Origin of the sequence: Streptomyces sp. NPDC007084, assembly GCF_040703595.1 — a bacterium.
In the GTDB taxonomy this organism is placed as follows: Bacteria; Actinomycetota; Actinomycetes; order Streptomycetales; family Streptomycetaceae; genus Streptomyces.
On record NZ_JBEYFY010000008.1, the window covers coordinates 1 to 56,706 of the forward strand.

General features: G+C 71.6%; 50 protein-coding genes and 1 rRNA gene (1 of these 51 only partly in view). 23 read left to right on the plus strand and 28 right to left on the minus strand.

The features are described from left to right. Positions 1-95: ribosomal RNA gene (gene rrf, locus AB0912_RS09675) — 5S ribosomal RNA — on the plus strand; the annotation flags it as partial. A gap of 186 nt (positions 96-281) precedes the next feature. Here rrf and AB0912_RS09680 read toward each other — a convergent pair. Beyond that, on the minus strand, positions 282-1,043 hold the full coding sequence (locus AB0912_RS09680) for a CDP-alcohol phosphatidyltransferase family protein (protein WP_366697522.1): 762 nt from the start codon (positions 1,041-1,043) through the stop codon (positions 282-284). A gap of 182 nt (positions 1,044-1,225) precedes the next feature. On the opposite strand from AB0912_RS09680, the gene AB0912_RS09685 reads away from it, so the two are divergent. Beyond that, positions 1,226-1,780 carry a GNAT family N-acetyltransferase gene (locus AB0912_RS09685; protein ID WP_366697524.1) on the plus strand — a complete coding sequence of 185 codons (555 nt, stop codon included), beginning with the start codon at positions 1,226-1,228 and terminating at the stop codon, positions 1,778-1,780. Between the two features lie 130 nt (positions 1,781-1,910). Continuing rightward, positions 1,911-5,249 carry an NACHT domain-containing protein gene (locus AB0912_RS09690; RefSeq protein WP_366697526.1) on the plus strand — a complete coding sequence of 1,113 codons (3,339 nt, stop codon included), beginning with the start codon at positions 1,911-1,913 and terminating at the stop codon, positions 5,247-5,249. Positions 5,250-5,293: 44 nt separating this feature from the next. Here the strand turns inward: AB0912_RS09690 and AB0912_RS09695 are convergent, their stop codons facing one another. From AB0912_RS09695 to AB0912_RS09720, 6 genes are all read right to left on the minus strand, one after another. Beyond that, positions 5,294-7,036, minus strand: a complete 1,743-nt coding sequence (locus AB0912_RS09695; RefSeq protein WP_366697528.1) for a type IV secretory system conjugative DNA transfer family protein — start codon at positions 7,034-7,036, stop codon at positions 5,294-5,296. An 11-nt stretch (positions 7,037-7,047) separates the two neighbouring features. After that, on the minus strand, positions 7,048-8,472 hold the full coding sequence (locus AB0912_RS09700; protein WP_366697530.1) for an ATP-binding protein: 1,425 nt from the start codon (positions 8,470-8,472) through the stop codon (positions 7,048-7,050). A 14-nt stretch (positions 8,473-8,486) separates the two neighbouring features. Continuing rightward, the gene (locus AB0912_RS09705; RefSeq protein ID WP_366697532.1) at positions 8,487-10,046 is read right to left on the minus strand and encodes an SCO6880 family protein; all 1,560 of its coding nucleotides are present in this window, start codon (positions 10,044-10,046) and stop codon (positions 8,487-8,489) included. Continuing rightward, positions 10,043-11,365, minus strand: a complete 1,323-nt coding sequence (locus tag AB0912_RS09710; RefSeq protein ID WP_366697534.1) for a hypothetical protein — start codon at positions 11,363-11,365, stop codon at positions 10,043-10,045. Before AB0912_RS09710 ends, AB0912_RS09705 begins: the two co-directional genes overlap by 4 nt. Further along, entirely contained in the window at positions 11,355-12,206 is an 852-nt protein-coding gene (locus AB0912_RS09715; protein WP_366697536.1) for a hypothetical protein, read from the minus strand. The genes AB0912_RS09710 and AB0912_RS09715 overlap by 11 nt, the downstream gene beginning before the upstream one ends. A 211-nt stretch (positions 12,207-12,417) precedes the next feature. Continuing rightward, a complete protein-coding gene (locus AB0912_RS09720; protein ID WP_037622434.1) occupies positions 12,418-12,726 on the minus strand; it encodes a hypothetical protein in 309 nt (102 codons plus the stop codon). A 489-nt stretch (positions 12,727-13,215) separates the two neighbouring features. Here AB0912_RS09720 and AB0912_RS09725 point away from each other — a divergent pair, with 489 nt between their 5' ends. Then, the gene (locus tag AB0912_RS09725; RefSeq protein ID WP_366697538.1) at positions 13,216-13,890 is read left to right on the plus strand and encodes an SRPBCC family protein; all 675 of its coding nucleotides are present in this window, start codon (positions 13,216-13,218) and stop codon (positions 13,888-13,890) included. Between the two features lie 87 nt (positions 13,891-13,977). Here the strand turns inward: AB0912_RS09725 and AB0912_RS09730 are convergent, their stop codons facing one another. After that, positions 13,978-14,214 (minus strand): DUF397 domain-containing protein, encoded by a 237-nt coding sequence (locus AB0912_RS09730; RefSeq protein ID WP_366697540.1) that lies wholly within the window; start codon positions 14,212-14,214, stop codon positions 13,978-13,980. A gap of 293 nt (positions 14,215-14,507) precedes the next feature. Here AB0912_RS09730 and AB0912_RS09735 point away from each other — a divergent pair, with 293 nt between their 5' ends. The 3 genes from AB0912_RS09735 (at position 14,508) to AB0912_RS09745 (ending at position 17,512) form a co-directional block, all read left to right on the plus strand. Next, on the plus strand, positions 14,508-15,299 hold the full coding sequence (locus tag AB0912_RS09735) for a trypsin-like serine protease (protein ID WP_366697543.1): 792 nt from the start codon (positions 14,508-14,510) through the stop codon (positions 15,297-15,299). 302 nt (positions 15,300-15,601) lie between these two features. Next, positions 15,602-16,603: a bifunctional lytic transglycosylase/C40 family peptidase gene (locus AB0912_RS09740; protein WP_366697892.1), complete on the plus strand. Its 1,002-nt coding sequence runs from the start codon at positions 15,602-15,604 to the stop codon at positions 16,601-16,603. Positions 16,604-16,810: 207 nt separating this feature from the next. Then, complete coding sequence (locus AB0912_RS09745; protein WP_366697545.1) at positions 16,811-17,512, plus strand: phosphatase PAP2 family protein; 702 nt, start codon at positions 16,811-16,813, stop codon at positions 17,510-17,512. A gap of 46 nt (positions 17,513-17,558) precedes the next feature. Here the strand turns inward: AB0912_RS09745 and AB0912_RS09750 are convergent, their stop codons facing one another. Beyond that, the gene (locus AB0912_RS09750; RefSeq protein ID WP_366697547.1) at positions 17,559-19,133 is read right to left on the minus strand and encodes an FAD-binding oxidoreductase; all 1,575 of its coding nucleotides are present in this window, start codon (positions 19,131-19,133) and stop codon (positions 17,559-17,561) included. A 161-nt stretch (positions 19,134-19,294) separates the two neighbouring features. After that, positions 19,295-19,465, minus strand: a complete 171-nt coding sequence (locus AB0912_RS09755) for a hypothetical protein (RefSeq protein WP_366697549.1) — start codon at positions 19,463-19,465, stop codon at positions 19,295-19,297. Between the two features lie 117 nt (positions 19,466-19,582). Here AB0912_RS09755 and AB0912_RS09760 point away from each other — a divergent pair, with 117 nt between their 5' ends. Together AB0912_RS09760 and AB0912_RS09765 are read left to right on the plus strand one after the other, a co-directional pair. Then, positions 19,583-20,413, plus strand: a complete 831-nt coding sequence (locus tag AB0912_RS09760; RefSeq protein ID WP_366697551.1) for a hypothetical protein — start codon at positions 19,583-19,585, stop codon at positions 20,411-20,413. Positions 20,414-20,546: 133 nt separating this feature from the next. After that, a complete protein-coding gene (locus AB0912_RS09765; protein ID WP_366697553.1) occupies positions 20,547-20,735 on the plus strand; it encodes a hypothetical protein in 189 nt (62 codons plus the stop codon). Positions 20,736-20,986: 251 nt separating this feature from the next. On the opposite strand, the gene AB0912_RS09770 is transcribed toward AB0912_RS09765, so the two are convergent. Next, a complete protein-coding gene (locus AB0912_RS09770) occupies positions 20,987-21,343 on the minus strand; it encodes a metal-sensitive transcriptional regulator (protein ID WP_366697555.1) in 357 nt (118 codons plus the stop codon). Between the two features lie 305 nt (positions 21,344-21,648). On the opposite strand from AB0912_RS09770, the gene AB0912_RS09775 reads away from it, so the two are divergent. Both AB0912_RS09775 and AB0912_RS09780 read left to right on the plus strand, forming a co-directional pair. Beyond that, on the plus strand, positions 21,649-22,269 hold the full coding sequence (locus AB0912_RS09775) for a DUF47 family protein (protein WP_366697557.1): 621 nt from the start codon (positions 21,649-21,651) through the stop codon (positions 22,267-22,269). A 7-nt stretch (positions 22,270-22,276) separates the two neighbouring features. After that, a complete protein-coding gene (locus tag AB0912_RS09780; protein WP_366697559.1) occupies positions 22,277-23,275 on the plus strand; it encodes an inorganic phosphate transporter in 999 nt (332 codons plus the stop codon). 265 nt (positions 23,276-23,540) lie between these two features. Here the strand turns inward: AB0912_RS09780 and pstB are convergent, their stop codons facing one another. From pstB to AB0912_RS09835, 11 genes are all read right to left on the minus strand, one after another. After that, on the minus strand, positions 23,541-24,317 hold the full coding sequence (gene pstB / locus AB0912_RS09785; RefSeq protein WP_366697561.1) for a phosphate ABC transporter ATP-binding protein PstB: 777 nt from the start codon (positions 24,315-24,317) through the stop codon (positions 23,541-23,543). Positions 24,318-24,364: 47 nt separating this feature from the next. Continuing rightward, complete coding sequence (gene pstA, locus AB0912_RS09790) at positions 24,365-25,423, minus strand: phosphate ABC transporter permease PstA (protein WP_366697563.1); 1,059 nt, start codon at positions 25,421-25,423, stop codon at positions 24,365-24,367. Then, positions 25,420-26,424 (minus strand): phosphate ABC transporter permease subunit PstC, encoded by a 1,005-nt coding sequence (gene pstC / locus AB0912_RS09795; protein WP_366697565.1) that lies wholly within the window; start codon positions 26,422-26,424, stop codon positions 25,420-25,422. The genes pstA and pstC overlap by 4 nt, the downstream gene beginning before the upstream one ends. A 100-nt stretch (positions 26,425-26,524) precedes the next feature. Beyond that, positions 26,525-27,655: a phosphate ABC transporter substrate-binding protein PstS gene (gene pstS, locus AB0912_RS09800; protein WP_366697567.1), complete on the minus strand. Its 1,131-nt coding sequence runs from the start codon at positions 27,653-27,655 to the stop codon at positions 26,525-26,527. A 374-nt stretch (positions 27,656-28,029) separates the two neighbouring features. Next, positions 28,030-28,476 (minus strand): NUDIX hydrolase, encoded by a 447-nt coding sequence (locus tag AB0912_RS09805; RefSeq protein WP_366697569.1) that lies wholly within the window; start codon positions 28,474-28,476, stop codon positions 28,030-28,032. A 40-nt stretch (positions 28,477-28,516) separates the two neighbouring features. After that, complete coding sequence (locus tag AB0912_RS09810) at positions 28,517-29,575, minus strand: CHAD domain-containing protein (protein WP_366697571.1); 1,059 nt, start codon at positions 29,573-29,575, stop codon at positions 28,517-28,519. Beyond that, a complete protein-coding gene (locus tag AB0912_RS09815) occupies positions 29,556-31,787 on the minus strand; it encodes an RNA degradosome polyphosphate kinase (protein ID WP_366697573.1) in 2,232 nt (743 codons plus the stop codon). Before AB0912_RS09815 ends, AB0912_RS09810 begins: the two co-directional genes overlap by 20 nt. A 315-nt stretch (positions 31,788-32,102) precedes the next feature. Continuing rightward, a complete protein-coding gene (locus tag AB0912_RS09820) occupies positions 32,103-33,065 on the minus strand; it encodes a hypothetical protein (RefSeq protein ID WP_366697575.1) in 963 nt (320 codons plus the stop codon). Next, on the minus strand, positions 33,062-34,018 hold the full coding sequence (locus AB0912_RS09825; protein WP_366697577.1) for a hypothetical protein: 957 nt from the start codon (positions 34,016-34,018) through the stop codon (positions 33,062-33,064). The genes AB0912_RS09820 and AB0912_RS09825 overlap by 4 nt, the downstream gene beginning before the upstream one ends. After that, on the minus strand, positions 34,015-34,956 hold the full coding sequence (locus AB0912_RS09830; protein ID WP_366697579.1) for an ABC transporter ATP-binding protein: 942 nt from the start codon (positions 34,954-34,956) through the stop codon (positions 34,015-34,017). The genes AB0912_RS09825 and AB0912_RS09830 overlap by 4 nt, the downstream gene beginning before the upstream one ends. Further along, on the minus strand, positions 34,953-35,339 hold the full coding sequence (locus AB0912_RS09835) for a GntR family transcriptional regulator (protein ID WP_366697894.1): 387 nt from the start codon (positions 35,337-35,339) through the stop codon (positions 34,953-34,955). The genes AB0912_RS09830 and AB0912_RS09835 overlap by 4 nt, the downstream gene beginning before the upstream one ends. 188 nt (positions 35,340-35,527) lie before the next feature. On the opposite strand from AB0912_RS09835, the gene AB0912_RS09840 reads away from it, so the two are divergent. The 5 genes from AB0912_RS09840 to AB0912_RS09860 are packed head-to-tail and all read left to right on the plus strand — an operon-like array spanning position 35,528 to position 40,203. After that, complete coding sequence (locus tag AB0912_RS09840) at positions 35,528-36,070, plus strand: RNA polymerase sigma factor (RefSeq protein WP_366697581.1); 543 nt, start codon at positions 35,528-35,530, stop codon at positions 36,068-36,070. A gap of 32 nt (positions 36,071-36,102) precedes the next feature. Then, positions 36,103-36,996 (plus strand): zf-HC2 domain-containing protein, encoded by an 894-nt coding sequence (locus AB0912_RS09845; RefSeq protein ID WP_366697896.1) that lies wholly within the window; start codon positions 36,103-36,105, stop codon positions 36,994-36,996. Further along, the gene (locus AB0912_RS09850) at positions 36,993-37,853 is read left to right on the plus strand and encodes an ATP-binding cassette domain-containing protein (protein WP_366697583.1); all 861 of its coding nucleotides are present in this window, start codon (positions 36,993-36,995) and stop codon (positions 37,851-37,853) included. Before AB0912_RS09845 ends, AB0912_RS09850 begins: the two co-directional genes overlap by 4 nt. Further along, complete coding sequence (locus tag AB0912_RS09855) at positions 37,850-39,421, plus strand: ABC transporter permease (RefSeq protein ID WP_366697585.1); 1,572 nt, start codon at positions 37,850-37,852, stop codon at positions 39,419-39,421. Before AB0912_RS09850 ends, AB0912_RS09855 begins: the two co-directional genes overlap by 4 nt. Continuing rightward, the gene (locus AB0912_RS09860) at positions 39,409-40,203 is read left to right on the plus strand and encodes an ABC transporter (protein WP_366697587.1); all 795 of its coding nucleotides are present in this window, start codon (positions 39,409-39,411) and stop codon (positions 40,201-40,203) included. The genes AB0912_RS09855 and AB0912_RS09860 overlap by 13 nt, the downstream gene beginning before the upstream one ends. A gap of 159 nt (positions 40,204-40,362) precedes the next feature. Here the strand turns inward: AB0912_RS09860 and mshD are convergent, their stop codons facing one another. Then, complete coding sequence (gene mshD, locus AB0912_RS09865) at positions 40,363-41,289, minus strand: mycothiol synthase (RefSeq protein ID WP_366697588.1); 927 nt, start codon at positions 41,287-41,289, stop codon at positions 40,363-40,365. Positions 41,290-41,707: 418 nt separating this feature from the next. Here mshD and AB0912_RS09870 point away from each other — a divergent pair, with 418 nt between their 5' ends. Together AB0912_RS09870 and AB0912_RS09875 are read left to right on the plus strand one after the other, a co-directional pair. Continuing rightward, a complete protein-coding gene (locus AB0912_RS09870) occupies positions 41,708-43,507 on the plus strand; it encodes a bifunctional metallophosphatase/5'-nucleotidase (protein WP_366697590.1) in 1,800 nt (599 codons plus the stop codon). 147 nt (positions 43,508-43,654) lie between these two features. Further along, positions 43,655-44,866 (plus strand): DUF2993 domain-containing protein, encoded by a 1,212-nt coding sequence (locus AB0912_RS09875; protein WP_366697592.1) that lies wholly within the window; start codon positions 43,655-43,657, stop codon positions 44,864-44,866. Between the two features lie 198 nt (positions 44,867-45,064). On the opposite strand, the gene AB0912_RS09880 is transcribed toward AB0912_RS09875, so the two are convergent. The 3 genes from AB0912_RS09880 to AB0912_RS09890 all read right to left on the minus strand — a co-directional run bounded on the left by AB0912_RS09880 (position 45,065) and on the right by AB0912_RS09890 (position 48,728). Next, positions 45,065-46,495 (minus strand): HAMP domain-containing sensor histidine kinase, encoded by a 1,431-nt coding sequence (locus tag AB0912_RS09880; RefSeq protein WP_366697594.1) that lies wholly within the window; start codon positions 46,493-46,495, stop codon positions 45,065-45,067. After that, positions 46,492-47,223 carry a response regulator transcription factor gene (locus tag AB0912_RS09885; protein ID WP_366697596.1) on the minus strand — a complete coding sequence of 244 codons (732 nt, stop codon included), beginning with the start codon at positions 47,221-47,223 and terminating at the stop codon, positions 46,492-46,494. Before AB0912_RS09885 ends, AB0912_RS09880 begins: the two co-directional genes overlap by 4 nt. Before the next feature lie 173 nt (positions 47,224-47,396). Continuing rightward, entirely contained in the window at positions 47,397-48,728 is a 1,332-nt protein-coding gene (locus tag AB0912_RS09890; protein WP_366697598.1) for a trypsin-like peptidase domain-containing protein, read from the minus strand. A gap of 454 nt (positions 48,729-49,182) precedes the next feature. On the opposite strand from AB0912_RS09890, the gene AB0912_RS09895 reads away from it, so the two are divergent. Next, the gene (locus AB0912_RS09895; protein WP_366697600.1) at positions 49,183-50,952 is read left to right on the plus strand and encodes a trypsin-like serine protease; all 1,770 of its coding nucleotides are present in this window, start codon (positions 49,183-49,185) and stop codon (positions 50,950-50,952) included. A 219-nt stretch (positions 50,953-51,171) separates the two neighbouring features. Here the strand turns inward: AB0912_RS09895 and AB0912_RS09900 are convergent, their stop codons facing one another. Next, on the minus strand, positions 51,172-52,194 hold the full coding sequence (locus tag AB0912_RS09900) for a LacI family DNA-binding transcriptional regulator (RefSeq protein ID WP_366697602.1): 1,023 nt from the start codon (positions 52,192-52,194) through the stop codon (positions 51,172-51,174). A 23-nt stretch (positions 52,195-52,217) separates the two neighbouring features. Continuing rightward, positions 52,218-53,036 carry a response regulator transcription factor gene (locus AB0912_RS09905; RefSeq protein WP_366697604.1) on the minus strand — a complete coding sequence of 273 codons (819 nt, stop codon included), beginning with the start codon at positions 53,034-53,036 and terminating at the stop codon, positions 52,218-52,220. A 253-nt stretch (positions 53,037-53,289) separates the two neighbouring features. On the opposite strand from AB0912_RS09905, the gene AB0912_RS09910 reads away from it, so the two are divergent. The 4 genes from AB0912_RS09910 to AB0912_RS09925 all read left to right on the plus strand — a co-directional run. After that, positions 53,290-54,324, plus strand: a complete 1,035-nt coding sequence (locus tag AB0912_RS09910) for an alpha/beta fold hydrolase (RefSeq protein ID WP_366697606.1) — start codon at positions 53,290-53,292, stop codon at positions 54,322-54,324. Positions 54,325-54,383: 59 nt separating this feature from the next. After that, entirely contained in the window at positions 54,384-54,638 is a 255-nt protein-coding gene (locus AB0912_RS09915; RefSeq protein ID WP_081218128.1) for a MoaD/ThiS family protein, read from the plus strand. A gap of 8 nt (positions 54,639-54,646) precedes the next feature. Further along, the gene (locus tag AB0912_RS09920) at positions 54,647-56,065 is read left to right on the plus strand and encodes a hypothetical protein (protein WP_366697608.1); all 1,419 of its coding nucleotides are present in this window, start codon (positions 54,647-54,649) and stop codon (positions 56,063-56,065) included. A 165-nt stretch (positions 56,066-56,230) separates the two neighbouring features. Beyond that, on the plus strand, positions 56,231-56,706 hold the 5' portion of the coding sequence (locus tag AB0912_RS09925) for a DUF2993 domain-containing protein (protein WP_366697610.1). 259 nt of this gene lie beyond the right edge of the window; the window shows 476 of its 735 coding nt (coding positions 1-476); its start codon is at positions 56,231-56,233; its stop codon lies beyond the right edge, outside the window.

Consider the following 56,706-nt stretch of genomic DNA (forward strand, 5'->3'; position numbering starts at 1 on the left):
AAACGCCCGGTTACATTCCGAACCCGGAAGCTAAGCCTTACAGCGCCGATGGTACTGCAGGGGGGACCCTGTGGGAGAGTAGGACGCCGCCGAACAATTTTTGAGAAAACCCCCGTGCCGGGGATACCGGTACGGGGGTTTTCTGCGTTTACGGGTCTGGGGTATCAGGTTCGGAATTTACGGGTCTGGGGTATCAGGTCCGGAAAGGGGGGCGGTCTCCATTCGGAGACCGCCCCATTTTGCTTTGTTGTTCCGTTCCCTCGCCTACTTCGTTCCCTCGTCTACTTCAGGCGGGACGACGCCACGATCGAGACGATGTGGGCCGGCACCAGGAGCCAGACGATCGCCGTCACGGCGATCGTGGCGATGCGGGTGGCGGTCAGGTCGCCGAGGGCGAGGTCGATGACGGCGGTGACGAGCAGCAGCAGGGTGCACTCGATGCCGTTGACCAGGCGGTGCAGGCCCACCGCGGAGGCGAGCCGGCGGACGCGGGCGAGGCCCGTGGAGCGGGGGACGACGGACTGGTCGGTCGCCTTCTCCATGCCGCTGTCCGAGCGGGCCACGTGGACGAGGTCCGAGGAGGACTTCAGGAGCAGGACGCCGATCGCTGCGGCCAGGCCGGCCACCAGGTAGAGATCCAGGCCGAGCTGGGCGGCGCGGATGCCCATGCCGACCATGACGGCGGCGTCGGCCAGATAGGCGCCGAGGCGGTCGAGGTAGACGCCGAGCGGGCTGAACTGGCGGCGCCAGCGGGCCACTTCACCGTCCACGCAGTCCAGCAGCAGGTAGAGCTGCATGAAGAGGACGGACAGGACCGCGCCGCCGAGGCCCGGCAGGATCAGGGCGACTCCGGAGAGGACACCGGCGGCCACCATGATGACGGTGATCTGGTTCGGGGAGATCCGGGCGTCGACCAGGCGGAGGGTCACGCGGAGGGACAGGGACCTCATATAGAGGCGGCCGGCCCAGTGTTCGGCCCTGCTGTCCAGCTTGCCCTCGGGATGGATGACGTTGCGGAGTTCCTCTAGCTGGACCTTGGGCATGCGGTGCTTCTCCCTGACGAGCCGTCGCCGTAGCGGTTGTTGGCTGAAACTGCGTACAAGGGAAGAGCATGACGGGGACCCGGGGCGGGGTGTTCGGCAGGGTGGATCTCGGCGGATCTCCGGCGGATCTCCGGGGGATATCCGGGTGAGCGTTGTCGTAGGCCCGTACTACGGTGACCGTCATGAACCACGTGATCCGTTCCATATGGCCCGACGAGTGGCGGCAGGTGAAGCAGCTCAGGCTCGACGCGCTGCGTGACCCGGTCGCTCATCTCGCCTTCCTGGAGACCTATGAGGACGCGGCCGCGAAGCCCGACGCCTACTGGAAGGAGCGGACGGCCGGGGCCGCGGTGGGGGTCGTGGACCGCCAGCAGTTCGTGGCGGTCGGGGAGGACGGGGTGTGGGACGGGTCGGTGACCGTGCTGGTCGAGGAGGCCGGGTCGGTGGACCCGTTCGGGCAGGTCACCGAGGAGAGCCAGGCGCATCTGGTGGGTGTCTTCGTGCGGCCCGAGCACCGGGGGAGCGCGGCCGGGGTGACCCGGGCGCTCTTCGACGCGGCTCTCGTGTGGGCCTGGGGGATCGGGCTGAAGCGCGTGCGGCTCTTCGTCCATGAGAAGAACAGCCGGGCCGAGGCGTTCTACCGCAAGGCCGGGTTCCGTCCCACCGGGAAGAGCGTGCCGATGCCCGGCGGGACCGGGGAGCTGGAGCGGGAGTTCGTGATCACCCGGGGGGAGTGAGGGAACGATCTCCGGGTGCGGGTGGCGCGGCCTAGGATCCCGGGAGCAGGGACCGTAGCCGTATTGGGGGGCGTACGTGGAACTCGGTGCTGTGGGAGCGAGGTTGGCCTCGGCCGCCGTCGGTCCCCTCGTGAAGAAGCTGTTCGTCACCGAGGGGCCCGGTGCCGGGCTGGTCGACAAGCCGGTCCGGATCTCGGGGTATGTGTCCTTCAAGGGGGAGAAGCGGTCTCTCACCGAGGCGGACGTCCGGGAACTCGCGGCCAAGCTGGTGCGGCAGAGCCTGCGTACGGGGGAGCGGCCCGTCGCGCCCGACGAGGAGCAGGCCGTCGCCGACGCCCTCGGGGCCACGCTCCACGCCCTCGGCGACCTCACCCTCACCGATCTGGACGCCGTACGGCTCGGGCACGAGGCATTCGCACGGGAGCTGCGGCGCGCCGGGGACCGGCCGGAGCGGCAGCTGAGCGCGGAGGCGACGTATTTCTACGAGCGCTTGGTCGACACGGCCTGTCTGCACATCCTGCAGTTCTTCACGCAGCGGTCGACCTTTGTCGCGCACGCCATGGTGGAGCAGGCGCGTCAGGTCGACCAACTTGTCGCCAAGGTAGATGAGTTGATTCGACGGAACCCGCTGCCCGGGGGTGAGGACGCCGCCTTCGAGCAGCGATACCTGGAGCATCTGCGCAAGAAGCACAGCAAACTCACGATCTATGGGATCGACCTGAGCAGGTCGCCCACGCGGTGGCCCTTGGACGTGGCGTATCTGAACCTGGAGGCGACAGGGACAGCTCAGTGGATTCGTGGTGATCGACAGTCTGTCGCCGAGTCGTTGGAACCGACTTACATCCAGATGCCGGCATCCTCGAGTGGCCACCTGCCTCTGTACCCACCGACGGAGGAGTCCAAGAGCGAACTGAGGCGGCTCATCGCTGAGATGCAGGAGGACCTCGCTGGGAGTAGCGAGGTCTATGTGACCAACCGGCTGCGGGTCGACGGCCTTCAGGTGGCGCGGAAGCTCTTTCTGTTCGCATTCGGTACTCCGCAGCCTGCCGATCAGGTCCTCGCAACCAGCCACCGAGTGCTGCTGCGGGGTGAGGCCGGTTCCGGGAAGACCACGCTCGTGCAGTGGCTGACCGTCACCGCGGCCCGGGGGGACCTGCCCGACCGGTTGGCGTATCTCTATGACCGGGTGCCGTTCGTTCTTCCACTCCGCACGCTGACCCGGCACGGCGGTCCGCTGCCCAGCCCCCGCGACTTCCTCTCCGCGACCGGCTGTCCGCTGGCCGGCGCTCAGCCCGACGGCTGGGAAGACCGGGTTCTCAGCGCCGGACGCGGACTGGTCCTTGTCGACGGCATTGACGAGGTTCCCGAACCCGAGCGGGAGCGGGCCCGCAGATGGCTGCGGGACCTGATCGAGACGTACGACGGGGAGAACCGCTGGCTGGTCACCTCCAGGCCGTCAGCGGTGGACCATCGCTGGCTGTTCGGTGACGGCTTCGCCGAGCTGACGCTCTCCGCGATGGGTCCGGCGGACATCGCCACCTTCATCGAGCGATGGCACGCCGCGGCCCGGACCGGCGCGGACGACGGCGGTGAGCTGAACCGGTACGAGGCCCAGCTCCTGACCGCTGTCCGGACACAGCCGGACCTGGCGCGGCTGGCCACCAACCCCCTCATGTGCGGGTTGATCTGTGCGCTCCACCGCGACCGGCGCGGCTATCTCCCCCATGGGCGCAAGGACTTGTACGAGGCCGCCCTGTCGATGCTGCTCACTCGCAGGGACCGGGAGCGGGACATGAACGTCCCGGCACTACGCGAGGAGCCGCAGCTTGAGGTACTTCAGTTGCTGGCCTACTGGCTGATCAAGAACGGCCGTACGGAGATGGATCGCACCCGAGCCGAGGCGATCATCGGCCGCGTGCTGCCGGCCATTCCCGAGGTGGCCGAGCTGGGCGGGGCACCGGCCGTCTTCGACCATCTTCTTGAGCGCAGTGGTCTGCTGCGTGAACCCGCCCCCGACACCGTGGACTTCGTCCACCGAACCTTTCAGGACTTCCTCGGCGCCCGGGCCGCCGTGGAGGAGGGGGACTTCGGTCTGCTCGTGGAGCACGCGGACGACGACCAGTGGGAGGACGTACTCCGCATGGCCGTCGCACTTGCCCGGCCCCGCGAGCGCGAGGCGATCTTCGAGGAACTGCTCAGCAGGGGAGAGGGAGCGACGGACCGGAGGGTGCAGACCCGTATCTACCTGATGGCGGCCGCGTGCCTGGAGCACGCGACCTCTCTCAGCCCGTCCGTGCGCGCTGCCGTGGAGCGGTCCACCGCCACTCTCATTCCGCCGAGGAGCGAGGAGGAGGCCCGAGCACTGGCGGAAGTCGGCCCGTTGCTCCTCCATCTGCTGCCGGGGCCCGAGGAGCTAGACGACAAGGTGGCTGCCCTCTGCACGGTCATCGCCGCGTCACACATCACGTCCGAAGCAGCCGTCGCCTTTCTGGCACGGTTTGTCGACCACGCCTTCATCCCGGTGCGCGCCCAACTCATCTGGGCCTGGTACCGCTTCGACAGCCGACAGTACGCGGACGAGATCATCGCGCGGCTGAAGCCGGACGATCTGACCTACACCGTCCACAGCGATGAGCAGCTCGGTCATCTTCGGCGTCTCGGGCTCACCCCGGAGAGCCTGGACGTCAGGGGCGCCGTCACCGCGGAGGCGCTGACCCTGTGCCTCTCGCACTGGCGCGTCGGTCGGCTGAGCCTGAGCAGAGTGGCGGATCTGGGATGCGTGTCAGGCCAGACCGAGTTGACCTCGTTGCTCGTCCGGGACTGCTCCGATCTTCTGGGGCTCCACGGAGTCGAGGGGCTCGGCCTGCGCGACCTCGCCCTTCGCAGGTTGCGCGCGGACACCGATCTGAGTGCGCTCGGGCGACTGTCCCGGCTGGAGTCGCTGGCGGTCGGCGGGGCACCAGGCTTGCGATGGTCTGCGCATGACCTCAACTCCGAGGCCCCGTTGCGGAGTCTGCGGGTCGGTGGCGAAGCCACCCCGGACGGCGGACTCGCCGGTCTGAGCCGCTTTACCGAGATCGCGGAGCTGGAACTGTGCAGGACGTCCGCTCCGGCCTCGCCCGCCGACTGGCGGGAGATCGGCGCGCTACCGCACCTCAGGGACCTCAGCGTGACGGCGGATTCGCTGGAATCGCTCGCCCCCGACGCGGTCTTGGAGTCGGTCACCGGCCTGTCCCTCTCCGGCGGCGGTGGTGAGCGGGTGATCCAGGCCGCGGTGCACCGGCTGCCGTCGGCATTTCCGGCATTGGAGTTCTGCGAATTCCTCGGAGACATGCACGCGGAAGGGGATATCGACGTCAGCCCGCTCGCTGCCCTGTCCGGGCTGCGGGTGGTCTTCGTCGGTGTGCCGGGTGACCGGATCCGGGGAGCCGATGCTCTGCCGGCCTCGGTCAGCCTCTCGTTTCAGTGACGGTCGGCTCTCCTGGTGGCCGTGCGCCGCGAGGGGTCTTCCCCTCAGTCCGGCAGCTCGTACGACGGCCAGCGGGCGCGGAGTTGTTCTCGGGAGCGGAGGAGGGCCAGGGTGGGGAGGCCTCGGGTGGGGCCTGTGGTGAGGAGGTCGGGGAGCTGGGGGAGGGGGGCCACGGCTGCCACGTCGTCCAGGACGAGGGTGAGTGGTGGGTCGAGGCGACCGGAGGATGACCGTTCGGCCATGCGCCGGCCACGCTCGACCACGCTTGAGGCGAGGGCCGTCAGGAGCGGCATCGCGCCGGGGTTCGCCTTGGGGTCCTCGATGGGTTCGCCGATCACATAAAGCGTGCCCCCTTCGTCCACGAAGGAATCCAGGGTGAGGCTGTCAGTTCGGTTCGGGGTGCACGATTCCCGGATGTTGACCGTGCCGAACGAGGAGAGCGCCCGTGCCGTCAACTCCTGTGCGATGTCCCGGCGTTCGGGGTGCGAGGTGAGCGCCGCCTCCAGTTCGCCGGCGGCGCCCGGCGCGGACTTGGGGTTGGTGCGCAGGGCCCGTACGGCGTCCTGGACCTGGGTGCCCTGGGCCCAGCGGTGCACATGGCGGAAGGCCTTGCCCTCGACGGCCGCCGCGTGCAGATAGCTGCGCAGGAGCGTTTCGGCGACGTCGGCCATCGCCTGGTCGACCTTCGCGGTGGGGCGTACGGCGGCGAGGAGGGCGCTCGCCCGGGCGGCGGCCGTCTCCTTGTCCTGGCAGCCCGCCGCGGGCGACCAGTGGAGCCGGGCCGGGGTGTCGCACAGGTGCGTGGGGTCGTAGAGCAGGACGGGGCCCAGTTTGGCGCGGGCGTCCTTGGTCTCCGACCAGACGCGCGGGTCGGAGGTGACCACGAGCGCGGGTCCCTCGGCGTCGCGTACGGCCTGGGACGCAGTGGGCCGGCGGGCCTCGGCCGTGGCCAGGACGACCGCGTGGGTGTTCTCCCAGGCCTGTTTCGGCTGGGCCGGGGTCGTGGTCAGCGGGGCCGCGCCGTCCGTGGGCGCCGCCTCCCGGCCGCCCGCCCACATCGTGGCCGCCGTGGCCGCCGCGCCCGCACCCGTACCCGTACCTGGGGCCGCGCCCGGCCCCGTAGCCGGGCCTGCACCCGGGCCCGGGCCCGCACCCGGGCTCGTACCGGCTCCCGGGGGCGCCTCCGCGGCTGAGAACGCGGCTGCCGTGGACGCCGTATAGGGCGTGTAGGGCGTGTGAGGTGTGTGAGGCGTCTCGCCGGGCGGTGGCTGCTGGGCCGAGGGCGGCTGGGCCGGGCCGGGGGCGTGGCTGTCCGCCGGGGGGCGCTGCTCCGTCCACGTCCCCTGTTCCGTCCTGGCCGACGGCACCACCGGGCCGATGGCGCCCGTCTTCGCCGCCGCCCGTGCCTCCGCGCGTCTGCGGGCCCGGCCCGCGCGCCAGCGGGCCACCGTGCCCATCACGAACACGGTGAGGACCAGCAGGACCATCAACTGGCCGATGAACAGCCCCCAGAAGAGCCCGTAGCCGGACAACTGGGCGGCGGGGGTGTCGGGCCAGGCGCCCGGCATGTCGTGCGGTGAGCCGATCAGGTGCCGCATCGCCAGCGGCGTACGCGGGAAGGTGACCGCGTCCGGCCAGCCGCCGCGGGAGAACAGGCCCGCGAGGCCGGTCGCCGTCCACACCATCAGGGTCATGCCGAGGAGGAAGCCGAGCACCCCGATCAGCAGTCCGTCGGGGATGCCGCCCTCCCCCTCGCGGCGGGGGCCGTGCCGGTCGTCCGGTCTCATCGCACTCCGCCTCACGCCACCGTGGACTCGGAGGAGCCGTCGAGATCGCTGAGGTGCTGCTCCATGAAGGCCGCCGCGCGCTCCTCGGCCTCCAGTTCGGCGGCGCGCATCGCGTCGTCCGAGGCGAGGTCGGCGGACGACTGGGTCATCGCCCGGTCGGTGAAGACCAGTGGCCGTTCGGTCTCGGTGATGAGGTGTTTGACCACCTGGACGTTGCCGTTGACGTCCCAGACCGCGATGCCCGGGGTGAGCGTCGGGATGATCTCCACCGCCCAGCGGGGCAGGCCGAGGACCCGGCCCGTCGACCGTGCCTCGTCGGCCTTCTGGGCGTAGATCGTTCTGGTCGACGCCATCTTCAGGATCGCGGCGGCCTCCTTCGCCGCCGCTCCGTCCACGACGTCGGACAGGTGGTGGACGACCGCCACGAAGGACAGGCCGAGGCGCCGCCCGAACTTCAGCAGCCGCTGGAAGAGCTGCGCGACGAACGGGCTGTTGATGATGTGCCACGCCTCCTCCACCAGGAAGATGCGCTTCTTGCGGTCGGGCCGGATCCAGGTGTGCTCCAGCCACACGCCGACGATCGCCATCAGGATCGGCATGGCGATGGAGTTCCGGTCGATGTGGGAGAGGTCGAAGACGATCAGCGGGGCGTCCAGGTCGATGCCGACCGTGGTCGGACCGTCGAACATGCCCCGCAGGTCACCGTCGACCAGCCGGTCCAGGACGAGGGCGACGTCCAGGCCCCAGGCCCGTACGTCGTCTATGGCGACGTTCATCGCCTCGGCCGACTCCGGTTCGGGGTGGCGCAGCATCTCCACGATGTCGGTCAGGACGGGCTGGCGCTCCACGATCGTCTCGTTGACGTAGGCGTGCGCGACCTTCAGGGCGAAGCCGGACCGCTCGTCCAGGCTGTGGCCCATGGCGACCTCGATGATCGTGCGCAGCAGGGCGAGCTGGCCCGTCGTGGTGATCGCGGGGTCGAGCGGGTTGAGCCGGATGCCCATGTCGAGGGCGGCCGTCGGGTCGAGCCGGATGGGGGTTATCCCCAGCTCCTCCGCGATCAGGTTCCACTCGCCGACGCCGTCCTCGCCCTGGGCGTCCAGGACGACGACCTGGCGGTCGCGGAAGCGGAGCTGGCGCAGGACGTACGTCTTCTCCAGGGCCGACTTCCCGTTGCCGGACTCGCCGAGGACCAGCCAGTGCGGGGCGGGGAGCTGCTGACCGTAGAGCTGGAAGGGGTCGTAGATGTAGCCCTTCCCGGAGTACACCTCGCGGCCGATGATGACGCCCGAGTCGCCGAGGCCGGGTGCGGCGGTCGGGAGGTAGACGGCCTGGGCCTGTCCGGTGGAGGTGCGGACCGGGAGCCGGGTCGTCTCGACCTTGCCGAAGAGGAAGGACGTGAAGGCGTCGGTAGCGATGGACAGCGGATCCCGCATCAGTGCATCAGCCCCTACCTGCGGATTCCGGTGGCGAACGGCAGTGTGTTGACGAAGGCCCGGTGGTGCTCGCGGTCGCACCACTCCAGCTTCAGGTACGACTTGCCGGCCGAGGCGCGGATGGTGCGCTTGTCGCGCGCGAGCGCCTCGGGGCTGCGGGAGGACACCGTGATGTAGCCGACGAGGTTGACGCCCGCCGCGCCGCTCGCGAGGTCCTCGCCGCGCTGGTCGAGCCGGTTGTGCGAGGCGATGTCGCGGGGGTCGACGGTGCGGTTCATCTTGGCGGCGCGGCTGGCCTCGGCGTCGTCGTTCGTCTTCTCGGTCAGCATGCGCTCGATGGCGATCTCGGTGGGTTCGAGGTCCATCGTCACGGAGACCGTGCGGATGACGTCCGGGGTGTGGACGAGGAGCGGGGCGAGGAAGTTGACGCCCACCGGGGTCATCGGCCACTCCTTCACCCAGGCCGTGGAGTGGCACCAGGGTGCGCGGGTGGAGGACTCGCGGGTCTTCGCCTGGAGGTAGGTCGGCTCCATGGCGTCCAGCTCGGCCGGCCAGGCGTTGCGCTTGGTCATGGCCTGGATGTGGTCGATCGGGTGGTCCGGGTCGTACATCGAGTGCACGAGGGAGGCGAGCCGGCCCTGACCGAGCGGCTGCCGTACGCGGATGTCGGCTTCCTGGAGCCGGGAGCAGATGTCGGTCAGCTCGCGCGCCATGACCACGGCGAGGCCGGCGTCCCGGTCGAGCTTGCGGCCGCCCTGCGGGCGGGCGGCGCGGGCCATGGCCTGGGCCTCGGCGGCGAGTTCGCGCGAGTAGTGCATGCAGGCGACGAGGTAGGCGCGGTGCTGCTCGCTGCTGGTGGACACCATCGACTGGAGCTGGTCGTAGGACTGCTGGAGCCAGCCGGGGGCCTTGTCGTCGCCGCGCTGGGAGACGTCCTTGGCGTGGGCGTCGGGGTCGGCGGGGAGGGTGCGGGCGAGCATCTGGATGCGGGTGACGAAGCCGTCGCCGTTCGCCACGTGCTTGAGCAGGGTGCCGAAGCGGTCGACCAGGGCTTCCTGGTCCTCGCTGTCGCGCAGGCCGACGCCGGGTCCCTCGATCTCGATGGCGGCGGTGACGGTGCGCCGGTCGGCGTGCAGCAGGACGGCGATCTCGTCGGGGCCGAAGGGGGCGGCGAGCCAGGAGATCCGGCCGATGCCGGGTGGCGGGCCGATCTCGACCTCCTTGCCGTCGAGCCGGACGCCGGCCTCCATCGCCTGGCTGCGGTAGGTGGTGCCCTTGCGCAGGTTCCGCTTGTAACTGCGGTTGATCTCGAACCACTTGTAGAACGTGCGCCGCTTGTAGGGGACGTACACCGCGGCGAGCGCGAGCAGCGGGAAGCCCATCAGGAGCACGATCCGCAGGGACAGGACCGGGACGATCAGCCCGCACATCATGCCGAGGAACGCGCCCGCGATGATGAGCGCGATCTCGCCGGACTCGCGGTTGCGGCCGACGATCGCGTTCGGCCGGGCGCGGCCGATCAGATATGTACGGCGGGGCGTGACCGCGTGGGACACGTGGGACTCGGTCGTCAACGCCCTTCACCTCCCGTGCTGTTGGCGCTGCTGTTGCGGGTGCTGCTCGCGTGCGGGGTGTTGACCGGGCTGCTACGCGGTGGGGGTGCGGCGGAGGGGACAGATCCGCCGCCTCCGTTCGGCGTACGACTGCTGTGCGCGGCCACACCACCGGACGCGGGGTTGGCGGGGCGGGGCTGGCTGCCTCCGCCTCCGCCACCGTTGTTGTCCGCGCGGGCGCTGTGCGTCTTGATGCCCTGGGCGACCATGGTCGCCGGGGAGCTGATGACGGCGGCTGCCTTGCCTTCGGCGCCCTGCATGATGCGGTTGTTGCGGGAGCCGGCGATCTCGTCGCCGAAGCCCGGTACGAAGCGGTAGATCATCGCGCTGGCGAAGATGGCGAGCAGGATGATGGCGAGGCCGGAGACGACGGCGGAGAACGCGTCGGGGCCGTTGTCGGAGCTGAGGGCTCCGGCGAGGCCGAGCACGATCACGATGACCGGTTTCACCATGATCACCGCGATCATGATGCCCGCCCAGCGGCGGACGTGGCCCCACAGGTTCTTGTCGACGAGGCCCGCGTAGACGACGGTGCCGAGCAGGGCGCCCACGTAGAGCAGGGCGGCCCGGATGACCAGCTCCAGCCAGAGGACGCCGGCGGCGAGGATCGAGACCAGCGAGACGACGATCAGCATGATCGGGCCGCCGCCGATGTTGTCGCCCTTGCCGAGGGCGCCGGAGAACGTGCCGAAGAACGTGTCCGTCTGGTTGCCGGTGGTCTTGGCGAGCACCTGCGTCACGCCGTCCGTGGCGGATACGACGGTGTAGAGGATCAGCGGGGTGAACGCGGAGGCCAGCACGGTGAGCCAGAGGAACCCGATCGCCTCGGACAGGGCCGTGCCGAGGGGGACACCCCGCACGGCCCGCTTGGCCACGGCCAGCAGCCACAGCAGCAGGGTCAGGATCGTGGAGGCCGCGAAGACGACGGCGTACTGCTGGAGGAACTTGGGGTTCGTGAAGTCGACGTTGGCGGTGTCGTTCACGGCGGCAGAGAGCTTGTCGACGGTCCAGGAGGCGGCGTCGGCGCAGCCCTTGGCCAGGGAGGAGAGGGGGTCGAGGGTGGAGCCGAGGCCGTCACCGGTCAGGCCGGTTTTTCCTCCGCCGCTGTTGTCGCCCTCGCAGTAGTTCTTGGCGGGGCCGTGGATCAGTCCACAGGCGTCGCCGGTCGGCGAGGGGGACGGCTTGGGCGCGGCGACCGCTCTCGTGGCGAGCAGCACGCCGACGGCCTGTACCGCGCCCAGCGCGGCGGTCAGCTTGAGTACGCGATGGTTAGCGGGCATACGTGAACCCTCCGTACTCCTCGACGGCCTTCGCGATGTCATCGGCGGTGGAGGCCCGGTCGTCGCCCGGAACGGGGGCCGGGCCGTCCTTCTGCGAGTGCGAGACGATCTTCCAGTCGCCGCCGGTCCAGTTCAGCGTCATGGTGATGGTGAACCAACTGCTGGTCACCGGGTTGGTGGAGTTCTCGCCCGCGAGGCCGAGCAGACCGCTGCACCAGACCTCGACGGTCGCCGCGTCGGCGGACGAGGCGGTGACCTTGGTGCCGATCGCCGTCGTGCGCGAGACGAACGTGTAGCCCTGCGGGGCGGAACCGTCCTCGTTCAGGCCCACGTTCTTGTTGAACTGCGGGGTGTACGCCTTGTCCAGCGTTGCCACGAACTCGGACACTTTGGACGGCGTGATCACGGTTGCCAGGATCTGGTCCCGGCGGGCTTTGTCGAACATGTCGGCGGAACCTAGCGCCACCGCGTAGTTCGCCGCCGCGCTCTGTGCCCCCTCCCCCGTGTGGGGGAAGCCCGACGGGATGCCCGTGGACCTTGTGGTCACCGGGCGGTCGCCGGAGGGGGCCGTCGGGGACGTTCTCGCCTTGTCGCCGCCCCGGTCACCCGCGGACGGCGTGTCGTCGCCGCGGTTCGCGAAGGCGATCGCGGCGACGAGCAGGACGACGACGCCGACGACCGTGATCAGGCTCCGGGAGGATGACCCGCGGCCCCGGCGCGCGCCGCCGTAGACGTCGCCCTGGCGGTCGGGGAGGCGGGTGCGGGTCTGGCCGGAGCCGCCGTACCCCCTGTCCTCGCCGCGCGAGGCGTCGCCGTACCCGGGTTCGTCTCCGAGACTCATGCCGCGTACGCCCCCTCAACCTCTCGCTGAACCCCGTAGTACGACGGTAGCCGTGCTGGTTCCCGCGCGGGCGGGGTGTGATGACTCGACATCAGGGAAACGCAACCTCAGCCGGTGGGCACGACGGACGGGTGGGTCATGGGACGGGCTATCCGGGCACGCCCGGCCGGGTACTGACGGTGCGCCGGCTGCGGCGCGCGGTCCGGCCGGGCTACACGGCCATGCCGTACACGATGGTGAAGAGCGTGCCGAGGGAGCCGATGATGAAGACTCCCGTGAGCCCGGCGATGATGAGGCCCTTGCCCTGTTCGGCGCTGAAGGTGTCGCGGAGGGCGGTCGCGCCGATGCGCTGCTTGGCCGCTCCCCAGATCGCGATGCCGAGGCACAGCAGGATGGCGACCGCCATCACCACCTCGACCATCACCTTGGCTTCGTTGCCCAGGCTGCCGAAGGGGCCCCAGTCTGGGGCGATTCCGCCGATGATCGTGTTGATGTCGCCCTTGTCGGCTGCGAAAAGCATGTAAGTCACCGCCCCTAGTGGGTAGTTCTGCACCCCCTGCCACTGCGCAGAGGTCGGGCCCATTCTCGCTGACAAAGACGTCTTCGTATGTCGACTTGACGTCATTGGTTGGCGGGTTTCGTACGAATCCCTTGTCACCGGCGTACGCGGGACCCTCTCGGGAGGCGTACGGCGGTATACGAAGAGTCGTATGGTCACTCTGTGTATCACGGCCGGTCACGCCGGGCAATGAAGTGGGAGCGAAACCTGTCGTGTGGTTCCGTCGTTATCCCCTTTTACGGCGCTCGCGGGAGCCGGTGCGAACGGACTCGGCGCCGACGGAACGCTTCTGACGGTCCGTCGAGCCGGTGTTCCCCGGGTCGCCGCGCCCGCGCGAGGTGGACGCGCGCGCCGATCCGATGATGTGCAGGCTATCCCCAGTACAAGGGGGACCCGTACGGGCAACCTGTACGAGCGACCCGTAGGGGCAGGCCGGCAGGAGGAGCAGACGTGATCGACGTGACCTATCAGATCGACGCCGTACGGCGGACCGTCGGCACGCGCGCGTACCAGGCGCGCGAGGCCCGGGTGGTGACGCTGAGTCAGGCCTACGACGCCCCGGTCGAGGAGGTCTGGGCCGCCGTGACCAGCGCCGAGCGCATCCCCCGCTGGTTCCTGCCCGTCTCCGGGGAGCTTCGGCTCGGCGGCGGCTACCAGCTGGAGGGCAACGCGGGCGGCACCGTCGAGCGCTGCGAGCCGCCCGAGAGCTTCGCCGCGACCTGGGAGTACGGCGGTGACGTGAGCTGGATCGAGGTGCGGCTGACCCCCGAGGACGGGCGCACCCGCTTCCGGCTCGACCACATCGCCCACGTCGACGACGAGCGCTGGGCGCAGTTCGGGCCGGGCGCGGTCGGCGTCGGCTGGGACCTCGGGCTGATGGGCCTGGCCGGGCACCTCGGGTCCCCGGGAGGCCTCCTGGAGCCCAAGGACAGCATGGCCTGGCTGTCCTCCGACGAGGGCCGCGACTTCATCACGCGCAGCAGCGAGCGGTGGTACGAGGCGAACGTGGCCGCCGGTGAGCCGGAGGACGGCGCCCGGGGCGCGGCGGACCGGACCACGGCGGCGTACACGGGCGCCGAGCCCGAGCCCGAGCCCGAATCCAAGCCCCAGTCCGAGGTCGAGTAGAGGTCGGGCTGAGCCGGCCGGGGGGAGCCGGGCGCCGAGCCCGCGCAGGGTCTCGGCGGCCTGGCCACGGGCTCCCGTCGGCTCAGCTCACGCGCTCTCCTCCGGTGTCCGGGCCACCAGGTGGTCGAATTCGCCGGCGCGTACGCCCAGGACGAACGCGTCCCATTTCCTGCGGGTGGTGGTGACGACGTTCTCCGGGTCGCCGGTCTCCCGGAGGTGGACCAGGCCGTCCGTGCCGAAGGCCAGCTCGATCCAGGGGCCCGGCCCGGTCACGCCCTCCGGCGCGGCCCGCAGCCAGTCGAGGCCCGGGGGGATGTCGGTCAACGGTGGTGTTCCTCTCCGGCCGGGTGTGAGCGGGCCTTCGCCGCGCCGCGTCCGGACCCCGGGTCCGTGATCGGGACGTGCGCGGCCACCGTATCCCCGGCCGGGCGTCCTCGTGGGGCGGGCGGCGCAGCTCGTGCGGGCCCGTGCCGGAGGGGTGGCTCACCCGGGTGGGTGAGCCGCCTGGCCCGGGGTTCCAGGGCTCTCGGAGGCCGGACGGGCGGCCCGGGGTGTCTCAGGCGATACTCGGACTCGTCCAAGGTTTCGCTCACCCGCTCGGGGCAAGGTGAGAGGCGATGAAGCGCACCCGCGTCACCCCTTACCCCGGAGCCCGGCGGCGGCCCGCGCTGCTCGGGGCGGCGGTCGTGCTGCTGGCCGTGACGTCCTCCTCGGTGGCGGCGGCCGACGACGGGCCGGGACCGTTCGGCGTGACCGTCCAGGCCGCCGTGAACGCCCGTACGGCCCGGGTCGGCGCCCTGTTCCACGGGGACGCGGCGAGCGAGGGCGCGGGCGGCCACTTCTGCACCGCCTCCGTCGTGCACAGCGCGGGGCGGGACCTCGTCCTCACCGCCGCCCACTGCCTCGACAGCGGCCGGGCGATGTCCTTCGCGCCCGGCTACCGGGACGGGCGCGCGCCGTTCGGGTACTGGGACGTCCGGAGCGTGTTCCTGCCCGAGGGGTGGAAGGGCGGGCGGGCCGAAGACAGTGAGGACAGCGACGTCGCCTTCGCCGTGCTCGCCGAGCGGGACGGAAAGAGGGCCGAGGACGCCGTGGGCGGCGGCAACGTCTTCGCCGCGCACCGCGCCACCGGGGCCACCGCCGTCACCGTCACCGGCTACCCCAGCACGGCCGAGACCGCCATCACCTGCACCGACAAGCCCACCGCGCCGAGCCGCGCCCAGCAGCGCGTCGCCTGCCCCGACTTCGCCGGCGGGACCAGCGGCAGCCCCTGGGTGAACGGGGACGGCGCGGTCGTCGGCGTGATCGGCGGCCACGAGCGGGGCGGGAAGACCGACGACATCTCGTACAGCCCCGTGTTCGGGACGGAAGCCGCCGACCTTTACCGCGAGGCCGAACGGGCCGGATAGCGCCCGTTCCGGATAGCGCCCCTTCCGGATGCCGGCCGCCCCGGACGGCGCCTGACCCTCTCCGGGCGTGGCCCGCCACCACCCCCCGTCGCACGGGTGCCGTCCGGCGGGGCGCGGCCCGCCACCACCCCCCCGTCGCACGGGTGCCGTCCGGCGGGGCATGGCCGGCTACCACCCCCCCCCGTCGCACGGGTGCCGTCCGGCGGAACACCCCGGCCCGCCTGTGCGCGATCTCCCCCGTACACCGGACCCGCCTCTACACTGACCGCGGCGGACTCCGGTGCGGTGAGGGGCGGTTGACGGTGCGTAAGGCGTGGATCGTGGCGACCGCCGCCGTCGGCGCGGGACTCGGCTTCGTGATGCTGCTCGTCGTCGGCGTGTACATGGTCGCCGGGAATCTCGCCAACGGGATCGGCGGCGGGGCCGTCGGACTCGCCAAGGGCGCCGTGCCCGCCGCGTACCAGCCGCTCGTGCAGAAGTGGGGCAATCTCTGCGCGGCGATCAATCCCGCGCTGCTCGCCGCCCAGCTCTATCAGGAGAGCGGGTTCAACCCGAACGCCAAGAGCCCGGCGAAGGCCGAGGGGATAGCGCAGTTCATTCCCGGCACCTGGGCCACGCACGGAGTGGACGGTGACGGCGACGGGGACCGCGACGTATGGGACCCGAATGACGCGATTCCGTCGGCCGCCACGTACGACTGCCGGCTCGCCTCCGATGTGAAGGGCACGCCCGGCGACGCCACCGAGAACATGCTCGCCGCCTACAACGCGGGCGCCTACGCGGTCATCAAGCACAACGGCGTGCCGCCGTACAAAGAGACCCAGAACTACGTGCGCACGATCACCACGCTGGCGCGGAGCTTCGCCGCCCCGGTGACCCGGGTCGACCCCTCGAAGCAGGCCGCCGCCGCCATCACGTACGCGCAGAAGAAGCTCGGCACGCCCTATCTGTGGGGCGGCAACGGCACCGCTGACCAGGGCGGACGTTTCGACTGCTCGGGTCTGACCAAGGCCGCCTTCGAGTCCACCGGGATCGGTCTTCCCCGGGTCGCCAACGACCAGTACAACGCGGGACCACACCCCAAGCGGGCCGAACTCCTGCCCGGGGACCTGGTGTTCTTCTCGGACGACCTCACCGATTCGCGCGCCATCCGGCACGTGGGCATCTACGTGGGCGGCGGGTACATGATCGACGCTCCCCGCACGGGGGCCGTCATCCGCTTCGATCCCATCGACACCCCCGATTACTTCGGGGCCACCCGAGTGACCGAAGATGGCGCGAAAGCATTGCCCACGTCGGTCTGAAGCGGCGCTGAACCCACCCCCTGAGCTGCGGCGATGTGTCTCTCTTCGATAACGTCTGGGTGATCGTTCCGTGGAGTGCGGAACCCGCCGGAGGGAACTGTGCGTTCCTGTTCCACGTAGAGAACCTGTTCTACGACCACGGGGGTGGATCGAGCGGCGCGCGAAAAGGCGCGACCGCGGGAAAGACGACGAAGGGGCCGCAGCACCATGGCTGGACTCGCCGAATCCGGTTCCAACCCCGACGTCGGACTGCTGTACGACATCAATGGCCTGGCCAAGGACGCGCCGCACTGGTTCGACCGCGTCATGGAGTTCGTCGGCGAGTGGGGCATCCTCCTCGCGATGGTCCTCCTGGTCGTCGGCTGCTGGTGGACCGTCCGGCGGCGCGGCGGCGCCGAGGCCGCGTCCTCCGTGGCCGCCCTGGTCTGGGCACCGCTCGCGGCCGGTATCGCCGTCCTGGTGAATGTTCCGATACGGGGTTTCGTGGAGCGCCCGCGGCCCTTCGTCGACCACCAGGGCCTCGACGTCCTGATCGGCGGCAAGAACGATTTCTCGTTCGTCAGCGACCACGCGACGCTCACCATGGCGGTGGGCGTCGGACTCTTCGTCGCCCACCGCAAGTTCGGGCTCGCCGGCATAGGGCTCGCGCTGCTCGAAGGGTTCTGCCGCGTCTACATGGGCGTGCACTACCCGACGGACGTCATCGGCGGCTTCGCCCTCGGCACCGCCGTCGCCCTGCTGCTGTCGCCGCTCGCCATGGCCCTGCTCACCCCGGTGGCGAAGGCCGTGGAGCGGTCGCCGCGCGCCGGACGGCTCATCCGCGCGCGGGGTGCCGCTCCCGCCGGTCAGGAGACGCTCGTCCCGGGGGCGCGCGACCGAGGCACCGAGGAGCGGGACCTCGCCGCCTGACCGACCCCGACCGAGCCCGAGCGCACGCGGCTTCCCCGTCGGCCGGCTACAGCGCCTGCGGGAACGAGAAGAAGCGGTTCGGGTCGTAACGGTGCTTCAGGGCCGTGAGCCGGCTCGCCGCGTCCCCGTAGTAGGCCTTGCGCCAGTCGGTCAGGGTGGCGTCCGTGTAGTTCTGGTAGGCGGCGCCCGAGGCGTGCCGGGCCATCGACTGGTGGGCGCCGGTCAGCCAGGACTGGGCGGTGGTGCCGGCCGTGCCCGCCTGCCAGGACACCAGGTACTGCGCGAGCATGCGGGAGCGGCGGTGCACGAACGCGGTCGCGGTGGGCGAGACGCGGTTGACCGCGCCGCCGAGCGCCGTGAGCGCGATGCTGCCCGCGCCGCCGCGCACCGCGGAGATCTGGCTCAGCAGCGTCTGGACGCCGGCGGCGGAGACCGACCGGTCGAAGAAGTCCGAGCGGGCCGCGTACGTCTCCCGCCCGAGGTGGCCCTGCGGGCTGCGGCCCGGGGTCGAGCCCGGCAGATGGCACTGGGCGTCCGCCGAGAAGGACGAGCAGCCCGCGTACACCTCCATCGCCTCCTTGTAGGAGCGCCGCCTGAGGCTGACGCCGCGCGCGGGGGAGCCGATGCGGTCGGCCAACTTGTCCACGGCGTTCTGGAGTTCGCCGTAGGTGCCGAGGGAGAAGGCGGACACCGAGACCGTCGGGCCGCCGCCTGGGGCGCTCGCGAGATGGCACGAGGACCAGATCTCGTCCGGCTGGTCGGGGCCCCATTCCTGCCAGGCCCTCACCACGGCCGCGGCCTTGGCCCACGGCCAGGTCATGTACGCGGAGACGCCCTGGGGCGCCGGGTGGGTCTTGAAGCGCAGTTCGGTGACGACGCCGAAGTTGCCGTTGCCCGCGCCGCGCAGCGCCCAGAACAGGTCCTTGTTCTCCGCGGAGTCGGCGGTCACCCGCTTGCCGTCGGCGGTGATCAGCGTCGCCCCGGTGAGGCTGTCGCAGGTCAGTCCGTACGCCCGGGACACCACGCCGTGGCCGCCGCCCAGCGTCAGCCCGGAGACGCCGACGGTGGGGCAGGAGCCCGCCGGGATGGTGACGCCCTTCGCGGCCAGCGTGCGGTAGACGTCGATCAGCTTGGCACCGGCGCCGACGACCGCCTCGTTCGCCGAGGCGCGGATCCTGCTCAGCAGCGAGACGTCGATGACCAGCCGGCCGTCCCCGGAGGACCAGCCGGCGTACGAGTGGCCGCCGTTGCGTATCGACACCTTGACGCCGTGGGCGCGGGCGTAGTCCATCGTGGTGCGTATGTCGTCGGCGTGCGCGACATAGGCGACGGCGGCGGGCTTCAGGCCGTCGAAGCGCGTGTTGTAGAGCTGCCGTGCGGCCGGCCAGGCGCTGTCGCCGGGCCGTACGAGGGTGCCGTCCAGGTCGTGGGAGAGCGCGGTCCAGTTGGCGGCGGCGCGGCCGCTCGTGGTCGCCGTGCGGATGCCGGAGGCGTCCGCCGTGGCGCTTCGCGCGGTGCCGGAGGCGCCGGAGGCCCCCTTGGTGTCCGTGCCCTCGCAGGCGGACGTCGCCGCCGCCGCGAGGACGGCGGTGGTCCCGCCGATGAACGTACGCCGTTGCATGTGCGCCTCCCCTGGGTTCCGTGGAACGAGACGGCTCCCCGGGCCCGCAGGTTCCACGCCCCACCGTCGCGAAACCGCTACGACATCCGCATCACAGCACGGGCGTGGGGGCAGGGGGACGGCGGGGTCGGTCTGGGCCGGAGGTCAGGTGGTCGCCTGGGTCACGTGGTCGCCTGGGCGGCGTGGGTGGTGGCGTCCATGCGGGCCTGGCTTCTCGCCCGGCGGGCGGGGCCGCGCCAGCCGCAGGTGCAGCGGGCCAGACAGAAGGGGCCTTGCTCGACCGTGGTCGCGCGGTGCTCGGATACCGGGTCGCTGACGTCCTGCTGCTCCACACCGACAACGTTACCCAAGGCAAGTGAACGGACTCCCGCCGCGTGACGGCCGCCCGCACCCGTCGTTAACCGGACGACAGGGAGGCCCGGGACGGACCGGCTGGGGGTCGGCGGACGATGGTGGCGCAGCAGGAGGGGCGGACGGCCGCGGTGGCCCTCGTCATGGCGGGACTCGTGGTCTGTGGCACCGGGTGCTCGGGAAGCGGGGCCGCCGCCGAGGACGTGAGCATCGGCACCGACACCGTGGGGGCGCTGCGGCAGGCGGCCGGTGTGCTGGAGCGCGCGGGCAGCGCCAGGACCACCACGTCGATGGAGATGGCCACCGGCGGCACCCGGGTCACCATCCGCGGCCAGGGCGTCTACGACTTCCGCAAGCAGACCGGGCAGCTCAAGGTGATGCTGCCGCAGGACCCCGCCGGGACGGCCGAGCACCGGCCGATCACCGAACTGCTCGCGCCGGGCGCGCTGTTCATGAAGAACCGGGGCGCCGGTGTGCCCGCCGACAAATGGGTCCGGGTGGAGACGGCCGGTCTCACGGACGGGAACCTGGTGACCGGCGGCGCGACCGACCCGTACGCGGCGGCCGAGCTGCTGCGCGGCGCGCGGACGGCGACCTACGTGGGCCGGACCGAGATCGCCGGGACCTCGGTGCGGCACTACCGGGGGACCGCCGACCTGCTGGTGGCCGCGCGGGGCGCCTCCGCAGGGCAGGGGCCCGCGCTGCACGCAGCGGCGAAAGGGTTCGCCACCACCGCGGTCCCGTTCGACGCCTACCTCGACGACCAGGGGCGGCTGCGCAAGGTCCGGCACCGGTTCAGCTTCGTCAACGACCGGCAAAAGGGCACCGTCGACGTCGCCTCCACGACCCTGCTGTACGACTTCGGGGCCACCGCCCGGGTACGGCTGCCGGACGCCGGGGACATCTACGCCGGGAAGATCGCGGAGTAGTGGGTTCCGGCGCCATGGGCAAGAGCATCCGGAGCCGTAGCTTCACCGGAGGGCCGGAAATGGCCCTTCCGTGCCATGCGCGGTGTGTAGGCCGCTCCCTACTCTAGGAAGTCGGTGACGCCAGGAAGAGGTGATGCACGTGGCTCCGGTCGGCGGTACGGCAGTTCAGGACCACGTGGCCCTCGCCGAGATCGAGCTGTGCGGTGACCTGATCATCGCGGCCTCGGCCGCCCACGAGGACCGGCTCAGCCTGGAGAGCATCGACGCGGTGCTGAAAGTGGCCGAAGAACGTGCCTGTTCGGGAGGGGCGCAAAGGGACTAGGGCCGCTTCTCGGGCGCCGGTCCCCGCCGGGCGGAGGGGTGTCCCTCGGTCGGCCCGATCCAGGGGGCGGCGGCGTTCCGGCTCGGGTGTCCCCGGGATCGGTGTCCCCGGGACCGGTGGTCAGGCTCCGGCGTACCGGCTCCGGCGTTCCGCCTTCGGTGTACCGGCTCCGGTGGTCCCGGCGCGGGTTGGGAACGTCACAGGGGTCGCGGATGTCACATACGTCCCTTGCGTCGCGTACGTCACATCGCTCAGGTGCGGAGGAGCCGGCCGATCGCCTTCGTCGCTTCCTCGACCTTCGCGTCGATCTCGTCGCCGCCCTTGAGGGCCGCGTCCGCGACGCAGTGCCGCAGGTGCTCCTCCAGGAGCTGGAGGGCGAAGGACTGCAGGGCCTTCGTGGAGGCGGAGACCTGGGTGAGTATGTCGATGCAGTAGACGTCCTCGTCGACCATCCGCTGGAGGCCGCGGATCTGCCCCTCGATCCGGCGCAGCCGCTTCAGGTGTTCGTCTTTCCGCTGGTGGTAGCCGTGGACGCCGCGGTCGTGATCGGTCACGACCGCGTGCTCGTCGCCGGAGGGCGCGGTCGCGCCGGCCTCGGTGGTCGTCATCGCGTCCTCCTGTTGATCCACTCGGTGGTTTTGTCAGGGGCCTGACCGGGGACTGTCCCGGATGCCGGTCGGGATCCGGCCTGAGAACCTGGCCGAATCTCGTCTGATACGCCCTGTACGTATACCCCTGGTGGGTATATGGTACCGAACTTTGCCGGGTACAGGGCCCGTGCCAGACACCGGTACCGGACCCTGTGCTGATCACCGTGCCCGATGGGCGACACTGGGGGACGGCCCATTAGCCGTGGCCGGATGATGCGCCTAGCATCAGCCTGACCGAACCGAAGCACCCCGAGGACCCCAACGTGCGCTTTCGTCTGACCCCCAGGGAGACGAGCTTCTACGACATGTTCTCCGCATCCGCGGACAACATCGTCACGGGCTCGAAACTCCTGATGGAACTGCTCGGAGCGGACGCCTCCGACCGGGCCGAGATCGCAGAGCGTATGCGGGCCGCCGAACACGCCGGTGACGATGCGACACACGCGATCTTCCACCAGTTGAACTCCTCGTTCATCACGCCGTTCGACCGCGAGGACATCTACAACCTGGCCTCGTCCCTCGACGACATCATGGACTTCATGGAGGAGGCCGTCGACCTGGTCGTCCTCTACCAGGTCGAGGAGCTGCCCAAGGGCGTCGAGCAGCAGATCGAGGTACTGGCGCGGGCCGCGGACCTGACCGCGGAGGCCATGCCGAACCTGCGGACCATGGACAACCTCACCGAGTACTGGATCGAGGTCAACCGCCTGGAGAACCAGGCCGACCAGATCCACCGCAAGCTGCTCGCCCACCTCTTCAACGGCAAGTACGACGCCATCGAGGTGCTGAAGCTCAAGCAGATCGTGGATGTGCTGGAGGAAGCGGCCGACGCGTTCGAGCACGTGGCGAACACGGTGGAGACCATCGCCGTCAAGGAGTCCTGACCCGTTCATGGACACCTTTGCCTTGATCGTGACCATCGCGGTCGCGCTCGGATTCACGTACACGAACGGTTTCCACGACTCGGCGAACGCCATCGCCACGTCCGTGTCCACGCGTGCCCTGACGCCCCGGGCCGCGCTCGCCATGGCCGCGGTGATGAACCTCGCCGGTGCCTTCCTCGGCAGCGGGGTCGCCAAGACCGTCAGTGAGGGGCTGATCCAGACGCCCGAGGGGTCGAAGGGGATGGGCATCCTCTTCGCCGCCCTCATCGGCGCGATCACCTGGAACCTGATCACCTGGTACTTCGGTTTGCCCTCCTCGTCCTCGCACGCCCTGTTCGGCGGCATGGTCGGTGCGGCGCTGGCCGGCGGCACGCGGGTCTACTGGGACGGCGTGCTCGACAAGATCATCATCCCGATGTTCCTCTCGCCGGTGGTCGGCCTCATCGTCGGCTACCTGGTGATGACCGCGATCATGTGGCTGTTCCGGCGGTCCAACCCGCACAAGGCCAAGCGCGGGTTCCGTATCGCGCAGACCGTCTCGGCGGCCGGTATGGCGCTCGGGCACGGGCTCCAGGACGCCCAGAAGACGATGGGCATCGTCGTGATGGCGCTGGTCATCGCCGACGTGCAGGGCGCGGGGGACCCGATCCCGGTCTGGGTGAAGATCGTCTGCGCGATGATGCTGTCGCTGGGGACCTACGCGGGTGGCTGGCGGATCATGCGGACGCTGGGGCGGAAGATCATCGAACTCGATCCGCCGCAGGGGTTCGCCGCGGAGACGACGGGGGCGTCGATCATGTTCGCCACCGCCTACCTCTTCAAGGCGCCCATCTCGACCACGCATGTGATCACTTCCGCGATCATGGGTGTGGGGGCCACCAAGCGGGTGAACGCCGTGCGGTGGGGGGTCGCCAAGAACATCGTCCTCGGCTGGTTCATCACCATGCCGGCCGCCGCGCTTGTCGCCGCGCTGAGCTTCTGGGTCGTGAATCTGGCGGTGCTGTAGTCGTGAGTGCGGCGGTGCTGTCGCTGTAGCGGGCTGTTGGTTCGCCCCCTCCGCCCCTTCCCGTCCCGTTTCTGGGGGCTGCGCCCTCAGGTCCCCGCTTTCGGCCTTCGGCCTTGTCCTCAAACGCCGGACGGGCTGGATTTTCCCGGGCTGGCTGGTGATGTAAACGAGTGGGCCCGCCCCCGGTAGTCCGGGGGCGGGCCCTTTTCGTCCTCGCGGTGGCACCGCCATGCAGCACCGCGAGGGGTTCTGGGGAGGGGCCGGCTCAGCCGAAGCGGCCGGAGATGTAGTCCTCCGTGGCCTGGACGGACGGGTTGGAGAAGATCCGCTCCGTGTCGTCTATCTCGATCAGGCGGCCGGGCTGGCCGACCGCGGAGAGGTTGAAGAACGCCGTGCGGTCGGAGACGCGGGCGGCCTGCTGCATGTTGTGCGTCACGATGACGATCGTGAAGCGCTCCTTCAGCTCGCCGATCAGGTCCTCGATGGCGAGGGTGGAGATCGGGTCCAGGGCCGAGCAGGGCTCGTCCATGAGGAGGACCTGCGGCTCCACCGCGATCGCCCGGGCGATGCACAGCCGCTGCTGCTGGCCGCCGGACAGGCCGGAGCCGGGCTTGTTCAGCCGGTCCTTGACCTCGTTCCAGAGGTTCGCGCCCTTGAGGGACTTCTCCACGATGTCGCTCAGCTCGGACTTGTTGTAGGAGCCGTTGAGCTTCAGGCCCGCCGCCACGTTGTCGAAGATCGACATGGTGGGGAAGGGGTTGGGGCGCTGGAAGACCATGCCGATGGTGCGGCGCACGGCGACCGGGTCGATCGCGCTGCCGTACAGGTCCTCGTCGTCCAGCAGCACCTTGCCCTCGACGCGGCCGCCGGGGGTGACCTCGTGCATCCGGTTCAGGGTGCGCAGGAAGGTCGACTTGCCGCAGCCGGAGGGGCCGATGAAGGCCGTCACCGAGCGGGGCTCGACGGTCATGGAGATGTCTTCGATCGCCTTGTGGGCGCCGTAGTAGGCGGTCAGACCGCTTACGTCGATTCGCTTGGCCATGTCAGTCACTGCTTCTTTCGAAAGGATCGGATCGCTGATCGGCCGCGTCAGCGGCCCGCCTTGGGCGCCTTCCAGCGCGCGACGGCGCGGGCACCCATGTTGAGGATCATGACGAACAGGATGAGGGCGAGCGCCGCTGCCCAGGCCCGGTCGACGGACGCCGAGGTTCCGGCGGCGTACTGCTGGTAGATGTACAGCGGCAGCGACGCCTGCGGACCGTCGAAGGGGTTGTTGTTGATGAAGCCGGTGCCCCACACCAGCAGCAGCACCGGAGCGGTCTCACCGGTGATGCGCGCGACGGCCAGCATCACGCCCGTGGTGATGCCGCCGATGGACGTCGGCAGGACCACCTTGAGAATGGTGCGCCACTTCGGGATGCCGAGCGCGAGGGAGGCCTCGCGCAGCTCGTTCGGGACGAGCTTGAGCATCTCCTCGGTGGAGCGGACCACCACGGGCATCATCAGGATCGACAGGGCCATCGCGCCGGCGAAGCCGGAGTAGCCCATGTCCAGGATCAGGATCCAGAAGCTGAGAATGAACAGACCGGCGACGATCGACGGGATGCCCGTCATGACGTCGACGAAGAAGGTGACGGCCTTCGCGAGCTTGCCGCGGCCGTACTCGACGAGGTAGATCGCGGTGAGCACACCGATCGGCACGGCGATGAGCGAGGCGATGCCCACCTGCTCCAGGGTGCCGATGATCGCGTGGTAGATGCCGCCACCGGTGTCGGTGTCGGCGACCACGCCCATGGAGTGGCTCAGGAAGTGCGGGTCGAAGACCTTCACACCGCGCTTGACCGTCTCCCAGACCAGGGAGACGAGCGGGACGACGGCGACGATGAAGCAGACCCACACCAGGCTGGTGGCGACCCGGTCCTTGGCCTGGCGGCGGCCCTCGACGCGCGCGGCGACGACGTAGGTGCCGAGGACGAAGAGGAGCGCGGCGATCAGGCCCCACTGGACCTTGCTGTCGAGGCCGGCGCCGAGGCCGAGTCCGACGGCGACGATCACCGCGCCGGCCGCGATGGCCCAGGGGGACCACTTGGGAAGGCTGCCGCCGCGCAGGGAGCTGGCGTGCTTGCGGGTGACGGGTGCGTTGCTCATGCGTTGGCCCCCGAGTACTCCTTGCGGCGGTTGATGATGAGGCGGGCCGCGCCGTTGACCAGCAGGGTGATCACGAACAGGATCAGACCCGAGGCGATCAGGGCGTCCTGGCCGAACTCGGTGGCCTCGTTGAACTTGGCCGCGATGTTCTGCGCGAAGGTGCCGCCGCCGGGATCGAGCAGGCTGGCCTGGATGTCGAAGTTCGGGGAGAGCACGGTGGCGACGGCCATCGTCTCGCCGAGCGCGCGGCCGAGGCCGAGCATCGAGGCGGAGATCACGCCGGAGCGGCCGAAGGGCAGCACCGCCATGCGGATGACCTCCCAGCGGGTGGCGCCGAGCGCGAGGGCGGCCTCCTGGATCATCATCGGCGCCTGCCGGAAGACCTCACGGCTGACGTTGGTGATGATCGGGAGGATCATGATGGCGAGCAGGATGCCGACGGTGAGCATCGAGCGGGGCGCTCCGCCCTGCCACTCGAAGACGCCGGTCCAGCCGAAGTAGTGGTCGAGCCAGCCGAACAGGCCGTTCATGTGCGGCACCAGGACGAGGGCGCCCCAGAGGCCGTAGACGATGGACGGGACGGCGGCGAGCAGGTCGATCACGTACGCGATGGGGCCGCCGAGTCTGCGCGGCGCGTAGTGCGTGATGAACAGGGCGATGCCGACGGCGACCGGGACCGCGAGGGCCATGGCGATGATCGCGGAGACCACCGTGCCGAAGGCCAGCACCGCGATGCCGAAGGACGGCGGCTCGATGTTGGTGTTCCACTCGAACGTCGTGAGGAAGTTCGCGTGGTCCTTGCTGATCGCGATCGCGGCGCGGTAGGTGAGGAAGACCGCGATGGCGGCCATGATCACCAGCAGGAGGATGCCGGACCCGCGGGAGAGACCGAGGAAGACGCGGTCGCCGGGGCGGGTGGCGCCACGGGCCGCACGCTTCTGCTCGGTCGAAGGCGGTGGGGTGGGGGGTGGTGCTTCGGTGTTCTGTGTCGATATGTCCATCAGGAGTCTCCGGTCTGCGGAGCCGGGTCGAGTGGCGGCTCCAGGCGGCGGTGCACCGGACGGTGCGGCCCGCCTCGGTGAGGCGGGCCGCACACTCGGGTCAGCTCAGGTTCGCGACGGTGGAGCGGACCTTGGTGATGATCTCGTCGGGGATGGGCGCGTACTGGGCGGCGGTGAGCTGCTTCTGCCCTTCCTCGCTGGCGATGTAGGTGAGGAAGGACTTGGTGGCGGCCAGGGTGTCGGCCTTGTTGCCCTTCTCGCAGACGATCTCGTAGGTGACCAGGGTGAGCGGGTAGGCGCCCTCGGCGGTCGGCTTGTAGTTCAGCTCCAGGGCCAGGTCGTTGCCGACGCCGGCGACCTTGGCGGTGGAGATGGCCTTGGTGGCGTTCTCGACGGTGGCCTTGACCGGGGTGGCGGCGTCCGTCTTGAGGTCGACGGTGCTGATGCCGTCGGCGGCGTAGGACAGCTCGAAGTACGAGATCGCGCCGGAGGTCTGCTTGACCTGCTGGGCGAGGCCGGAGGAGCCCTGAGCGGACTGGCCGCCCTGCGCCTGCCAGGCCTTGCCGCCCGAGTACTTCCAGTCCGACGGGGCGACGGCCTTGAGGTACTTGGTGAAGTTGTCCGTGGTGCCGGACTCGTCCGAGCGGTGGAACGCCTGGATCTTGGTGCTGGGGAGCTTCGCGTCGGGGTTCAGCTTGGCGATCGCCTCGTCGTCCCACGTCTTGATCTTGCCGTCGAAGATCTTGGCGATCGTCGAGGCGTCCAGGACGAGGTTGTCGACACCCGGGAGGTTGTAACCGATGGCGATGGGGCCACCGACCATGGGCAGGTCGACCGCCGCGTTGCCGCCGCAGGTCTTCTTGGCCGCGGTGGCCTCTTCCGGCTTGAGAGCCGAGTCCGAACCGGCGAACGCGGTCTGGCCCTGGGTGAACGCGGTGACACCGGCGCCCGAACCCGTCGGGTTGTAGTTGATCTGAACGCCCTTGCAGGCGGCCGTGTAGGCCTTGACCCAGGCGTCGATCGCGTTCTTCTGCGCGGAGGAGCCGGAGGCCTGGAGCTGACCCTTGGCGTCGTCACACTTGATGGAGCCCGCGGCGGCGGTCGGCGCCGAGCTGCCGCCGCTGGTGTCCTTGCCCGTGTCGTCAGAGCCGCACGCCGTGAGGGCCAGGGCGCCGGAGACGGCGAGAGCACCGAGGGTGAGGGCCCGCCGGTTCATGCGCTGAAGCTTCACTTTCGGGAGTTCCTTCCAGGAGCCGCCGTCTGGAGGCGGCGTGCGAAGTCTGAGTAATGCGGTCTGTAGTGATGCGGCGGGATCGTCCTGCGACGTCCTTCGCACCGTGTACGGCCGAAATTAGGCAGATCAGGTGAAGGCGTCGATGGCCATAAGTGAACGGGGGGTGAACCCCTGAGGGCGGTGCGGTGAGGTCACGGAACGCTTACGTCGAGGACACGGCCGGATTCCGGCCCAGGGGGCCTGCGGGGAAACTCTAGGTAACCAACAGGGGTGGCCCCTGTTCCATCGTCCGCGCGCGTCCGCCATCCCTCATCCGGACGCACGTCACCCGGCCGGCCGGAGGGCCGCGCGTCCCGCGCGCCGGGTCCCGCTCACGCCAGGTGCAGCGCCGCCAGCAGCGCGTCCACCAGGTCGCGGTCGCGGGGCTGGGTGAGGCGGTCGCGGGCCGCGCCGGGGGAGAGCCACAGCACGCGGTCGACCTCGTCGTTCGGCGTGAAACCGCCGTCGCCCGCCTCGGCGGCCCAGTAGCGGACCTCCTTGGGACGGTCGCCGACGACATAGCGCAGCGTCGGAAGGGCGGCGCCCGGCACCGCGTCGTAGCCCGTCTCCTCGCCGACCTCGCGCAACGCGCCGGCCAGGGACTCCTCGCCGCGTTTCAGCTTGCCCTTGGGGTGCGACCAGTCGTCGTACTTGGGCCGGTGCACGAGACAGATCTCCAGCCCGGAGCCCGCCGGGGAGCGGCGCCACAGGACACAGCCCGCGGCGTGAATGGTGTCGTCGTCGGCCATGGAGTCTCCCTCAGGGGGTGCGTCGGCCATGGAGTCTCCCTCACGGGGTGGGTCGGCCGCGGGGCCTGCCTCACGGGGTGGGTACGGCTTCCTTCTGCCACGCCTGCTGGAAGGCGAACCTGGCCGCCTCCACCTCGTGCCGCTGGTCGGCGTGGAGCACCCCGAGCGCGTACGCCGTGGCCGGGGCGATCCGCGGGGTGCGCGCGGCTGCCGCCGCGGCAGCCGCCGCCTCGGCCGCGTCGCGGTGCCGGTTGAGCGCCTGCCCCGCGCCGAGCAGCCGTCCGTCGGCGGGGCACTGTCCGCCGTTCAGCACCTCGTGCGCGTAGCGGTGCAGCCGCAGCAGCAGCCGGACCTGGTGCCAGGGCGCGTCCTGCGGCTGGGGGGCGGTGTCCGCGGAGAGGCCGTGGACGAGAGCCTCCGCGTTGTAGGGGTGGCCCGCGGTGACCAGCGGCAGCGCGGTGACGGCGTCGGCGAGCCGGTCCTGTGCCGCGCGGGCCAGCGGGCGCAGGTCGGTGGTGTCGGCGGCCGGGGCGAGCGGGACCTCGCTGGCGAGGACGGCGACGCTGTCGGCGACCGCGTGGAACCGTGAGGAGCCGAGCGCCTGGAGGGCCGCCGAGTGGGCTCGGGTCCGCGCGAGGGTGAGCTGCCGGTCCAGGAGGGCGCCCGCCTTCGCGGCGCCGACGGTCAGGTTCCCCTTGGGGGCGGCCGGGGCGGAGCCCGCCTGCGCGGGCAGCGCGGTGGTCCCCGAGAGCCGGTTCAGCGCGCCGAGCAGCCGCTCCAGGCGGGCGGCGTAGGCGTGTTCGCGGGCCAGAGTGCCCGACAGCCAGGCCAGCTCGGGGCGCATCGACTCCGACCAGTCCGCGTCGAGCAGTGGCCGGAAGGTGTGCAGGCTGCCGCTGATCCGGCGGGCGGAGCGGCGCAGGGAACGCGCCGCGTCGCCCGCGTCGCCCGCCGCGTTGCCGGTTTCCCGGTGCTGGCGCAGCGAGCGCAGGAACTCCGTGGCCTGGGCCCGGAGATAGCCCGCCAGGGCGTCACCGATGGGGGCACCTTCCGGGCCGGGCCCGGCCGGGACCGCGGGGGCCGTCCCGGCCGGCGGACTGGTGGGGGGATCAAGGTGCTGCTGTGCCACGCCGGCGCCTCCGGGCGTCTATGAGCATCTCCTGGACGTTCCGCAGGGGCTGGCCGTCCGCGTCGGTCGCGTGTCGGGTCCACTCGCCGTCGGGGCCGAGGTGCCAGGAGGCGGTGGTGTCGGACATGCCGGTCTCCAGCAGCCGGTTGAGGGCTGCCCGGTGAGCCGGGTCGGTGACCCTGACCAGGGCCTCGATCCGCCGGTCGAGGTTGCGGTGCATCATGTCGGCGCTGCCGATCCACACCTCGGGTTCGCCGCCGTTGCCGAAGGTGAAGACCCGGGAGTGCTCCAGGAAGCGGCCGAGGACGGAACGCACCCGTATGTTCTCGGACAGGCCCGTGACGCCGGGCCGCACGGCGCAGATCCCGCGTACCCACACGTCGACCGGCACGCCGGCCTGGGAGGCGCGGTACAGGGAGTCGATGAGGGCCTCGTCCACCATCGAGTTGACCTTGATGCGGACGAACGCGGGGCGTCCGGCGTTGTGGTGCTGGACCTCCTTGTTGATCCGCGCGATCAGGCCGTCGCGCAGCGACTTGGGGGCGACCAGCAGCCGGCGGTAGGTCTCGCGGCGCGAGTAGCCGGACAGCCGGTTGAAGAGGTCGGAGAGGTCCGCGCCGACCTGGGGGTCGGCGGTGAGCAGGCCGAGGTCCTCGTAGAGCCGGGCCGTCTTCGGGTGGTAGTTGCCGGTGCCCACGTGGGAGTAGCGGCGCAGGGTGTCGCCCTCCTGCCGGACCACCAGCGACAGCTTGCAGTGGGTCTTCAGACCGACCAGGCCGTAGACGACGTGGCAGCCGGACTCCTCCAGCTTCCTGGCCCACTTGATGTTGGCCTGTTCGTCGAAGCGCGCCTTGATCTCGACCAGCACGAGGACCTGCTTGCCGGACTCGGCGGCGTCTATCAGCGCGTCCACGATGGGCGAGTCGCCCGAGGTCCGGTACAGGGTCTGCTTGATGGCGAGGACGTCCGGGTCGGCCGCCGCCTGCTCCAGGAAGGCCTGCACCGAGGTGGAGAAGGAGTCGTAGGGGTGGTGCAGCAGGACGTCGCGCTCGCGCAGGGCGGCGAAGATGTCCGGCGGGGACGCCGACTCGACCTCCGCGAGGTCGCGGTGGGTGCCGGCGATGAACTTGGGGTACTTCAGCTCGGGCCGGTCCAGCGAGCCGATGCCGAACAGGCCCGTGAGGTCCAGGGGGCCGGGCAGCGGGTACACCTCGGCCTCGGAGATCTTCAGTTCCCGTACGAGGAGGTCGAGGACGTACCGGTCGATGGACTCCTCGACCTCCAGGCGCACCGGCGGCCCGAAGCGGCGCCGCATCAGCTCCTTCTCCAGGGCCTGGAGCAGGTTCTCGGCGTCGTCCTCCTCGACCTCCAGGTCCTCGTTGCGGGTGAGCCGGAAGGTGTGGTGCTCCAGCACCTCCATGCCCGGGAACAGCTCCTCCAGGTGGGCCGCGATCACGTCCTCGATGGGGACGTAGCGGTTCGGGGAGGCCTCCAGGAAGCGGGAGAGCAGCGGCGGGACCTTGACGCGCGCGAAGTGCCGGTGGCCGCTGACCGGGTTCCGTACGACGACGGCCAGGTTCAGCGACAGGCCCGAGATGTACGGGAAGGGGTGCGCGGGGTCGACGGCCAGCGGGGTCAGGACCGGGAAGATCTGGTGCCGGAAGAGGGTGAACAGGCGGGCCTGTTCCTTCTCGGTCAGCTCGCTCCAGCGGACCAGGTGGATGCCCTCCTCCGCGAGCGCGGGGGCGACGTCCTCCTGGTAGCACGCGGCGTGCCGGGCCATCAGCTCGCGCGAGCGCGCCCAGATCATCTCCAGGACCTCGCGGGGCTGGAGACCGGAGGCGGACTTGGTGGCGACGCCGGTGGCGATGCGGCGCTTCAGGCCGGCGACCCGGACCATGAAGAACTCGTCCAGGTTGCTGGCGAAGATGGCCAGGAAGTTGGCGCGCTCCAGCAGCGGGGTGTTCGGGTCCTCCGCGAGTTCGAGCACGCGTTCGTTGAATGCCAGCCAGCTCCGCTCGCGGTCCAGGAACCGGCCCTGCGGCAGCGTGATGCCGTCCTGCACCGTGTCCTCGTACTCGTCGAGGTCGGCGTCGAGGTCGGGCTCCAGGTCGGAGACGTTGGCCGCGACCGTGTGCGGCCGGTGTGCGGCGATGGAACCGACGGAGGGCTGCGGGTGCTGCACGGGTGCCTGGGCGCTTGGCTGATTCATGGACCCATTCTTCCGCGCCGAAGGCGAGACCGGCGCGTCGGAGAGAGCGGGCGCCAGCGCGGCGATACGGAAATTGCCATTCCGTATCTCCGGCGTACGCTCACTCCGCGTGGTCGGCGAGGGCTCGTTCTCCGGCGAGGGAGAAGGCTCGGGCACGGCGGGCTGCATTCCCCGAGGGTCGCAAGGTCACCTGAATCGATGGTTACGAGGACATGACGTGCGGGCTATCGGGGGGCGGCTCCCGGACGTCCAGGCGCCCGGAAACCGCCTCCGGGCCCCCACCACGAGCCGCCCGCCCGCCCGGAATACCGCCGGTTACGCCGTGCGACGGCGCAGCAGGGCGAAGGCGGCGGCGGTCGCGGCCCCCGCGACGGCCAGCAGGACCCCGCTCTCCACGAGCTGGAGGGGCCAGAGGTGGGACCGCGGGTGGTAGCTCGCCCAGAAGTCGCTCAGCCCGGCCTCCTTCATGCAGGTACGGACCTGCGCCGGGGTCTGGGAGCCCACGCAGGCCAGGTCGTTCCCGATGCGCTGTCCGTCGGTCGTGACGGCGCCGTGCTCCAGGTCCAGGGCATCGGGCGGGAGGGCGAGGGCCGCCCGTCCGGTGACCGTGGAGGCGGGCCACAGGCTCGGCCGGTACGCCTCCAGCACCTCGTGGACGACGAGGGTGAGCGCGAACGCCACCGCGGCGGCGGGCAGCGCCCTGCGCAGGACCAGGCCCGCGAGCGCGCCGAGGGCGAGCCCGGCGAGGACGTGGGCGACGGCGGCCGGGCCGAGCGCGAGGTGGACGTCGGGGTCGTACCAGGCGTCGACCAGGCGCGGGTCGCCGCCGCGGCGCGCCCAGCCGAGGAGCAGGACGGCGAGGGTGGTGCCCGCGGTGAGCGCGGCGGCCGGTACGGCGAGCTTCACGGCCAGCCAGCGGGCCGGGCTGACGGACTGCGTCCAGGCGAGGTGCGCGGTGCCGTCCTCCAGCTCCCGGCCGGTCAGCGCCCCGCCGGCCCAGGCCGCCACCGGGAACATCAGGTAGGACAAGGCGGTGGAGACCAGGGCGGTTCCGGTGCGGTAGGTCCCCTCGGAGGTGACCGGGCCGGCGGCCGCGCGGGCCTCCGGGGCGATGACGTACATCCAGGCCAGGACCACGGCGGTGACGAGCAGGAAGCCGCCCCACAGGAGCAGTGCGGCGCGGTGCAGGCGCAGCACGGCCCAGGTCAGGCCGGAGGGGCGCGGCCGGGACGGGCCGGACGGGTGCGGGGCCGGGCGGCGCAGGGTGGGGGCGCTCATGAGGTGGACGTCCTCCTCAGGACGGCGAAGGCCGCGGCGACCAGGAGCGCGGTGGCGGCCAGCAGGACGCCGGTCTCCAGGAGCTGGCGGGGCCAGTAGTCGGGGGAGGGGAGGTACTGGCGGGTGAAGCCGGTGATGTCGTGCCGGGCCAGGCACGCGCGGCTCTCGTGGCAGCCGGGGTCGGCGATCCGGGCGCCGGTGGAGGTGACGGCCCGGCTGCGGACGGACAGTTCGGGCTGCTGGTAGTGGCCCTGGAAGGGCCAGGAGTTGGCGCGGAACGCGAGGACGGCGAACTGGACGACACCGGCGACCGTGAGGGCGGCCAGGGTGCGGCGCAGGACGAGCCCGGCCAGCACGCCGACGGCCAGACCGAGCAGCGGCGCGGCGACGGTGGCCGGCCCGAGGGCGAAGTACAGGGAGCGCGGTCCGTACCCGGCCAGCAGGAGGTCGCTGTGCGCGGACCACAGCAGCCGGTAGAGCGCGACGAGCAGTCCGGTGCCGGCGGTGATGAACAGCGCGGGCACCGCCAGCTTGGCGGCGAGCCAGCGGGCCGGGGTGACGGACTGGGTCCAGGCGAGGTGCGCGGTGCCGTTCTCCAGCTCGCGGGTGATCAGGGAGCCGCCCGCGAAGAGGGCGACCGCGAACGAGGCCGCGTTCAGCAGGGAGGCCGGGGCGTAGAAGAGGTCGTTGTAGGCGCCGGAGAAGGGGGAGCCGACGACGCCGGCGGTCCAGGCGTCCCGCTGCACGCCCGCGTAGCCGAAGGTGTCGAGCAGGTGCTGTGTGTGGGCCGCGCCGGGGCCGTGGAGCCACAGCAGCAGGCCGGCGGTGAGCACCACGAACGCGGTCCAGGTCCACAGGGCGGTGCGGTGCAGCCGCAGGACCGTCCAGATCAGGCCGCGCGGGCGGGGCAGAGCCCGGCGCACGGGAGCCGTCGTCAGGGAGGCGGCGCTCATCGGGTCACCGCCGCGGGGGCCGGGGTGGTGCCGGGGGTGAGCAGCGCGGGGGTGGCGGGAGAGCGCAGGTGCGCGAGGAGCAGCTCCTCCAGGGAGGGCTGTTCGGTCTGCCAGCGGTCGTCCACCGGTCCGTCCTTGCGTATCAGGGCGGTCAGGCCGCGGCCGGCGGTGCTCGACTCGACGACGAGGTGCGGGGTGAGGTCGGCGGGGGTGCCGCGGCCGGTCACCAGGGTGTGCGCGAGGAGCAGGTCGTCCAGTCCGCCGCCGAGCCGGACGCGCCCGGCGCCCAGGAGCAGCAGGTGGTCGCAGGCGTCGGCGAGTTCGGCGACGATGTGCGAGGACATCAGCACGGTGGTCCCGCGTTCGGCGGCGTCCGCCAGCAGGGTGCCGAGCAGTTCGTGGCGGGCCAGCGGGTCCAGGTCGGCCATCGGCTCGTCCAGCAGCAGCAGATCGGGCCGCTTGCCCAGCGCGAGGGCGAGCGCGACGCGGGTCCGCTGGCCGCCGGACAGCCGCCTGACCCTGGTCCCGGGGTCGAGCGCGCCCTGGTCCACGATCGCTTCGGCGCGCGCGGCGTCCCAGCGGGCCGGGTTCAGCTCGGCACCCAGACGCAGCGTCTCGGCGATCGTGAGCTGGGGGTGCAGCGGCTTGTTCTGGGCGAGGTAGGCGATGGCTCCGCGCGCCTCGGCGGGGGTGGTGCCGAGCACGGTGAGCGTGCCGGAGGCCGGCCGCACGAGTCCGGCCGCCGCCGCCAGGAGCGTCGACTTGCCCGCGCCGTTGGGGCCGACGAGGGCGCTGATCCGGCCGGCCGGGAGACGGAAGGAGCAGTCGTCCAGGGCCGCGGCGGAGCGCCTGCCGTAGCGCACGGTGAGTCCGCGCGCCTCGACGGCGACAGCGGCCGTCGAGTGAGCGGTGGGGCGGGTGGTGCGGGTGGAACTCACTGGTCCCCCTTCGGGAAGTGTGTGTCCAGTACGGAGGTGAACAGCGCGGCCACGTCCTCGCGGTCCAGGCCGGCGGCGCGGGCGCGCTGGGCCCAGGCGCCGAGTTCCTCGCCGAGGGGCGAGTCGGCGGGGGCGGCGCCGAGCGTGCGGCGTACGAAGGTGCCGAGTCCGCGCCGGGCCTCGACCAGGCCCTCGCGCTCCAGCTCGCGGTAGGCCTTCAGCACGGTGTTCGGGTTGATGGCGGTGGCCTCCACGACCTCGCGGGCCGTGGGCAGCTTGTCGCCGGGTTCGAGAAGGCCGAGGCGCAGCGCCTGCTTCGTCTGCTGGACGATCTGGACGTAGGTGGCGACGCCGCTGCGCCGGTCGATGCGGTACGCGACCACTCGGACAACCACCCTTTCACTAATTGAGTAGTGAAAGGGTGGTGGAAGGGGGGTGCCGCCGTCAAGTCCGGAGCCGAGGGCCGCCGCGTGCGACGTCGGTTTCAGGGCTGTCACCAGGCACAAAGCGGTGATCGGAAAAACTTGGCGCGGGCGTGAACCGATCGGTGGGGCTCGTCCGATGAGGGGATGTGAGGGAAACGAGAAGCGACGGAGAGCTGCTGCGGGCCATCGCGGCGGACGGGGACCGTCGCGCCTTCGAAGAGCTGTACCGGCGGTATGCGCCATGGCTGGCGGCGCGGCTGCGCGGCCGGTGCGCCGACCCCGGAATCGTCGACGACGTCATCCAGGAGACCTTCCTGGCGGTCTGGCACGGCACGGCCCGCTATCGCGAGGAGGGCGACCCGGCCGGCTGGCTGTGGCGCATCGGCTCGCGGCGGCTGGTCGACGCGATGCGGGGGGACGGCGCGCGCGGCAGGCTGCGCGGCGCGCTGGCCCGGCTCCGGCACCGCGACGAGGTCTCGGCGGAGGAGCGCGTGCTGGCAGGCGTCGAACACGGCGATCTGGCGGGCGCGTTGACCAGACTCTCGCCCGAACTCCGGGCGGTTCTCCAGGCCACGGTGATCGACGGGCTCAGCACCCGGGAAGCGGCCGTCCTGCTCGGCATCCCGCCGGGCACGGTCAAGACGCGGGCACTGCGTGCGCGCAAGCAGTTGCGGGAGGCGTTGGCATGAGCGACGACCGTCACGGAAGCGGTGACAGCGGCATGAGGGACGAGGAGAGCGCGACGGACGCCGGGCGTACGGGGTGGCATGTGCCGGAGGAGGATCTCCGGGCCTATGCGCGGGGCGCGTTGGTGCCGCCCCGCCTCTGGTCCACCGACACCCACCTCGCCGCCTGCGCCCGGTGCCGGGGCGAACTGGCCGCGCTCAGCGACCCGGTGGCCCTGGACGCCGGCTGGGAGCGGCTCGACGCCGAGCTGGACGCCCCCCGGCCCGGCCCGGTCGAATCACTGCTCGTGCGGATCGGCGTCGCCGACCACACCGCGCGGCTGCTCGCCGCCGCGCCCGTCCTGCGCCGCTCCTGGCTCGGCGCGGTCGTCGCCGTCCTCGTCATGACGGTCGCCGCGGCCAACGCCGCACAGGTGGGCGCCACCCCGACACTGTTCCTCGCGCTCGCCCCGCTGCTCCCCCTCGCCGGCGTCGCCCTCTCGTACGGCCCGAAGCTGGACCCGACGTACGAGATGGCGGTCGTGTCCCCGCTGCACGGCTTCCGCCTGCTGATGATCCGCACGGTCGCGGTGCTCACCGTCGGCCTCGGGCTCAACGGCCTGGCGACCCTCGCCCTCCCGTCCTACGGCCTGCGGGCCCTGACCTGGCTGCTGCCCGCCCTCGCCCTCACCGCGAGCGGTCTCGCGCTGGCCTCCCGGCTCGGCCCGGTCCTCGCGCCCGCCCTGGTCGCGGGCGGCTGGGTGACCGTGCTGGCCGTGGCGCAGGCGACCTCCGCGTCCGGCGCCACCCTCGCGCCGTTCACGGCGGCCGGACAGGCCGTCGCCGGCGCGGTCACGGCCCTGGCCGCCGCACTCCTCTATCTCGCACGGGACCGGTTCGACTCCTCGCGCCTCCCGTTCACCGACCTCATCGACAGGAACGCCGCATGATCCCCACCGTCTCCGCCTCCGGCCTGAGCCTCCGCTTCGGAGGCACCCAGGCGCTCGACGACGTCTCGCTGCGCCTCGGTGAAGGCGTCACCGGCCTCCTCGGCCCCAACGGCGCGGGCAAGACCACCCTGTTGAGGGTGCTCGCCACCGCCGTGCCGGCCGACCGGGGTGCCTTCACCGTCCTCGGACACGACCCGGGCACCACCGCGGGGCGCCTGGACCTCCGCCGGACCCTGGGCTACCTGCCGCAGACCCCCGGCTTCCACCAGGACTTCTCCGCCTTCGAGTTCGTCGACTACGTGGCGATCCTCAAGGAGCTGACCGACCGCACCGCACGGCACCGCGAGGTGCGGCGCGTATTGGAAGCCGTCGACCTGTCCGATGTGCGCGGCAAGCGCATCAAGCGGCTCTCCGGCGGGATGCGCCAGCGGGTGGCACTGGCCGCCGCGCTCGTCGCGGACCCCGGGTTCCTCGTCCTCGACGAACCGACCGTCGGACTCGACCCCGAGCAGCGCATGCGCTTCCGCGAGCTGATCGCCCAGGCGGGGGAGGGCCGCACCGTGCTGCTCTCCACCCACCAGACCGAGGACGTCGCGATGCTCTGCCACCGCGTGATCGTCATGGCGGCCGGCCGCATCCGCTTCGAGGGCACCCCCGCCGAGCTGACCGAGCGCGCGGCGGGCCACGTATGGAGCAGCACCGAACGCGACCCGGCCGCCAGAGCCGGATGGCGCACCGGCACCGGCGCCTTCCGCAACGTAGGCGACCCGCCCCAAGGCGCCCACCTCCTCGAACCGACCCTGGAAGACGGCTACTTGCTCACTCTCGACGGCGAGCCCGCGGAGGTCGCGGCATGAGCACCGACACGCGGACACCCCCGCGCACCGCTTCCACCGACGGCGAGCGCGTCACGCCGAGCCCCCGGTCCCGGGCGGCCGCCGTCCTCGCCCTCGCCCGCTTCGAGGCACGCGAACTGCTCCTCCAGATCCCGGTCCTGCTCTTCCTCGCGCTCTACGTCGGCTACACCGCGTGGCACCTGTTCTCCGGCGGCGAGGGCATGGACGACTATCCGGCCCTCCAGGACGTCGACCGGTCCACCCAGACCACCCCGCTGCTTCTGGCCGTCGCCGTGTTCGTCGGTGTGAACCGCGCGGTGCTGCGCTCGCGCCGGGCCTCCACCGACCGGCACTTCGACGTCCTGGTCATGGAGCCGTGGCGGCGGACGCTGGCCCACGCGCTGTCCGTCCTGCCGTTCGCCGCGGTCACCGCGCTGGTCGTCGGCTTCCAGTTCACCTGGGCCGCGCTCAAGCCCGGCGCCGTCGGACACGGTTCGCCCGCCGAGCTGGCCGTGGGACCGCTGGCGATCCTGCTGGCCGGAGCCCTCGGCGTGCTGCTGGCCCGGGTGATCCCGGTCGGCTTCATCGCGCCGCCGTTCGTGATCGGCGCCTACGCCGTCACCCTCCTGGTCTCCGCGTCGACCCAGGGCAGCCACTGGGTGTCCTGGCTCGGGCCGGTCATCTCCGACGAGGGCGCCGACCCCTTCCCGTCCGACCTGATCGGCCGTCCGGCCGCCTGGCACGCCCTCTATCTGACCGGCCTCGCGGTCCTGCTGCTCTGCCTCGCCCTGTGGCTGAGCGGCGGGCGGAACCGGCTGATCGCGGGCGTGTCCGTGGCCGCCGTCGCCACCGTGGCCGTCGGAGTGGCCGGCCAGTCACCGGGTGAGCCGGCCTCGCTGATCGCCGCCCGCACGAAGGCCTCCGTCACCCCGGAGAAGGTGCAGGTCTGCACCGACCACGGGCATTCGAGATACTGCGCCTTTCCCGAGTGGACCGGCCGTACCGCCGACTGGGCCGCTGTCGTCGACCGCATCCAGTCCCGGGCCGGTGGTTCCGCCGGGGGCGCGCGGCTGACCGTCCGCCAGCGCATCGACGCCCGCTACGGGCTTCAGGACAGCGCCTCGATCGAGCCGTCGACCACGCCGGGCACCGTGACGGTCGGCACGCGCTGGGGCGGCAACCGCGTTCCCGAGTTCGCGCTCGGCGCGGCCTCGGTGCTGGTGGCGGGGACCGAGGAGAACGTGGGGACGACGTGCGACGCCCGGGTGGTGACCATCGCGTGGCTGGCGCTGAGCACCCAGCCGGACCCGCTGAAGTCCTTCCGCGATGTGCGGCTCGACGACAGCATCAAGGGCTCCGCCGTCCTGCTGGCCCCCACGAACCCCATGTCCATGTCGGCCCAGCAGACCACGGTGGTGAGGGAGTTGCTGATGAAGCCGCACTACAGCGTGGCCGCCAAGGTCAAGGCCCACTGGACGGAACTGACCTCCCCGAAGACGTCCACGACCCGGGCCGCCGAACTGCTCGGCGTACCGGCGGGCGGCAAGGGAACGCCGGCGGACTCGGAGAGCGGATCATGCGAGGAGTAGGAGCGGGTGGGGGGTCTGGGCCCGCCGAGGAGGCCGGGCGGCGGGCCGGGGAGTCCCGGCAGGCCGGGCGGCGGCCCGGGGAGTCCCGGGGGTACGCCGTGTGCGTCGCCCTGGTCCGGCCCGTGTGGCGCTCCCTTGCCCGCACGGCCCTTGCCGTCGGTGCCCTCCTGGGGCTGCTGCTGGCCGGTACCCCGCGGATGTTCGCCGGCCCGCCCGACCCGTGGCTGTGCCTCAACGTGTTGCGGGCCGCCGCGCTCGCCCTCGGGCTGGGCCTGGCGTTCCTGCTGGACGACCCGGCGCGGCACACCACGGCGGTCGTGCCGGCCCCGCGCCCCCTGCGGACCGGGCTGCGGCTCGGGCTCGTCGTCCCGCTGGCCGCGGCGTGGTGGACGGCGGCCCTGTTCCTCATACCCGCCGACGGCCGGCCCCCGGTGGGAGCCATGACCCTGGAGGCGGCGGCCTTCGCCGCCCTCGCCCTGGCTTCGGGGATCGTCGCCCTACGGCACACGGAGGCGACCGAACCGGGCATCGCGGTGGCCGCCGGGCTCCTCGGCACGACCTTCGCCGCGGCTCTGCTGCTCCCCGACCGCTGGGCGCTGTTCGTCGCGACGAACGACCCGCACTGGGCCGACGCCCACTGGCGCTGGGCGGGCGTCCTGGTCGTGGCGGTGCTGGCCGGGGCGTGCAGCGTGACCGAGCCGCTGCGGCGCCGGAGAGTCGCGGTCGTCGGGCGCCGGAGCGGTGCGGGGGGTTTCCGGGGAGCCGGGTTCGCCCGCCGGTGAGGTGAGGGGACCGGCGGGCGACCCCCGAGAGGGCAAGGCGTCGAGGCACCGGCCGGCGTACCGGTCGCGGGTCCGGTCCGTGTCGGGTCAGGACTCCGTGCGGTACATCAGGTCCGTCTCGGGTCAGGACTCCGTGCGGTACATCAGATCCGTGTCAGGTCAGGACTCCGTGCGGTACATCAGGTCCGTTTCGTGGGTGACGAAGCCGAGGCGTTCGTAGACGGTGACCGCCGGCTTGTTGTCGGCGTCGACGTAGAGCATCGCGGTCGGCAGGCCCTGGGCGGCGAGATGGCGCAGCCCGATCGTGGTCAGGGCCTTGCCGAGGCCGCCGCCCTGCGCGCCGGGGCGTACGCCGAGGACGTACACCTCGCCGAGGCCCTCCTCGGCGTGCACCTTGGTCCAGTGGAAGCCGACCAGTTCGTCGCCGCGGAAGGCGAGGAAGAAGCCGGCCGGGTCGAACCACGGCTCGCCCATCCGGTCGTCCAGGTCGCGCTGGGTGAGGGAGCCCTGCTCGGGATGGTGGGCGAAGGCCGCGGCGTTCACGGTCAGCCAGGCGGTGTCGTCCTGGTCCGGCACGAAGGCGCGGACGGTCACGCCCTCCGGCAGCCGCGGCTCGGCCAGGTCGAGGCCGTCCAACGGGCGCCGCATCTGGCGCAGTTCACGGAAGAGGGTGAGGCCGAGGACCTGGGCGAGATGCCGGGCGGCGGAGTGGCCGCCGTGGGCCCAGACGCGCAGCCGCTTCCCGGACTCGTTGAGCATGGCCGTGCCGAGCGCCCGGCCGTGGCCGTGGCCCCGGTGGGCCGGGTGGACGACCAGTTCGGCGGCGGGGGCCTCCACCGGGTCGGTGTCCTCCAGTTGGGCGTAGCCGATCAGCTCGTCGCCGAGGGTCAGCAGCAGATGCCGGACGCCTTCGCGGGCCCCGCCCCTGAGCTGGAGCCGCCCCTGCTCGGACACCGCCTGCTGCCCGTCCTCAAGGGCCGCCTCCGAGAGCAGCCGGAGCACGTCCTCCGCCTGGTCCGGGGAGAGCACGGAGAGGGTCTCGATGGTGCGGGAGCTGGCGAGGGGTGACGTGTCGTCGCTGGTCATGGATACGAGGGTACGGCGCGGCGATGGGGGGACAAGCGGTTGGGCGGAGTCGAGGCGGAACGTGGCGGGGCGGAGGCCGGTGAAGGGGGTGAGGGCGATGCGTCAGGCGCCGGTGAGCCGATGGCAACCAGTCCGTAACCCCCAACCCCCTGTTGCGCTACGCGCGTTGATCCTAAAGTGCGTGCAAAAGCCACGGCTGTCACAGAGACCGCACAGCCGTGGAGCCAGCCGTGGACCCAGCCGTAGCCGTCGCCGTAGCCCCAGCCGTAGCTGTAGTCCGTCGTCCGTAGTCCGTAGCCATCCGTAGTCCGTAGCCATAGGAACAGCTCCAGCCGTAGCCGGAGGAACAGCTCCAGCGACAGCCGTAGCCAGGTCACGACCACCGTTTTCGCCTCTCACCGTTCTCCAGGGGGGAACCATGCCGCCCACCTTCCGGCACAGACGAACTCGCCGCCTCCTCGCCGCCGCCGCGGGCCTCGCCACCGTGGGCGCGCTGGCCGCGGCGATGCCCGCGAGCGCGCACCAGGACAAGGCGACCCCGCTGCACCACCACGGCAGCGGCCGTTACCAGGACGTCCAGCTCCTGTCCTTCAACGACCTGCACGGCAACCTGGAGCCGCCGGCCGGCTCCTCCGGCCGGGTCACCGAACTGGAGCCGGACGGCACGACGAAGACCATCGACGCGGGTGGCGTCGAGTACCTGGCCACGCATCTGCGCGGCGCCCGCAAGGGCAACAAGTACTCGATCACCGCCGCCGCCGGTGACATGGTCGGCGCCTCGCCGCTGATCTCCGGGCTCTTCCACGACGAGCCGACGATCGACGCGCTGAACAAGCTCGACCTGGACGTGACGAGCGTCGGCAACCACGAGTTCGACGAGGGCGCCAAGGAGCTGGGCCGGCTGCAGAAGGGCGGCTGTCACCCGACGGACGGCTGCTACGACAAGAAGGCGAAGTTCAAGGGCGCCGACTTCCCCTACCTCGCGGCGAACGTCACCGACGAGAAGACCAAGAAGCCGATCCTCAAGCCCTACTGGGTGTGGAAGAAGAACGGCGTCAAGGTCGGTTTCATCGGCGTCACGCTGGAGGGCACGCCGAACATCGTCTCCGCCGAGGGCGTCAAGGGCCTGAAGTTCGGCGACGAGGTCGAGACGATCAACAAGTACGCGAAGGAACTCCAGCGGCAGGGTGTGCGGTCGATCGTCGCGCTGATCCACGAGGGCGGGGCGCCCGCCTCGCAGTCGTACAACTACGACTGTGACAGCCCCGGCGCGGGCGACGGCATCTCCGGGCCGATCGTCGACATCGCCAAGCACGTCACGCCGGCCGTCGACGCCCTGGTCACCGGCCACACCCACCAGGCGTACGCGTGCACCATCCCGGACCCGTCGGGCAGGCCCCGGATGGTCACCTCGGCCTCCTCCTTCGGCCGGCTCTACACGGACACCACGCTGACCTACGACCGCTGGACCGGCGACATCGCCCGTACGGCGGTGCGGTCCGCGAACCACGTGGTCACCCGGGACGTCGCCAAGGCGCCCGACATGACGTCGCTGATCGCCAAGTGGAACGCGCTGTCCGCGCCGATCGCCTCGCGCCCCATCGGCTACATCGCCGGTGACATCGGCAACTCCGGCACCGAGTCCCCGCTCGGCGACCTGATCGCGGACGCGCAGCTCGCGTACGCGAAGTCCGTCGACCTCGAGGCCGACCTCGCGGTGATGAACCCGGGCGGCATCCGCGCCGGGCTCACCTACGCGGCGAGCGGCGGCGAGGGCGACGGGGTCGTGACCTACGGCGAGGCGTACACGGTCCAGCCGTTCGCCAACACGGTCAACCTGGTCGACCTCACCGGCGCCCAGGTGGTCACCGCGCTCCAGCAGCAGGTCAGCGGTGCCAACGAGGCCGCCCCGAAGATCCTTCAGATCTCCAAGGGCCTCACCTACACCCTCGACCTGACGAAGACCGGCGCGGCCCGGGTCGTCGCCGGTTCGGTCAAGCTCAACGGCACGGCGATCGACCCGGCCGCCACCTACCGCGTCGCGATGAACTCCTTCCTCGCGGGCGGCGGCGACGGCTTCGCGGAACTCGGCAAGGGCACCAACGTCCGGGTCGGCAACGACGACCTCGCGGCGCTGGAGACCTATCTGACGGCCACCTCCTCGGCCACGGCGCCGTACCCGGTGCCGGCCGCGGACCGGATCACCATCGTCCAGTAGGCATCCGGGTTCCCGACACCCCGGGTCCCCGACACCCCGGGGCCCCGACACCTCCGGGGCCCCCGAGGCCTGTGTCGATCGTGAAGTTGATCGCATACGGGCGGTAGCAGTTGCGGTCAGGGGCGGTACGCATGGTCGGATGAGACGATGCGTACCCCCCACCGCATAGCCACGCATCCCCGTCCGAACCCGTACGAAGAACTGGGTGCCCTCGACGGCACCGGGCCCCTGGAGGAGTTCCTCCGCGAGGACCCGCCGGGCGGCGAGCCGCCGGGAGAGCCGGACGACGGCTGGTCCCCGCCCAACCACCGGCGCGGCAGCCGGCGCCGCCGCAGGCGTTTCGCCGGTCTTCCCTTCGCCGTGAAGGCGTCCGCCACCATCCTGGCCCTCGCCGCGTTCCTCGTCCTCGGCGACCGCTGGGCGGTGCTGTACGCCGAGCACCGGGCGGCGGGCAAGCTCAAGGACCAGCTCCATCTGACCGCCGCGCCCGAGGTCGAGATCGGCGGCTTTCCCTTCCTCACTCAGCTCGCCGACCGGCGGCTGGACTCCGTGAGGGTGACCGTGCCCGACGTGGCCGCGGACCGGGTCTCGCTGGCGGAGGTCTCGGCGACCGCGATGGACGTACGGCTCGACGGCGACGGTCCGACCTCCGTGCGGGGCGCCCGTATCCCCGAGATGCACGGCGAGGTGCTGCTGTCCTTCGACGATCTGAACCGTGAACTGGGCGCCTCCCAGGTCACGTTCACCGGGCACGGCCGCGACCGGGTGCGGGCGCGTGGCACGCTGCCCGTCGCCGGGCACGATCTCCAGGTGCGGGCCGACGCGCGCATCCGGCGGGACGGCGCGCGCGGGATCTCCACCCACATCGGCGGGATGCGCCTGGACATCGGCGATCTGGCGACCTATCGCCCCGGGGCGCGCGCCTCGGAGGGCCTGCACCTCACCCGGGACACGGCCGCCCGCCTCGGGAAGGAGGCGGCGAAGGCGCGGGCGCTGCTCGCCGTCCCCTCGATCGTCCACCGGCTCGGAGTGCCCGACACGGCGGTGCGCGAGGCGCTGCGCGACGACACGAAGCTCGCCTCCCTGACCGGGGCGCCCGCCTTCGTCCACCAGGCGATGCGGCTGAACCTCCTCGACGTGGCCGCCGCCCACCCGGAGCTGCTCAGGCGCCTCGGCTTCGACCCGGCGCTGCTCCAGGGCCTGACCCGGCTCACCCGGCCCGTCCTCGCCGACCAGCTTTCCCTGGGCTTCCAGCTCCCGCACCCGGCGGACGGATCGGTGAACCTGCGCGATGTGCGCGTCGAGCGCGACGGCATCCGGGTCGAGGTGGCGGGCACGGACCTGCGGGTCGGGCACTGAGCGGGCCTGTTCTGCCGGTCGGGTACTGAGCCGGGCCTGTTCTGCCGGTCGGGTACTGAGCCGGGCCTGTCCTGCGGGTCGGGTACTGAGCCGGGCCTGTCCTGCGGGTCGGGTACTGAGCCGGGCCTGTCCTGCGGGTCGGGTACTGAGCCGGGTCCGCCCTCCGGGTCGGGTACTGAGCCGGGTCCGCCCTCCGGGTCAGGGGAGTTCGGGCGGCGCGGTGGGGGCTCCGGGCAGCCGTACGGAGACGACCGTGCCGCCGCCCTCGGCCGGGCGCAGCGACACCTCGCCGCCGGCCTGCCGGACCGTGCGGGCCACGATCGACAGGCCGAGGCCCGATCCGGGCAGGGCCCGCGCGTCCGGGGAACGCCAGAAACGGTCGAAGACGTGCGGGAGTTCGTCGGTCGGGATGCCCGGACCGTGATCGCGCACGGTCAGCTCGCCCGCGTGCAGCCGTACGTCGACGGTGCCGCCCGGCGGGCTGAACTTCACCGCGTTGTCGAGGATGTTGACGAGGGCCCGCTCCAGCGCGGCGGGCTCCGCCCGGACGAACCAGGGGTCCAGGTCCGCCGTGATGGTCAGCTCCGGGCCGCGCAGCCGCGCCCGGCGCAGGGCGGCCTCCACGGTGTCCCGGAGCGCCACGACCTCCACCCGGTCGCCGGTGTGCGCCTCGTCCGTCCGGGACAGCGTCTGGAGGTCGCCGATCAGCGCCGCCAGCTCGGACATCTGCGCGGTCACCGAGGCGAGCAGCGCCTTGCGGTCGGCCGGCGGGATCGGGCGGCCCGTCTCCTCGCTCCGGGTGAGGAGTTCGATGTTCGTCCGCAGCGAGGTCAACGGGGTGCGCAGTTCGTGCCCGGCGTCCGCGATGAGCTGCTGCTGCACCTCGTGGGAGTTGGCGAGGGAGGCGGTCATCGAGTTGAAGGAGCGGGAGAGGCGGGCGATCTCGTCCTCGCTGTCGTCGTCGACGGGGATGCGGATGGTGAGGTCTTCCGTCCGGGCGACGTGCTCGACGGCCTCCGTCAGCTTGTCCACCGGCCGAAGCCCGGCCCGGGCCACCCAGAGCCCGGCGGCACCGGCGCCGACCACTCCGATGCCGGAGACGACGAGCAGGATCCACGCCAGGGAGGACAGCGGCTCGGTGATCTCGTTCAGGGGCTTGGCGATGGAGACGGCGATGCCTGTCTGCACCTGCCGGGTGTCACGGTCGAAGACCTGCTGGGTGAAGACCCGTACGGTCAGTCCGCTGGTGCTCGTCGCCGAGTGCATGGCGCTCGACTCGGTGCCCTTGGCCACCGCCAGGTCCGACCCCTGGACCGGCACGGTCCTGCTCCCGGGGTTCACACAGGTGGAACCGTCGGAGTAGAGGATCGTGACGATGGGGGAGTTGGGTGCCTGCGGAATGGCCTGGGGGTCGCTGCTCTGGCAGTTGCGCAGCATCGCCTGGAGCAGCGGCGGCGAGACCTGCTCGCTGCGCAGTTGCTCATCGAGCTGGTTGTAGAGCTGGTCGCGGACGATGAACCAGCAGGTCACGGAGACGGCCGCCACCGCGAAGGCCACGGCCGCCGCGGTCAGCAGCGACAGACGGGACCGGAGGGGCAGCGCCCGGACCAGCCGGACGACCTTGTTCACTCCGCGCCGCCCGACCGCAGGACGTATCCCACGCCCCGGACCGTGTGGACGAGGCGCGGCTCGCCGCCCGCCTCCGTCTTGCGGCGCAGGTACATCACGTACACGTCGAGGGAGTTCGAGGACGGTTCGAAGTCGAAGCCCCAGACGGCCTTCAGGATCTGCTCGCGGGTGAGGACCTGGCGCGGGTGGGCGAGGAACATCTCCAGCAGGGTGAACTCGGTACGGGTCAGCTCCACCGGGCGCCCGCCCCGGGTGACCTCCCGCGTGGACAGGTCCATCCGCAGGTCGGCGAAGGTCAGCGCGTCGTCCTCCGGGACGGCGCCCGCTGCCGCCGCGTACGAGCTGCGCCGCAGCAACGCCCGGATGCGGGCGAAGAGTTCGTCCAGCTCGAAGGGCTTGACCAGGTAGTCGTCCGCGCCGGCGTCCAGTCCCGTCACCCGGTCCCCGACCGTGTCCCGGGCCGTCAGCATGAGGATCGGCGTGGTCGTGCCCGCGCCGCGCATCCGGCGGGCCGCCGTGAGGCCGTCCATGCGGGGCATCTGGATGTCGAGGACGACGAGGTCGGGCTGGTAGGCCGTCGCCTTCTCCAGGGCGTCCGCGCCGTCGACCGCGACCTCGGTGTCGTAGCCCTCGAAGGCGAGGCTGCGCCTGAGCGCGTCGCGCACCGCCGGCTCGTCGTCCACGATCAGGATGCGCTGGGTGTCACGGTCGCCTTCGGCGGTGGTCATGGATGTGGGTTCCTCGGGTGGGTCGGGTCGCGGCGCGCCCGGACGTCGGCCGGGCGCTTTCAGCCTCGCACGTTCCGGGCTGTCCCGGAATGGATCAGCTTCGTACGGTACGGCGGCGGGCCGGGGCCTGGTGTGTGGTGGGCCCGGGGGCGCCCCCGGGGCCGGGCGCCTCGTCAGTTGTCGGAGCCGCCGGCCCGCAGCGAGGCAAGGTCGGCCTTGACGGTGTTGATCGGGATGGCGAAGCCGAGGCCGACGCTGCCGGCGCTGGACGAGGACGAGGAGGAGTCCGAAGCGGCCGAGTACATCGCGGAGTTGATGCCGACGATGTTGCCGTTCATGTCGATGAGGGCGCCTCCGGAGTTGCCGGGGTTGAGCGAGGCGTCGGTCTGGAGGGCCTTGTAGGTGGTCGTGGAGGAGCCGGTGTCGCCGTTGAACTGGCGCCCGCCGAACTCGAAGGGCCACTGGTCGCTGCCGCCGCCCTGCTGTTGCTGCTGGCCCTGGCTCTCGTCGGTGGAGACGGTCACGTCCCGGTCGAGGGCGGAGACGATGCCGCTGGTGACGGTGCCGGTCAGGCCTTCGGGGGAGCCGATCGCGACGACCTGGTCGCCGACCTGCACGCCGTCGGAGTCGCCGAGCGTCGCGGTCTTCAGCCCGGAGGGGGCGTTGTCCAGCTTGATCAGCGCGAGGTCCTTCTTGCTGTCGGTGCCGACGACGCTCGCGGTGTACGACTTGCCGTTGCTCAGCCGCACCTTGATCTCGGAGGCGCCCGAGACGACGTGGTTGTTGGTGACGATCTCGCCGCCGGTCGTGATGATCACGCCGGAGCCGGTGGAGGAGCCCGCGTTCGAGGTCGCGCTGATCTCCACGATGCTCGGGCTGACGGCCTTGGCGACGCCGGCGACCGTGCCCTTCTGGCTGGTGGGCACCACGCTGGTGCTGGTGCTGCTGGAGGCGACGGTGTCGTTGCCCGTCAGCTCCTGGATGCCGTAGGCGGTGCCGCCGCCGATCGCCGCGGCCACGATCGCGACGGCCGCGAGCAGGGCGAAGGGGCCCTTCGCCCGCCGCCGCTTGCCGGCCGCCGGGCCCTGCGCGTGGCCGTCGGCCGAGCCCTCCGGCGGGACGGGCGGCGCGGCGAAGACGGCGGTGGAGCCCGCGGAACCGTGGCCGTCGCTCCCGGCCCCGGCATAACCGCCGTACGGCCCGCCACCACCGTGACCGCCACCGCCGTGACCGCCACCACCGTGACCGTCACCGCCGTGACGGCCACCACCATGACCGTCACCACCGTGACCGTCACCGCCGTGACCGGAGCCCGGCCACACGGTGGTGCCCGGCCCGACCTGCACGGGCGGGGCCGCCGGAGCCGGCTGGACCGGCGGGTGCGCCGGCGGCGGGGGCCACTCGGGGTTCACGGGGGAGGAGGGATGCGACTGCTGCCGGGGGTACGCGGACCCGTGGTCGTCGCCCTGGGGGTACTCGCCGCTGCGGCGGAAGCTCTCGGTCATGTCCAAAAGACTGTCCCCGGATCATGAGAGCGCCCTGAGTGGCCGCTGAGAAGCCCGACAGAACCTCGTATGCCCGATATAAAGCTCCCCCGGCTCTCGGATAAAGCCCCCCGGCCCCCATATAAAGCCGCCCCGACTCCCGTTGCCGGACCGGCCCGCCCCCCTTCTCCAGCGGGACCCGCCCCGCCCCTCGGGCCGGTAGGCAAACAGCCGGTGGCCGCGGGGTGATCCCCCGGAACGGCCGGGGCGAACACTTGTCTGGTCCCGGTGCGGGCCGTGCTTTCCGGGGCTGGAGAGGCCTACGATCGCCGTGCCGGAGGGGGGCTCCGCGGTTACGCCCGAGGTCGACGCACGCCATGCAGGCGGTTGTCGTCGACGGCCGGGCCGGTGCGTCGTACGCCCTTCTCGGGCCGCTGACACGGACGAGTACACGCACCCACACCAGGAGCCCTGAGTGATACGTGCCCTGCGCGACCGCTGGAGACGCCCCGCCACGGCGCTTCCGACGGCCGCTCTCGCGCTGGCGCTGACCTGCGCCGGCGCCCTCGCGGCGCAGCCCGCGAGCGCTGCCGGACCGGCCGGCGGACCGGCCGGACGGCCCGGTCCCGGCGTCGCCGCCCAGACCGCCGCCGCGCCCGCCCCGGCCGTCTCCGACAAGGAACTGCGCCACCGCGTCGTGGAGGCCGTCAAGAGCCAGGCGACGCCTGCCGCGCGGCCCGAGAAGACGCCGTTCATCATCGGCGGCACCGAGACCTCGATCTCCTCGGCGCCCTGGATGGTCCAGCTCTCGTACTACGACAGCGCGGCCGACGAGGGCTGGTTCTGCGGCGGCACCCTCGTCGCCCCCAACAAGGTCCTGACGGCGGCCCACTGCGTCGCCGGGCTCGACTGGAAGAAGAACGGCGCCGTCGTCGCGGGCGCCACCGGCCTGCTGGACGACACCCACGGCACCGTCGCGGGCGTCTACCGCCAGTGGAACCACCCGCGCTTCAGCGACACGACCCTCCAGAACGACATCGCGGTCCTCACCCTGGACCGCCCGCTGGAACAGCAGTGGATCAAGCTGACGGCCGCGGGCGACAGCACCTCGTACAAGGCGGGCACCTCCGCCACCGTCTACGGCTGGGGCCTGACCTCGGGCGCCGACGACGCCGACCTGTCGGCGAAGCTGCGCAAGATCACCCTGCCGATGGTCGCCGACTCCACCTGCGACAGCGCGATGAAGACCGTCCTGCACGAGGACGACTTCATCGAGGGCTCGATGTTCTGCGCCGGAACCCCGGCGACCGGCACCGACGCGGGCACCAAGAGCCCGTGCAACGGAGACTCCGGCGGCCCGGTGATCGTCGGCGGCAAGGTCGTCGGCATCGTGTCGTGGGGCGTCTCCGGCTGCACCGCCAAGGGCGCCTACCCCGTCTTCACCAAGGTCACCTCGTACACCTGGGCGGCCCAGCCCCGGATCGACGACACCGACCTGACCTTCGACGGCCGGGCCGACCTGCTGGAGCGGACGCCCTCGGGCAACCTGTTCGAGCAGGACAGCAAGGGCACCTCGCTGGCCGCCCGCGCCTACCAGGGCAACGGCTGGCAGACCGCGAGCTGGATCCTTCAGGCCGACCTCGACCGGGACTTCTACCAGGACCTGATCGAACGCGAGAAGAGCGACGGCAAGCTGTACCGCAGCTACTTCGACCACGCCACGGGCGAGTTCACGTGGATGCGGATCACCTCGGTGTGGGGCGGCTACAAGTCGTACGCCGTCCCCGGTGACCTGACCGGCGACTCCCGGCCCGACCTGGTCGCGGTGGACGCCGACGGCTCGGTCTACCTCTACCCCGGCAAGGGCAACGGCGAGTTCTACGGCCGCGTCAAGGTCGTGAACAAGGCATGGAAGAACGTCAAGATCTTCGGCCACGGCGACCTGACCGGCGACGGCCGCGCCGACCTGCTGGTCCGCGACGGCTCGGGAGTCCTGTACCTGTACCGGGGCACGCAGGCCGAGCACGCCCCCTGGTCGGCGCGGATCAAGGCGCGTACGGGCTGGAACTTCACCGCGTACGTGGCCAACGGCGACGTGACCGGTGACGGCATCGCCGATGTCGTGACCCGCGACTCGGGCGGCACGCTCTGGCTCTACCCCGGCACCAACAAGGCCTCCGGCGACCTCTTCGGCTCGCGCAAGAGCCTCGGCACCGGCTTCAACCAGTACAACCTGCTGTTCTAGCTCCGCCGCAGCGGTAAGGCGGCGGTGCGGTAAGGCGGCTGTGCGGTGAGGCGGCTGTGCGGTGAGGCGGCTGCGGTAAGCCGGCAGCAGCAAGGCCGCGGCGGCAAGACAGAGATCCCCGCGCCCCTCTCAGGGGCGCGGGGATCTCCGCTGTCCGCTGTCCGCGCTGTCCGCTGTCCGTGTGCGGTACCCGGCCGGTGCCGCTGTGCCGGGCCGGGGCTACTCGCAGCCGCAGGACTGGCGGACCACCAGCCGGGAGGGGAACTGCTTCAGCCGTTCGCGGCGCGAGCCCGCCACCCGCAGGCCGTCGTCGAGGACGAGGTCGACGGCCGCGCGGGCCATCGCCGAGCGGTCCGAGGCGATCGTGGTCAGCGGCGGGTCGGTCAGGGCCGCTTCCTTGACGTCGTCGAACCCGGCCACCGCCAGCTGCCCCGGCACGTCGATGCGCAGCTCGCGGGCGGCGCGCAGCACGCCGATCGCCTGGTCGTCGGTCGAGCAGAAGATGGCCGGCGGCCGGTGCGGGCCGGCGAGCAGCTCAAGGCCGACCTGGTAGGCGTCGTAGCGGTTGTAGGGGGCCTCGAAGAGGCGGCCCTCGGTGGACAGGCCGGCCTCCTGCATGGCGCGCCGCCAGCCCTCGACGTGGTCGGAGACCGGGTCGCCGACCGCCGGGGTCTCGGCCGTGCCGCCGAGGCAGGCCACGTACGGGTAGCCGTGCTCCAGGAGGTGCCGGGTGGCGAGCTGGGCGCCCCCTATGTCGTCGGTGACGACGGCGACGTCGTCGATCGCCTCGGGGCGCTCGTGCAGCAGCACCACACGGGCGTCCCAGGCGTCGATCTCGGCGGCGGCGTGGTCGTTCAGCGCGTGGCTGACGAGGATCAGGCCGGAGACGCGCATGCCGAGGAAGGCCCGCAGATAGTGGACCTCGCGCTCGGCGATGTAGTCGGAGTTGCCGACCAGGACCATTTTCCCGCGCTCGGCGGCGGCCTGTTCGACCGCGTGCGCCATCTCCCCGAAGAAGGGCTGGCGCGCGTCCGGGACGATCAGCCCTATGAGTTCCGTCCGCCGCGACGCCATGGCCTGGGCGACCCGGTCGGGCCGGTACCCCAGCTCCTTGATCGCCGCCTGGACGCGCTCGCGCGTGGCCGGGGCGACCGGCCGGGGTCCGTTGTTGATGACATAGCTGACGACGGCGGTCGAGGTACCCGCCAGTCGTGCCACATCATCCCGAGTCACCTTGGCCACGCGCGGAGTCTACGCGGATGGACCTACCTCTGGGCAGGCCGTACGGCCGCTTCCTGTGCCTCCTGGGGAGCCGGTGCGGCAGCGGTGGCGTCCAGGTGCGCCGTGTCGTCCGCATCGTCCGGCTTTGGCTGGGCCGCCTTGGCCTTGGTTCCGTCCGCCGCGCGCTCCACCTTCTCCGGGGTGACGAAGCGGTATCCCACATTGCGGACGGTGCCGATCAGCGACTCGTGCTCGGGGCCGAGCTTCGCGCGCAGCCGCCGTACGTGCACGTCGACCGTGCGGGTACCGCCGAAGTAGTCGTAGCCCCACACCTCCTGGAGGAGCTGGGCGCGGGTGAAGACGCGGCCCGGGTGCTGCGCGAGGTACTTCAGCAGCTCGAACTCCTTGAAGGTCAGGTCGAGGACCCGGCCCTTGAGCTTGGCGCTGTAGGTCGCCTCGTCCACGGAGAGGTCGCCGTTGCGGATCTCCATGGGGGAGTCGTCGTTGACGATCTGCTGGCGGCCCATCGCGAGCCGCAGCCGTGCCTCGACCTCGGCCGGTCCCGCGGTGTCGAGGAGCACGTCGTCGATGCCCCAGTCGGCGGTGACGGCCGCGAGGCCGCCCTCCGTCACGACGAGGATGAGCGGACAGCCGGGTCCCGTGGAGCGCAGCAGCTGACACAGGCTGCGGACCTGGGGGAGATCACGTCGTCCGTCGATGAGGATGACGTCGGCACCGGGGGTGTCGACGAGGGCGGGGCCTTCGGCCGGCGCCACGCGCACGTTGTGCAGCAGCAGGCCGAGAGCGGGAAGCACCTCCGTCGACGGCTGAAGGGCGTTGGTCAGGAGCAACAGTGAACTCATCGCACCTCACCCGCCTGGGTCGTCCTGCGTTCGTGCACGGTTCGCTCGCCCATAACGTCTGGTTCCTCCTCGGTCCCTGCGAGGACGTTTGCGGCACTGCTCTCTGCTCGCGGACCCCGCGCCCTGGGACCCGCCGCGCCTCCGTCGCCCCGTACACCTGCGGTTTCCCGCTTCGTATACAACGGCTTCCGAAAGCACAAAAGGACCCGGGGGCTACTCTGCCCGAGTCCTCATGCCCAGCAGAATAGCCCACATGAGCGTAGGTCCGGCAGGTCAAGTGACGCGATCTTTCAACAGTCCACACCGTGAGACAACGCCGCGCACCTCCGCGCGGAGGTTTCTGCGCACGGTCGACGGAGTGACGATCGACGCGGCCTACGACGCCGGGGAGCGGCCCGGAGGTGACCTGGCGTTCATCCTGGCGCACGGGTTCACGGGCGATCTGGACCGCCCGCACGTGCGCCGCGCGGCCGGTGTCCTCGGCCGCCGCGGTGCGGTCGTGACCTTCTCCTTCCGCGGTCACGGCGCCTCCGGCGGCCGGTCCACGGTCGGCGACCGCGAGGTCCACGACCTGGCGGCGGCGGTCGCCTGGGCGCGTGAGCTGGGGCACACCCGGATCGCGACCGTCGGCTTCTCGATGGGCGGCTCGGTGGTGCTGCGGCACGCGGCGCTGTACGGGAAGACGGGCTCGGGGCCAGGCCTGCGGGAGGCGGCCGAGCACGACCGCCGGACGCGCGAGGGGCAGCAGACGCGCGAGGGGCACCGGACGCACGAGGGGCACCAGATGCAGGAGGGGCGTCAGGAGCGCGAGGGGCGCGCGGGGCGCGGTGCGGACGCGGATACGGATGCCGGTACGGACGCGGGTACGGACGCCGGTACGGATGCGGGTACGGACGCCGGTACGGACGCGGTGGTCTCGGTCAGCTCGCCCGCCCGCTGGTACTACCGGGGCACCGCCCCGATGCGGCGGCTGCACTGGCTGGTCACCCGCCCGGAGGGCCGGATGGTGAGCCGGCTCGGCCTGCGCACCCGCATCCACCACCGCGAGTGGGACCCGGTGCCGGCGTCCCCGGCCGAGTGCGTCCCGTACATCGCGCCGACCCCGCTGCTCGTCGTGCACGGCGACCGGGACGGCTACTTCCCCGTCGACCACCCGCGAATGCTGGCCGAGGCCTCCGCCGGGCACGCCGAACTGTGGCTGGAGCACGGCATGGGCCACGCGGAGAACGCGGCCCCCGACGACCTGCTGACCCGGATCGCGGACTGGGCGGTCGCACACGCGGGCTAGCCTGGCCAGGTTCACGCGAACGCGTGACACAGACACCGGACCGCTGATTGAGGAACGAGATGGCAAAGGGCACGGTGCGTTACTGGGCCGCCGCCAAGGCCGCGGCCGGCGTCGCCGAGGAGCCGTACGAGGCGGGCACGCTCGCCGAGGCACTCGACGCCGCCCGTGAACGACACCCCGGCGAGCTGGTCCGCGTCCTGCGGCGATGCTCGTTCCTCATCGACGGTGACCCCGTGGGCACCCGAGGGCATGAGACGGTACGGCTGGCCGAGGGCGGCACGGTCGAGGTGCTCCCGCCGTTCGCAGGAGGGTGAGCGACACCATGAGCAACCAGCCGTTCGAGGGCCGGTACGAGGGTCAGTACGAGGAGTACGACCCGTACGGGCAGCCCCGGCAGCAGCCCCCGTATCAGCAGCCCCCGCACCAGCAGGGGCAGGAGCAGCGGGGCCAGGAGCAGCCGCGGCACCAGCCCCAGCAGCACCAGCCGCGGCACCAGCCGCAGTCCGACTGGCAGCAGCACACCCAGCAGTGGGAGGGGCAGACCTGGGAGACGCAGACCCACGCTCCCGTCTCCGCCGCGGACACCGCCTATCTGCCGCCGCAGGGCTACCAGGCGTACGGCGAGCCGCAGGAGCCTCGTGAGCCGCAGGGCCCCCAGGACCCCCGAGGGCACCAGGGGCAGCCGGCACCTCACGGGCACCCAGCGCCCCAGGGACATCAGGGACATCAGGCGCACCAGGGCCCGCAGGGCTACGGGGGTGTCGCCGGCGGGCCGCTGCCGGCCGAGGCGCCCGCCCAGCCGTGGACCTCCGTCCCCGAGGCCGTCGCTCCCGGCGCGGCCCCCGCCCCCGACCCGTCCGTCGCCGAGGAGGTGGGCGTCCAGATCCGCCCCGACGGAATCCCGCTCGCCGACGCGACGCCCGCCGAGGTCGCCGCCGACGCCACCTCGGCCTACGGGCCCGCGACCGTCACCGGAAACGCCCGGATCACCGACGCCCAGCGCGCCCGCGCCGAGGGACGTTCCCCGATCATCGAGCCCGGTATGCAGCCGGCCGCGCTGACCGCGCTGCTCGGACTGCTGCTGTCCGGCGCGGCGGCGATCGGCGAGTACGCGCTCGTCGTCCCGCTCGTCGTGCTCCAGGCCGTCACGGCGGCGGGCTGGTTCCGGCTGAACGGGATGTGGCCCGCCCGGCAGGGCATCGCGCTGGCCTTCGCCGGCGCGCTGACCGCCGACGTGGCGCTGCTCGCCGCGGGCCGGGACAACGCGCCCGCCGCGATCCTCGGCACCCTCGGCGTGTGGGTCCTGCTCACCCTCGTCCTGCAACTGCGCAGCCACGCCGACCCGGACACCCGGATGTACGGGCTGATGGCGACCGTCGCCTCCGCGGCGCTCGCGATCATCGCGGCCGGGCATCTCGCGGCCGAGCCGGACGCCGTGACCGTGGGCTGCGCGGCGGTCGCCGTGGCGATCCTGGCCCGTGCGCTGCCGCTGCCCACCGCCGCCTCCGTGGTGGTCGCGCTGCTGGCCGCCGCGGGCGCCGGTGTCGCGGTCGGCGGGCTGACGGACCTCGGCACCCAGGGTGCTTTCGTCGGCCTCGGCGCCGGGGTGTGCGCGCTGATCGGGCACCGGGCGGCCGGCTACGACTACCCGTCCCGGTTCGTGCACTTCACCGCGGGCGTGGCGCTGCCGCTGGCCGCAGCCGCCCCGGCGGTCTACCTGCTGGGCCGCGCGCTGGGCTGACGGCCGGTTCCCACCGCCTCGATCCGGTCAACCCGCGCCGAATCGTCACAGCTGATCGACAACCGCCATGAAGGGCCCCCGGACCGGGGGCCCTTCATGGTTAGGCTCGCGTTCTGCGGCAACGAGGCCGACCAGAGGGCCGACCGACGTGAGGGAACACCGAGCATGCGCGCACTGCGAATACTGCTGATCCTGGTCATCGTCCTGGGCGGTCTCTTCGTGATCGCCGACCGGGTGGCGGTCAACTTCGCGGAGGACCGCGCGGCCGACCGCATCAAGAGTTCGGAGGGGCTCGCCGACACCCCCGACGTGTCCATCGAGGGCTTCCCGTTCCTCACCCAGGTCTTCGCGAGCCGCCTGGACGACGTGAAGGTCGGCATCGAGGACTACGAGGCGCAGACCGGCACCTCCGCCGGGACCGTCCGGATCGACCATCTGCGCGCCGAGATGCACGGGGTGGCCTTCAGCGGCGACTTCAGCTCCGCCACCGCCGAGCGGGCCACCGGCACCGCCACGATCGCGTACGGCGAACTGCTGAAGGCGGCGGGCTCCGAGCCGGGCCAGGTCGCCCCCGGCGTCACCGCGCGGGTCAGCGGACTCTCCGACGGCGGCGACGGCAAGATCAAGGTGACCATCGCGTC

Coding starts and splice junctions, on each gene's coding strand:
- AB0912_RS09680 (WP_366697522.1), bottom strand. CDS start 1,043: ATGCCCAAGGTCCAGCTAGAGGAACTCCGCAACGTCATCCATCCCGAG.
- AB0912_RS09685 (WP_366697524.1), top strand. CDS start 1,226: ATGAACCACGTGATCCGTTCCATATGGCCCGACGAGTGGCGGCAGGTG.
- AB0912_RS09695 (WP_366697528.1), bottom strand. CDS start 7,036: ATGAGACCGGACGACCGGCACGGCCCCCGCCGCGAGGGGGAGGGCGGC.
- AB0912_RS09700 (WP_366697530.1), bottom strand. CDS start 8,472: ATGCGGGATCCGCTGTCCATCGCTACCGACGCCTTCACGTCCTTCCTC.
- AB0912_RS09710 (WP_366697534.1), bottom strand. CDS start 11,365: ATGCCCGCTAACCATCGCGTACTCAAGCTGACCGCCGCGCTGGGCGCG.
- AB0912_RS09715 (WP_366697536.1), bottom strand. CDS start 12,206: ATGAGTCTCGGAGACGAACCCGGGTACGGCGACGCCTCGCGCGGCGAG.
- AB0912_RS09720 (WP_037622434.1), bottom strand. CDS start 12,726: ATGCTTTTCGCAGCCGACAAGGGCGACATCAACACGATCATCGGCGGA.
- AB0912_RS09735 (WP_366697543.1), top strand. CDS start 14,508: ATGAAGCGCACCCGCGTCACCCCTTACCCCGGAGCCCGGCGGCGGCCC.
- AB0912_RS09745 (WP_366697545.1), top strand. CDS start 16,811: ATGGCTGGACTCGCCGAATCCGGTTCCAACCCCGACGTCGGACTGCTG.
- AB0912_RS09750 (WP_366697547.1), bottom strand. CDS start 19,133: ATGCAACGGCGTACGTTCATCGGCGGGACCACCGCCGTCCTCGCGGCG.
- AB0912_RS09760 (WP_366697551.1), top strand. CDS start 19,583: ATGGTGGCGCAGCAGGAGGGGCGGACGGCCGCGGTGGCCCTCGTCATG.
- AB0912_RS09765 (WP_366697553.1), top strand. CDS start 20,547: ATGCACGTGGCTCCGGTCGGCGGTACGGCAGTTCAGGACCACGTGGCC.
- AB0912_RS09770 (WP_366697555.1), bottom strand. CDS start 21,343: ATGACGACCACCGAGGCCGGCGCGACCGCGCCCTCCGGCGACGAGCAC.
- AB0912_RS09780 (WP_366697559.1), top strand. CDS start 22,277: ATGGACACCTTTGCCTTGATCGTGACCATCGCGGTCGCGCTCGGATTC.
- pstB (WP_366697561.1), bottom strand. CDS start 24,317: ATGGCCAAGCGAATCGACGTAAGCGGTCTGACCGCCTACTACGGCGCC.
- pstA (WP_366697563.1), bottom strand. CDS start 25,423: ATGAGCAACGCACCCGTCACCCGCAAGCACGCCAGCTCCCTGCGCGGC.
- pstC (WP_366697565.1), bottom strand. CDS start 26,424: ATGGACATATCGACACAGAACACCGAAGCACCACCCCCCACCCCACCG.
- AB0912_RS09805 (WP_366697569.1), bottom strand. CDS start 28,476: ATGGCCGACGCACCCCCTGAGGGAGACTCCATGGCCGACGACGACACC.
- AB0912_RS09815 (WP_366697573.1), bottom strand. CDS start 31,787: ATGAATCAGCCAAGCGCCCAGGCACCCGTGCAGCACCCGCAGCCCTCC.
- AB0912_RS09820 (WP_366697575.1), bottom strand. CDS start 33,065: ATGAGCGCCCCCACCCTGCGCCGCCCGGCCCCGCACCCGTCCGGCCCG.
- AB0912_RS09825 (WP_366697577.1), bottom strand. CDS start 34,018: ATGAGCGCCGCCTCCCTGACGACGGCTCCCGTGCGCCGGGCTCTGCCC.
- AB0912_RS09845 (WP_366697896.1), top strand. CDS start 36,103: ATGAGGGACGAGGAGAGCGCGACGGACGCCGGGCGTACGGGGTGGCAT.
- AB0912_RS09850 (WP_366697583.1), top strand. CDS start 36,993: ATGATCCCCACCGTCTCCGCCTCCGGCCTGAGCCTCCGCTTCGGAGGC.
- AB0912_RS09855 (WP_366697585.1), top strand. CDS start 37,850: ATGAGCACCGACACGCGGACACCCCCGCGCACCGCTTCCACCGACGGC.
- AB0912_RS09860 (WP_366697587.1), top strand. CDS start 39,409: ATGCGAGGAGTAGGAGCGGGTGGGGGGTCTGGGCCCGCCGAGGAGGCC.
- mshD (WP_366697588.1), bottom strand. CDS start 41,289: ATGACCAGCGACGACACGTCACCCCTCGCCAGCTCCCGCACCATCGAG.
- AB0912_RS09870 (WP_366697590.1), top strand. CDS start 41,708: ATGCCGCCCACCTTCCGGCACAGACGAACTCGCCGCCTCCTCGCCGCC.
- AB0912_RS09875 (WP_366697592.1), top strand. CDS start 43,655: ATGCGTACCCCCCACCGCATAGCCACGCATCCCCGTCCGAACCCGTAC.
- AB0912_RS09885 (WP_366697596.1), bottom strand. CDS start 47,223: ATGACCACCGCCGAAGGCGACCGTGACACCCAGCGCATCCTGATCGTG.
- AB0912_RS09890 (WP_366697598.1), bottom strand. CDS start 48,728: ATGACCGAGAGCTTCCGCCGCAGCGGCGAGTACCCCCAGGGCGACGAC.
- AB0912_RS09905 (WP_366697604.1), bottom strand. CDS start 53,036: ATGAGTTCACTGTTGCTCCTGACCAACGCCCTTCAGCCGTCGACGGAG.
- AB0912_RS09910 (WP_366697606.1), top strand. CDS start 53,290: ATGAGCGTAGGTCCGGCAGGTCAAGTGACGCGATCTTTCAACAGTCCA.
- AB0912_RS09915 (WP_081218128.1), top strand. CDS start 54,384: ATGGCAAAGGGCACGGTGCGTTACTGGGCCGCCGCCAAGGCCGCGGCC.
- AB0912_RS09920 (WP_366697608.1), top strand. CDS start 54,647: ATGAGCAACCAGCCGTTCGAGGGCCGGTACGAGGGTCAGTACGAGGAG.